The 57,671-nt window shown below is 64.8% G+C and carries 43 protein-coding genes (2 of these 43 cut by a window edge); 26 read left to right on the top strand and 17 right to left on the bottom strand.

The genetic code is table 11. The features are described 5' to 3' along the window. The 11 genes from MU848_RS03180 to MU848_RS03130 form a co-directional block, all read left to right on the top strand. On the top strand, positions 1-48 hold the end of the coding sequence (locus tag MU848_RS03180; RefSeq protein WP_247230186.1) for an SDR family NAD(P)-dependent oxidoreductase. It extends 744 nt beyond the left edge of the window; 48 of the gene's 792 nt are visible here — the last part of the coding sequence; its start codon lies off the left edge, out of view; its stop codon occupies positions 46-48. A 163-nt stretch (positions 49-211) separates the two neighbouring features. Beyond that, complete coding sequence (locus MU848_RS03175; protein ID WP_247230185.1) at positions 212-3,298, top strand: CHAT domain-containing protein; 3,087 nt, start codon at positions 212-214, stop codon at positions 3,296-3,298. Positions 3,299-3,303: 5 nt separating this feature from the next. After that, the gene (locus MU848_RS03170) at positions 3,304-5,346 is read left to right on the top strand and encodes an adenylate/guanylate cyclase domain-containing protein (RefSeq protein WP_247230184.1); all 2,043 of its coding nucleotides are present in this window, start codon (positions 3,304-3,306) and stop codon (positions 5,344-5,346) included. Next, a complete protein-coding gene (locus MU848_RS03165) occupies positions 5,333-6,046 on the top strand; it encodes a hypothetical protein (protein WP_201516357.1) in 714 nt (237 codons plus the stop codon). Before MU848_RS03170 ends, MU848_RS03165 begins: the two co-directional genes overlap by 14 nt. Before the next feature lie 185 nt (positions 6,047-6,231). Then, on the top strand, positions 6,232-7,944 hold the full coding sequence (locus MU848_RS03160) for a ShlB/FhaC/HecB family hemolysin secretion/activation protein (RefSeq protein WP_247230211.1): 1,713 nt from the start codon (positions 6,232-6,234) through the stop codon (positions 7,942-7,944). Positions 7,945-7,949: 5 nt separating this feature from the next. Further along, positions 7,950-14,381 (top strand): histidine kinase, encoded by a 6,432-nt coding sequence (locus MU848_RS03155; RefSeq protein WP_247230183.1) that lies wholly within the window; start codon positions 7,950-7,952, stop codon positions 14,379-14,381. Between the two features lie 122 nt (positions 14,382-14,503). Next, positions 14,504-15,850, top strand: coding sequence for a multiheme c-type cytochrome (locus tag MU848_RS03150; protein ID WP_380800144.1), 1,347 nt, complete (start codon positions 14,504-14,506; stop codon positions 15,848-15,850). A 47-nt stretch (positions 15,851-15,897) separates the two neighbouring features. Next, positions 15,898-17,823: a heme-binding protein gene (locus tag MU848_RS03145; RefSeq protein WP_247230210.1), complete on the top strand. Its 1,926-nt coding sequence runs from the start codon at positions 15,898-15,900 to the stop codon at positions 17,821-17,823. Positions 17,824-17,825: 2 nt separating this feature from the next. Then, the gene (locus tag MU848_RS03140; protein ID WP_247230181.1) at positions 17,826-19,664 is read left to right on the top strand and encodes a hypothetical protein; all 1,839 of its coding nucleotides are present in this window, start codon (positions 17,826-17,828) and stop codon (positions 19,662-19,664) included. Continuing rightward, positions 19,664-23,668: an LVIVD repeat-containing protein gene (locus MU848_RS03135; RefSeq protein WP_247230180.1), complete on the top strand. Its 4,005-nt coding sequence runs from the start codon at positions 19,664-19,666 to the stop codon at positions 23,666-23,668. The genes MU848_RS03140 and MU848_RS03135 overlap by 1 nt, the downstream gene beginning before the upstream one ends. A 47-nt stretch (positions 23,669-23,715) precedes the next feature. Then, the gene (locus MU848_RS03130) at positions 23,716-24,021 is read left to right on the top strand and encodes a YdeI/OmpD-associated family protein (protein WP_247230179.1); all 306 of its coding nucleotides are present in this window, start codon (positions 23,716-23,718) and stop codon (positions 24,019-24,021) included. A gap of 8 nt (positions 24,022-24,029) precedes the next feature. Here the strand turns inward: MU848_RS03130 and MU848_RS03125 are convergent, their stop codons facing one another. From MU848_RS03125 to MU848_RS03110, 4 genes are read right to left on the bottom strand one after another with little or no spacing between them, the layout of a single operon-like run. Next, positions 24,030-24,878 carry a metallophosphoesterase gene (locus MU848_RS03125; protein WP_247230178.1) on the bottom strand — a complete coding sequence of 283 codons (849 nt, stop codon included), beginning with the start codon at positions 24,876-24,878 and terminating at the stop codon, positions 24,030-24,032. Positions 24,879-24,880: 2 nt separating this feature from the next. Then, positions 24,881-26,680 carry a cytochrome c3 family protein gene (locus tag MU848_RS03120; RefSeq protein ID WP_247230177.1) on the bottom strand — a complete coding sequence of 600 codons (1,800 nt, stop codon included), beginning with the start codon at positions 26,678-26,680 and terminating at the stop codon, positions 24,881-24,883. An 8-nt stretch (positions 26,681-26,688) separates the two neighbouring features. Then, positions 26,689-27,564 (bottom strand): hypothetical protein, encoded by an 876-nt coding sequence (locus tag MU848_RS03115; protein ID WP_247230176.1) that lies wholly within the window; start codon positions 27,562-27,564, stop codon positions 26,689-26,691. Beyond that, positions 27,564-30,089, bottom strand: a complete 2,526-nt coding sequence (locus MU848_RS03110) for a cyclic nucleotide-binding domain-containing protein (RefSeq protein WP_315862407.1) — start codon at positions 30,087-30,089, stop codon at positions 27,564-27,566. The genes MU848_RS03115 and MU848_RS03110 overlap by 1 nt, the downstream gene beginning before the upstream one ends. 142 nt (positions 30,090-30,231) lie before the next feature. On the opposite strand from MU848_RS03110, the gene MU848_RS03105 reads away from it, so the two are divergent. The 10 genes from MU848_RS03105 to MU848_RS03060 all read left to right on the top strand — a co-directional run bounded on the left by MU848_RS03105 (position 30,232) and on the right by MU848_RS03060 (position 41,839). Further along, on the top strand, positions 30,232-31,167 hold the full coding sequence (locus tag MU848_RS03105) for a tetratricopeptide repeat protein (protein WP_380800128.1): 936 nt from the start codon (positions 30,232-30,234) through the stop codon (positions 31,165-31,167). Between the two features lie 212 nt (positions 31,168-31,379). Then, positions 31,380-32,153 carry a nucleotidyltransferase family protein gene (locus tag MU848_RS03100; RefSeq protein WP_097093006.1) on the top strand — a complete coding sequence of 258 codons (774 nt, stop codon included), beginning with the start codon at positions 31,380-31,382 and terminating at the stop codon, positions 32,151-32,153. Next, positions 32,137-32,880: a metallophosphoesterase family protein gene (locus MU848_RS03095; protein WP_247230175.1), complete on the top strand. Its 744-nt coding sequence runs from the start codon at positions 32,137-32,139 to the stop codon at positions 32,878-32,880. Before MU848_RS03100 ends, MU848_RS03095 begins: the two co-directional genes overlap by 17 nt. Before the next feature lie 168 nt (positions 32,881-33,048). Further along, positions 33,049-34,722, top strand: a complete 1,674-nt coding sequence (locus MU848_RS03090; protein ID WP_247230174.1) for a ShlB/FhaC/HecB family hemolysin secretion/activation protein — start codon at positions 33,049-33,051, stop codon at positions 34,720-34,722. 35 nt (positions 34,723-34,757) lie between these two features. Continuing rightward, positions 34,758-35,318 carry a 2OG-Fe(II) oxygenase gene (locus MU848_RS03085; protein ID WP_247230173.1) on the top strand — a complete coding sequence of 187 codons (561 nt, stop codon included), beginning with the start codon at positions 34,758-34,760 and terminating at the stop codon, positions 35,316-35,318. A gap of 417 nt (positions 35,319-35,735) precedes the next feature. Then, the gene (locus MU848_RS03080; protein ID WP_247230172.1) at positions 35,736-37,223 is read left to right on the top strand and encodes a hypothetical protein; all 1,488 of its coding nucleotides are present in this window, start codon (positions 35,736-35,738) and stop codon (positions 37,221-37,223) included. A gap of 124 nt (positions 37,224-37,347) precedes the next feature. After that, positions 37,348-38,673, top strand: coding sequence for an EAL domain-containing protein (locus MU848_RS03075; RefSeq protein WP_247230171.1), 1,326 nt, complete (start codon positions 37,348-37,350; stop codon positions 38,671-38,673). Next, positions 38,673-39,716: a ParB/RepB/Spo0J family partition protein gene (locus MU848_RS03070; RefSeq protein ID WP_247230170.1), complete on the top strand. Its 1,044-nt coding sequence runs from the start codon at positions 38,673-38,675 to the stop codon at positions 39,714-39,716. Before MU848_RS03075 ends, MU848_RS03070 begins: the two co-directional genes overlap by 1 nt. 240 nt (positions 39,717-39,956) lie before the next feature. Then, positions 39,957-41,036, top strand: a complete 1,080-nt coding sequence (locus MU848_RS03065; RefSeq protein ID WP_247230144.1) for a Rieske 2Fe-2S domain-containing protein — start codon at positions 39,957-39,959, stop codon at positions 41,034-41,036. Between the two features lie 125 nt (positions 41,037-41,161). Next, the gene (locus MU848_RS03060) at positions 41,162-41,839 is read left to right on the top strand and encodes a hypothetical protein (protein WP_236575201.1); all 678 of its coding nucleotides are present in this window, start codon (positions 41,162-41,164) and stop codon (positions 41,837-41,839) included. Between the two features lie 198 nt (positions 41,840-42,037). Here MU848_RS03060 and MU848_RS03055 read toward each other — a convergent pair whose 3' ends face one another. From MU848_RS03055 to MU848_RS03030, 6 genes are all read right to left on the bottom strand, one after another. Then, the gene (locus MU848_RS03055; RefSeq protein WP_247230169.1) at positions 42,038-42,775 is read right to left on the bottom strand and encodes a PP2C family protein-serine/threonine phosphatase; all 738 of its coding nucleotides are present in this window, start codon (positions 42,773-42,775) and stop codon (positions 42,038-42,040) included. Next, on the bottom strand, positions 42,772-43,782 hold the full coding sequence (locus MU848_RS03050; protein ID WP_097092998.1) for a type VI secretion system-associated FHA domain protein: 1,011 nt from the start codon (positions 43,780-43,782) through the stop codon (positions 42,772-42,774). Before MU848_RS03050 ends, MU848_RS03055 begins: the two co-directional genes overlap by 4 nt. Then, positions 43,782-45,485 (bottom strand): protein kinase domain-containing protein, encoded by a 1,704-nt coding sequence (locus tag MU848_RS03045; protein ID WP_247230168.1) that lies wholly within the window; start codon positions 45,483-45,485, stop codon positions 43,782-43,784. The genes MU848_RS03050 and MU848_RS03045 overlap by 1 nt, the downstream gene beginning before the upstream one ends. Further along, positions 45,482-46,207 (bottom strand): LysM peptidoglycan-binding domain-containing protein, encoded by a 726-nt coding sequence (locus tag MU848_RS03040; RefSeq protein WP_247230167.1) that lies wholly within the window; start codon positions 46,205-46,207, stop codon positions 45,482-45,484. The genes MU848_RS03045 and MU848_RS03040 overlap by 4 nt, the downstream gene beginning before the upstream one ends. Then, entirely contained in the window at positions 46,208-47,809 is a 1,602-nt protein-coding gene (locus MU848_RS03035) for a GGDEF domain-containing phosphodiesterase (protein WP_247230166.1), read from the bottom strand. Positions 47,810-47,921: 112 nt separating this feature from the next. Further along, a complete protein-coding gene (locus tag MU848_RS03030; protein ID WP_247230165.1) occupies positions 47,922-48,134 on the bottom strand; it encodes a hypothetical protein in 213 nt (70 codons plus the stop codon). Positions 48,135-48,203: 69 nt separating this feature from the next. Between MU848_RS03030 and MU848_RS03025 the strand changes: the two genes are divergently transcribed. The 3 genes from MU848_RS03025 (at position 48,204) to MU848_RS03015 (ending at position 49,253) form a co-directional block, all read left to right on the top strand. After that, on the top strand, positions 48,204-48,614 hold the full coding sequence (locus tag MU848_RS03025) for a low affinity iron permease family protein (protein ID WP_247230164.1): 411 nt from the start codon (positions 48,204-48,206) through the stop codon (positions 48,612-48,614). 177 nt (positions 48,615-48,791) lie between these two features. Further along, positions 48,792-48,974 (top strand): hypothetical protein, encoded by a 183-nt coding sequence (locus tag MU848_RS03020; protein WP_201516335.1) that lies wholly within the window; start codon positions 48,792-48,794, stop codon positions 48,972-48,974. A 27-nt stretch (positions 48,975-49,001) separates the two neighbouring features. Next, entirely contained in the window at positions 49,002-49,253 is a 252-nt protein-coding gene (locus MU848_RS03015) for a hypothetical protein (protein ID WP_201516334.1), read from the top strand. A gap of 213 nt (positions 49,254-49,466) precedes the next feature. Here the strand turns inward: MU848_RS03015 and MU848_RS03010 are convergent, their stop codons facing one another. Further along, positions 49,467-50,237, bottom strand: a complete 771-nt coding sequence (locus MU848_RS03010) for an SDR family NAD(P)-dependent oxidoreductase (protein WP_247230163.1) — start codon at positions 50,235-50,237, stop codon at positions 49,467-49,469. Positions 50,238-50,265: 28 nt separating this feature from the next. Continuing rightward, positions 50,266-51,336 (bottom strand): Rieske 2Fe-2S domain-containing protein, encoded by a 1,071-nt coding sequence (locus MU848_RS03005; protein ID WP_247230162.1) that lies wholly within the window; start codon positions 51,334-51,336, stop codon positions 50,266-50,268. 123 nt (positions 51,337-51,459) lie between these two features. Here MU848_RS03005 and MU848_RS03000 point away from each other — a divergent pair, with 123 nt between their 5' ends. Further along, positions 51,460-52,197 (top strand): helix-turn-helix domain-containing protein, encoded by a 738-nt coding sequence (locus MU848_RS03000; protein ID WP_247230161.1) that lies wholly within the window; start codon positions 51,460-51,462, stop codon positions 52,195-52,197. Between the two features lie 4 nt (positions 52,198-52,201). On the opposite strand, the gene MU848_RS02995 is transcribed toward MU848_RS03000, so the two are convergent. The 5 genes from MU848_RS02995 to MU848_RS02975 form a co-directional block, all read right to left on the bottom strand. Next, a complete protein-coding gene (locus MU848_RS02995; RefSeq protein WP_247230160.1) occupies positions 52,202-53,140 on the bottom strand; it encodes an AEC family transporter in 939 nt (312 codons plus the stop codon). A 119-nt stretch (positions 53,141-53,259) separates the two neighbouring features. Next, positions 53,260-54,123, bottom strand: a complete 864-nt coding sequence (locus MU848_RS02990) for a sugar phosphate isomerase/epimerase family protein (RefSeq protein ID WP_247230159.1) — start codon at positions 54,121-54,123, stop codon at positions 53,260-53,262. After that, positions 54,120-55,019, bottom strand: a complete 900-nt coding sequence (locus tag MU848_RS02985; protein ID WP_201516329.1) for an NAD(P)-dependent oxidoreductase — start codon at positions 55,017-55,019, stop codon at positions 54,120-54,122. Before MU848_RS02985 ends, MU848_RS02990 begins: the two co-directional genes overlap by 4 nt. Positions 55,020-55,242: 223 nt before the next feature. Then, positions 55,243-56,448 carry a CaiB/BaiF CoA transferase family protein gene (locus tag MU848_RS02980; RefSeq protein ID WP_201516384.1) on the bottom strand — a complete coding sequence of 402 codons (1,206 nt, stop codon included), beginning with the start codon at positions 56,446-56,448 and terminating at the stop codon, positions 55,243-55,245. Positions 56,449-56,483: 35 nt separating this feature from the next. Further along, positions 56,484-57,284, bottom strand: coding sequence for a crotonase/enoyl-CoA hydratase family protein (locus MU848_RS02975; protein ID WP_097092985.1), 801 nt, complete (start codon positions 57,282-57,284; stop codon positions 56,484-56,486). Positions 57,285-57,377: 93 nt separating this feature from the next. Here MU848_RS02975 and MU848_RS02970 point away from each other — a divergent pair, with 93 nt between their 5' ends. After that, on the top strand, positions 57,378-57,671 hold the beginning of the coding sequence (locus tag MU848_RS02970) for a LysR family transcriptional regulator (protein WP_236575200.1). It continues 591 nt past the right edge of the window; 294 of the gene's 885 nt are visible here — the first part of the coding sequence; the start codon lies at positions 57,378-57,380; the stop codon falls past the right edge of the window.

Here is a 57,671-nt window from a genome sequence, read left to right as displayed (position 1 = left end):
TTCCACCGCCATCTTGCGGAACCGGACAGCGAGAAGGGAAAAGAATAGCAGGCGCCCGGCGCCTGTAATTCCCCATCCCTCTTTTACCTTGCGGCAAGCTGGGGCGGCGCTATGAAGGGCGCGCTGGGTCGCGCCATGGGGGGCTTGCACGGATAGATCCGGCGAGGCTGGGGGGAAAGCCTTGCGCGCTATTGGGAATTTGTGTCGGTTATTGGCCGGGCTCGGTGCTCTGGGCCTATCTTCTGTGCTGCCCGCTCAGCCAGAGTTTGACCGGCCGCTGTTGCAGGACAGCTTTCGCATCGGCAGTGGCGGCGGGGCGCTCTGTCAGGCGCAAAGCGTCAATGGCGATCCGGCAAACCGCACCATGTTCGATCGCGCCTGGGCCGTGGTATGCCGCGACGCCGCGCGTCCGGTAGGCCGCATCTACGCCCTGCGGCGGAAAGAGGTCGGCGATGAACAGGCGCTGCTTGAAAGGCTGGCGGCGTCGCGCCGCTCGTCTGTAAATTGCAGCGCGCCCGGCGGCATGACCCTGCCAGACATCGGCGCGGTGACGGTACGCTATTGCTCCAGCCAATCGGGCACCTACCGCATCCTTTCGGTCGAGCGCGGCAAGACGCTGTACGTGGCGCAGGGGTTCGCGCCCTACGACACCGTCCTTGACCTTGGCCTGCGCACCGTCGTGCTGGGACGCACCGTGCCGGGGAAGATCGACATCGTCACCACAGGCGGCAGCAATGCAGCGGCCTTCGCCCGGATGCAGGCCGCCACCCTCGATCCGCAGACGGTGCTGGCAGAGGGGTATCGCCGAAACGCCTCGGGCAACTATGCCGAGGCCGCCGAATTTTTCGACAGCCTGACCGACCGGCTGGCCCGAGATCCGGAGGCGCAGGCATTGAGCCCTGTCGAACGGGCGAACCGGCGGCACGAATATCTCGTGAATCACGGGTTGCAATTGTCCAATCTTGGCCTGTTCGATCAGGCCGATGCCGCGTTCGCGCAGGCGCGCAGCATACCGACAGCCGATGCTGTCCAGCTCCGCCTGCGCCGCAATTTCGAAGCGGTGCATCATCTCAATCAGCAGGACCTTCAGAGCGCGCTTGCTTTGCTCGACCAGTCGCCGGGCGGCGGCACCGCGCTTGCCGCTGGCGCTGATGGCGCGGTGACCCTGCCGAGCGACGTCGCGGCGGAATTGAGCAGCGGCGCGCCTGAAACACGCGCGCTCGGCGTACGTCAGGATACAGGGCTGACGCCGGGCGAACGGGCCGCCATACTCGATGCGCAAGCCCAGCAACTGCGTGGCACGATCTTGCGCCTGTCCGGCAAGCCCGGGCAAGCGCGTACCGTCCTCGCCCAGGCGCTCGAAGACGTGCAGCGGGTCCGCGGCGGCCGGGTGACGTCGATCACCCGCCTGCGCGCGCAGCTGCTGGGCGAGGTCGCTCTGACATATGAGGCGGAACGGGATTATGGCGGGGCCGAGGCGCGGCTCAATCAGGCCGTCGGTCTGATCGCCGCCCAATATCCCGAGACGATGGCCCTCAACGGCGCGCGGGCCCGGTTGGGCGCGTTTCTCGTGCGGCGCGGGCGGACGGATGAGGCGCTGAAGACCTATCGCGCGATCATGACGTCCACCATGGCGAACCGTGGCACGTTGACGGCGATGGCAAATCAGTTGCAGCCCTATTTCACGCTGCTCACATCCGAAATGCCCCGCCGTCCGGAACTGGCGTCCGACCTGTTCGAAGCGTCGCAATTGCTGGTGCGTCCCGGCGCGGCCGAGACGCTGGAACTGCTCAGCCGAGAATTGTCGGCGGGCGATGGAGAGGCTGCGCGCCTGTTCCGCCAATCTGTATCGCTCTCCCGCGACATTGAGCGTGGCCGCATCGCGCTCGCCCAATTGCGCGAAGCGGGACGGGATGACAGCGCGACGCAGGATGAGGTTGCGCGGCGACAGGCAGAGATCGACGCGCTGGCGACGGACCAGGCCGCAACGCTGACGGCACTCGCCGCCTTTCCGCAATATCGCGCCGTCAGTCCGCAAGCGCTGACCCTTGGCGACATGCGCGGCACGTTGAAAGCGGGCGAAGGCTATTACAAGCTCGCGCAGCTTGGCGAGGCGCTTTACGCCATGTGGATCGACGGGCAGGGGGCAACCGGCTTTCGCGTGCCCGTCAGCGCCAGCGAGGTAGCGCGCAAGGTAGCGGCTCTGCGCGAGACGATCTCGATCGATGTCGCCGGTGTGCAATCCACTTATGCGCTCGACCTGCCGGTGGCCCGCAGCCTCTATCTCGACCTGTTCGGCCCCATTGATGAGCGGCTGAAGGGCGTACGCCATCTGATCTTCGAGCCCGATGGCGCGATGCTGCAACTGCCGGTCAATCTGCTCGTCGCCAGCCAGCCAGGCGTCGACGCCTATGCGGCCCGGCTGGCAAAGGGCGGGGACGAGTTCGACTTTCGTGGCGTCGACTGGCTGGGGCGTGACCATGCGGTAAGCACGGCTTTATCGGCCCGTGCCTTTCGCGACGCCCGGCTGACATCGCCATCGGGCGCACGGCAAAGCTATATCGGCTTTGGCGACAATGCGCCGCTTGCCGGGCCAAGGCTTGCCGCGCTGAAGCGTGGCGCGTTGCCGGGCCAGGGCGACGATTGCAGCTGGTCGCCCGCGCAATGGAACCACCCTATTCCCGCGGACGAGTTGCGTCAGGCGGTACAGTCGGTAGGGTCATCGGGCAGCGAACTTATGACCGGCGCGGCCTTCACGGATGAGGCCGTCAAGGCGCGCGGCGACCTCGACCATTTCCGTATCCTGCATTTCGCCACCCATGGCCTCGTCACGCCGCCACGCGCGGGATGTCCCGCGCGTCCGGCCTTGCTCACCAGCTTCGCGCCAAAGGCCGGGTCGGACGGCTTGCTGCAATTTGGCGAGATATTCGACCTGCGTTTGAATGCGGACATGGTCATCCTGTCGGCCTGCGACACGGCGGGTGCAGCGGGCGCGGAAACGACGCGTGCAGCGGGTCTTTCCGGCGGTGGCGGCGCGCTGGATGGATTGGTTCGCGCCTTTATCGGTGCGGGTAGCCGGTCCGTCATCGCCAGCCACTGGCCTGCTCCCGAAGAATATCGTGCGACCGAAAGGCTGATGGCCGGGCTGTTCGCCGCAGCCCCCGACGAACCGGTGGGCGAAGCGCTGCGCCACGCCCAGCTTCGCCTGATGGACGATGCCGAAACCTCCCACCCCTTCTACTGGTCGGGCTTTGCCATCATCGGTGATGGCGCGCGCCCCCTGATCGCCCGGCGCTGATCAGCATGGCGGCGCACGGCCTGTTGCACCGGGGTGCGCGCGTGATGAGGGATGCGGGGCGGGGGCGGCTTGCCGGAACCGCGCTGCTGCTGTTGCTCGCGTTGTTCATCGCCGGCTGGGACTGGGACAAGCCGCTGGGTGGAGCCGGATCGCAGCGCGAAATCCCGACCGCCGATGCCGAACGCGGCCTCTACGACTGGCGCGCGGCTGCCTTCGCTCCCCGGGTCGAGCAGGACAAGCGCGTGCTGATGGTCGTCTATGACGACCAGACATTGATTGCGACGCGGAAGCGATCGCCTTTGGATCGCGGCCTCCTCGCGCGGGCACTTCGCAACCTGGACAGCATGGGCGCGAAATCGATCGGGATCGATATCCTGTTTGATCAGCCGCAGGATGAGGATGGACAGCTGCTTTCCGCCCTGCATGCCATGCGCACGCCGGTCTGGCTTGGTTACGCCAATTTCGGCGACAATCGCGAACAGATCATCTTCGAACAGCAACAATATCTCGACCGGTTCCTCGCTCAAGCGCGGACCGATCGGGTCAGGCCAGCCAGCATTCGCCTGGAAACCGACAGCGACAATGTTGCGCGCAGCTGGCCGGTGCCGGTGGCAGGACAGCCTCCGCTACTGTCGCTGGCGATGCAGCCGTCCCGCGCCTTCGCCCGATATCGGGGCGCCATCCAATACCGGATGCCACGCGCCCAGGCGGACGGATCGGAAGAGCCGGTGATCCCCAGCCTTCAGATCGACCTCATCGCCGACCCCTCAATGGCGGCTGCGCTCGCGCCGATGGTACGGGGCCGTCATGTCCTGATCGGTGGCGACATCGTCGATATCGACCAGTTTGAAACGCCGCTGTCCGGGCGGCAGGCGAAATCGACGATGATCGGCCTGGAAGTGCATGCGACGATGCTCGCGCAGCTGCTGGACGGTGCGCTGTTGCCCGCCGTGCCCGGCTGGGCCTTATGGCTTGCGGCGGCGCTGATCGTGCTGGCCGCAGCGCTGACCAGCCTTGCCGATTTGCGATGGTTCTGGCTGGTGCCCGCGCTTGGCTTTCAGGCTGGCGCGATAGCTGGCTTGCCGCTTTGGCTGCAGGCCAGCGGCTGGGATACCAAGGGTCTGCCCGCAGCGGGCTGGGCGCTCGGCTGGGTCATCGCGTTCGCGGCGGTGAGCGCGGCCGCAAGAGCGGTGAATTCGCAACAGCGCCGCTTCGCACAGGCCGCGCTTGGCAAATATCTTCCCCGCGACATTGCCGCGCAAATCCTGGCCGAGCCTGAAAAGTTGGCGCTGCATGGTGAAAAGCGGCCGATCTTCACCCTCTTCACGGACCTTGAGGGCTTTACCAAGCTCAGCCATGCGATCGCGCCGGAAATGGTCGCCCAGTTGCTCAACCGCTATCTTGATATGTTAAGCGACGTGGTGCTGGCCCATGGGGGTACGATCGACAAGTTCGTGGGCGATGCGGTCGTCGCCTTTTGGGGCGCGCCGATCGCGCGAGAAGATGACGGGCGCAATGCCGCGCTTGCGGCTTATGCCATGTGGCAGGCGGGGGAGCGGTTCCGGCAGGACTTGCCACCCGGTGTCCCCCCGATCGGGCGAACCCGGGTAGGGCTGCATCATGGCGATGCGATCGTCGGCAATTTCGGCGGCGAAGGCCGCATCCAATATACGGCGCTGGGTGACAGCATGAACACGGCTGCACGGCTGGAAGCGGCGAACAAGCCGCTGGAAACATCCGTGCTGGTCTCGCGGGAGGCCGTGGAGCGATCGACCCTCGATTGGTGGCGTCCGATGGGCCGGGTCCGGCTGCGCGGGCGCGCGACCCCGGTCGACCTGTTCGAACCGGTGCCGGACTTTCCGGTGGAAGATCGCGATCTGCTAAGGGCGGCGCTGGCCGCTTTCGATGACGAAAATGCGGACAAACGGACTGAGGCGCTGGCGAGCCTGAAAGCGGTTGCGCGGAAATATCCGGATGATGCGGGACTCGCCAATCTCGTGTATCGCTATGAATATATTGGGGATGGAGGAATTTATGGTCTGGGCTAAGGGGGCGGTCGCGCTTGGCATGGCGGCGGCTCTGGGGGCGGCCCCTGCATGGGCCGACAGCTTGGTGGTACGGTCGTCTGGACCCTCTGCCAGAAGCTATGCGCCAGGCAAGAAGTTGCCCGATGGGGGATCGCTGCTGCTGAAGGCGGGGGACGTGGTGACCTTGCTCGACACGAAAGGTACGCGGACGTTGCGCGGGCCGGGCCGCTTCAGCGTGACAGCGGTGGCGGCGACTCCTGCCACCGATGTGACCATGGCCGCGCTGCTCGATACCAAACGCGTGCGGCGGGCGAGGACAGGGGCCGTGAGAGGCGCCGTAGGTGAAGCCCCGGCGGCGACGAAGCGGCCCAATTTGTGGCTGGTCGATGTCGCGCAGCCTGGCGCGCTGTGCGTCACTGATCCAGCAGCCGTGCGCTTGTGGCGGGCCGATGCTGCAAAGCCCGTGACCGTCCGCATCAGCGGCGGCGGAGCGCAGGCGTCCGCCGATTTCGCGGCCAATGAAGCGATTGCCGCCTGGCCCGCAGCGCTGCCCGTCAAGGATGGCGCGGCCTATCGCATCGATGCTGGCGGACGTTCGACGGATATTCGCTTGGCGCTGCTGGGGGCGGCCGATGCGGGGATCGAGGGCATGGCGTCGGCGCTGATCGCGAAAGGCTGCCAGGCGCAGCTCGACCTGCTGATCGACACGGCGGCGCGCTAAGGACTTGATAAGCGGGCGGGCGGCGGGCACAGCGTCTGCGCCCGGACGGTCGCAGCGGCAGGGATGACAGGCGATAAGGCCGCTTCCCTCCTACTTTGGGGGTTGATACGTCGATGGGGTTTCAGGGGGCAATATCCCGCACGAATGGGCGGGCGCAGTGGGGGCTTGCGCTGGCATTGACAGCGATGGTGCCGACCGCCGCGCTGGCCCAGGCGGCGCCGCGCGCGCCGACTCGCGAGGAGCTGTCTCCGGGGCAACAGGCTGCCGACGTGGCGGGCGAGGGAAGCCGCCTCCGCGTCGAGGGAGGGGTCGAGCGTGCGCCGTGCCCTTTGGCCGATCCCCGTTTCGCCAACGTCACCGTGAACTTCGCCGATGTGCAGTTCGACGGCCTGCGCGGCGTCGATGCGAGCATATTGAAGGATAGCTGGCGCGATCTGGCCGGGCGCGACATTCCGATCGCGAGCCTGTGCGAAGTGCGCGACCGGGCAGCGACGGCGCTCCGCCAACTGGGCTATCTTGCGGCCGTGCAGGTTCCGCCGCAGCGGATCGAAAAGGGCGGCACTGTCCGCTTCGACATATTGATGGCCCGGCTGATCGCCATCGAAGTGCGGGGCGACGCCGGCAGGAGTGAAAAGCTGATCGCCGCGCATATGGAGGCGCTGAAGGGTCAGCCGCTGTTCAATGTGCATCAGGCGGAACGGCATCTGCTGCTGGCCCGTGACTTGCCCGGCTATGATGTCCGCCTGGCATTGCGGCCCGCCGGGACGGCGCCGGGCGAGGTGGTCGGCGAGGTGCAGGTGATTCGCCGCCGGGTTGAGTTGGACGTCAATGTCCAGAACCTCGGCAGCAATGCCGTGGGCCGCTTCGGCGGTCTGGCGCGGGTGCGCTTCAACGACCTGACCGGCATGGGCGACAGCACGCTACTCAGCATCTTCAACACCGTGCAGCCCGACGAGCAGACGGTATTGCAGGCGGGGCATAGCATGGCACTGGGCAGCGACGGTCTGCGACTGTCGGGCGACCTGACCTTTGCCTGGAGCAAGCCGGATATCGAAGGGCTCGACCTCAAGTCCGAAACCATGATCGCGACGGCGGCGCTGTCTTACCCGCTGGTGCGGCGGCAGGTGCATACCCTGCTGGCGAGCGGCGGGCTTGATGTCGTCAATCAGGATTTGCGCGTAGGCTCCTTGCCCTTGTCCCGCGATCGGCTGCGGGTGGTATTCCTGCGGCTGGAAGGCGAAGCGATCGATGCTGACAGTCTGGTTAGCACGACAGGCTATTCGGGCGTCGAACCCAAATGGCGGATCGGCGGAAATCTGGAGGTGCGTCAGGGCCTCGCTGGGCTGGGCGCGAGCGAGCCTTGTGGCGCGGCAGGGGCTTGTATCCCCACTGGCCAGCTGGACGGCGATGCTTCGGCCTTTCTGGTCAGGGCAGGCATGCAGGCGGAATATCGCCCCGCGCCCAAGCTGGCCTTCGCCCTCTCGCCCCGCGCCCAATATAGCCCAGACGCCCTGCTCTCCTATGAGCAGATGAGCGCGGGCAATTATACGGTCGGCCGCGGCTATGATCCAGGCACCCTGACGGGGGACAGCGGCATCGGCTTCGGCGCGGAAATCCGCTATGGACACATCCTGCCGCGCAGCCCGCGCGGCATCGCGCTTCAGCCCTTCCTGTTCTTCGACGGGGCCTGGATGTGGCGTCACAGCAGCGCCTTGGCCGGAAGTAATCCGCAGAAGCTCTTTTCGGCAGGTGGCGGCGTAAGGGCGACCTGGTCCAACCGTGCGCGGATCGACCTCACCTTGGCGACCCCCTTGCGCCGGGCAGGCGTTCAGACCGAGCGCGGCGACACCCGCCTGCTTCTATCTTTCACCACGCAAATCCTGCCGTGGAGGCGTTGATGTCCATGAAGCATAGCACATACTGGCTCTGGACCCTGCTGGGCCGCTCCAGCGCCGTTGCATTGGCGGTCGGTTGCGGGGCTGGCATCGCGCAGGTCAACAAGGCGTTTCAAGGCAGCTATACGGTGCGATCGGGCGATGCCTTCGTCTCGCAGGGCTCATCGCCGGATACAGATGTAATTTCGCTCAACTCCTCCGAAGCGATCATCGACTGGGCGCCTGACGATACCGGCGGAACGGGGGCGATCGACTTCCTGCCTCAAAACAGCACCGTCGAGTTCAGGGGCTTCAGCGACTTTACCGTTCTCAACCGCATCTTGCCGGTGAACGGCAGCGGCATGTCCGTTTCGCGGATCGTGGAACTGAACGGCACGGTGCAAAGCCAGGTTGGCAGCGGTACAGGTGGCAAAGTGTGGTTCTACGCCCCCGGCGGCATCGTCGCCGGTCCGGGAGCCGTGTTCAACGTCGGCTCTCTCGTGCTGACCAGCAACGATATCGATACGACAGGCGGGCTTTACGGAAGCAATGGCGAAATCCGCTTCCGGGGGCCGAGCAACGTCCTATCCTCGGTCGAGCTGAAGCCTGGCGCGCAGATCAACGCCTTGACCAGCGGCAGCTATGTTGCGCTCGTAGCGCCGCGCGTGGTGCAGGGCGGAACGGTCAGGGTCGATGGCGCCGCAGCCTATGTAGGCGCGGAAGCGGCGGACATCCGGATCAACGGCGGCTTGTTCGACATCAGCATCAGCGCTGGCACGACCGACGCCAATGGCGTGGTACACACGGGTAGCACCGAACGTCCGGACTCCACGGCAAGCACTGCCGCGCAAAAAGTCTTCATGGTCGCGGTTCCGAAAAACAACGCGCTTACCATGCTGCTGTCGGGCAATGTCGGCTACGAGGCGGCGGCAAGCGCGGTCCAGAGCGACAGCGGCGTTATCCTGTCGGCAGGTTCCGACGTCACAAGCGGTGCAATCGGCCCGCGCAATGTCACCGGCACGGGCGAGGCGAGCATCAGCATCGGCGGCGGGACCTGGCAGCCCGATGTAGCGGCGCAAGCGTCGGGCAACATCATCGTCCAGCCAAGCGCAGATGCAAACTTCGCAAACGTCAACCTGACGGCGGATCGGGCGATCACGCTGCAATCCGGTGCTGCGGGAGGTATAGCGGCAAGCGGGGCCATTGATTTGAAAGCTGGCGAGGCGATCACCGTGCGCGCTGACCAGGGCGGCAGCATCAGCGCGGGCAGTATGAACCTGACTGCCGGGATCGGCGGCGTCGGCGGGGTGATCGACGTTCTGACCTATGGCGGCAGTGCGTTACCGGCTTCCAATGGTCAGATTGTCGTCACTGGCACGATGCGGCTGGACGCAGGCGCGGTTGGTCTTGGCGATTACAACCTTCCCGTGCTTAACGGCGGTGACGCGACGGGCGGCGACATCAATGTCATCGCTGCGGGCGGATCGATCCGCGCGGGCGATCTGTTCGCTTATGCCGACGCCAGGGCGGGGATCGGCAGCGAAAGTTCAGGCACTGCAACCGGCGGCACCATCACCGTCTCGGCGCAAACTGCCGCTGGGCCGAGTGGCTCGCTGGCAGGCGAGATGGATTTCGGCGGCATGATGCTGAGTACATCGGCGGGGACGGCAAGCTATTCTTCGCAACCTGTAACCGGCGGCAACGCAACCGGCGGGACGATCGATGTGTCGGCCGAGGGCGGCAACATCACCACCGCCTATCTGGACATATATGCCAATGCGTCGGGCGGCGATGCGAGCGGCGTCGCGGGAACAGGGCGCGGTGGCAGCATCACCCTGTCGGCCAGTGCGACAAGTGGCCTGCGTGGCAGCTTCACCGCTGACTGTAGTTTCTATTGCACGATCAGTGCGGATGGCCGTGGTGGCTATGGCGCGAATGGAGCGAACGGCACCGGTGGGTCGGTGCTCGTTCACGCCACTGACGCTGACTTCACAATGGGTAACAACCTGTATCTGCAAGCGAACGGAATTGGCGGCCGCACAGAATATAGCGACGGCGTCGCAGGTCGCGGCGGAGACGGCCTGGGTGGAAGCATAACGGTTGAAAGCCGCGCGGGCGCCGCCGGAAGCGCCGTGATGCGCTTTGGCAACGTCTTTGCTTCGGCTGACGGTGCGTCCACAGAAATTTCGGAATCCTTCTCGGTAGGGTCGAGCCTTGGCGGATCGGATTTCAATCAGGGCGACGGCGGCAACGGCGCCGGCGGAACAGTGAACTTCCTGGTCGCAGGCGGCAGCTTTGAAGCCACCACGCTCTCCGGCGGCGCCTATGGGCGCGGCGGATCGTCCTTCGTCAATTGCCCGCAATGTGGTGATGGGGTCACGCAGTTCCGGGCGGGGACTGGGCAAGGCGGTTCCGTTCAGTTCCTGATGACCGGCGGCAATGCAACCATCGCCACGCTGGAATTGGGAGCGGGCGGCACCGGCGGCGAAGCGATGGCGGCCAGCGCGGCGGACGAAGTGTCGAGCCTTGCAGGCGCGGGCATCGGCGGCACCGCTGTGCTGGAGTCCCGAGGCGGCGCGCTGAATGCGGACAGCATCATAGTCGAGGCCAACGGGGCGGGTGGCGGCGGCGATCCCTATTCCTACTATAATTATAACGGTCCTAACGGCGCGGATGGCGGCGCCGGCGTCGGCGGCACCGCCCGTCTGCTGATGGGAGCAGGCGGCACTGGCCAGATCATCGTGAGCGAAGACCTTAGTGTCCTGGCGCAGGGCCACGGCGGTGCTGGCGGCGGCGCTGGGTCTGACGGGTCGGGCGGCTTTTACACAGCTGGCAAAGGCGGTAACGGAACGGGGGGCACGGCGGAACTGACGCTTGCAAGCGGCGCTTTGACCGCACCCTCGCTGCTGGCGTCCGCGGCAGGCACAGGCGGCGCTGGCGGCAATAACAGTAGCGATGCGGCAGGGGGCGCTGCGGGCAACGGCACTGGCGGCACGGCACGCGTCGCTTATCTGAACGAAGCCCATGCGATCGGCGCATTGACAGTCGCGGCCGCTGGCGAAGGCGGACAGGCGGGTATCAACGGTTACATCGACAGTTTCGACGAAGGCACCGGTGAGCCCATCTACGTCTACGGCGCGGGACAGGGCGGCGCGGGTGGATCGGGCCAGGGTGGCACGGCAGACATGCTGATCGACGTCGATCCCAGCTTCGCCAGCCTGATCGTCAGTGCGGACGGCATCGGCAGCACGGGCGCGACCAGCGGTAGCAGCGGAGCGGGCGGCAATGGCGCAGGCGGCATCGCGACACTCAATATCGGCTTCGGCGCCACCAGCGTCAGCGGTAAGTTGCGCGTGTCGGCATCGGGCTTTGGCGGTGCTGGGGGAACAGCATCGAACGGCGCGGCAGGCCGGGGCGGCGACGCCTTTGGCGGCACTGCGACGCTTGGCCTGACCGGCGCGTCGACGTCTCTTGATGCAGGCGACATCGGCCTGCTGGCGCAAGCCTTTGGCGGATCAGGCGGCGCTGGCGCTTCCCAGAGCGGCCTTGGCATTGCGGGCGCAAGTGGCGGCAACGCGGTTGGGGGGACGGCGCTGCTTGCCGTCGATGCGGGGGCCAGCCTGCTCACCGGCGCGCAATTGATGCTCGGCGGCGATGCGACGGGCGGCGCAGGATCGGCAGGGCTAAACGGCCCCGCAGGCGGCGCTGGTGGAGCGGGTGGCAACGCGGTGGCGGGCGCCGCCACATTGCGGATCAATGGCGGAAAATGGCGAGTAAACAGCAGTTTCTCGTTGCTGCCCGCCTACAGCATCACGGCTGTCGGCCAGGGCGGCGCAGGAGCCGATGGCGGCACGGCGAGCGATCCGGCTCTGACTAACGGCGCAGGCGGCAACGGGGGGACCGGTGCTGGCGGCGTTGCTTCATTCGAGGCGAGCGACGCGGATTTCCTGATTGGTCCCCTGTCCATCGTAGCGGATGGCGTCGCAGGGCTGGGCGGCGCGGGTGCGCTGGCCGGACTGACCAGCGGCGGCACGGCGCGTCTTACCAATGGCGGCGGTGCAGCGCTGGGCACGGGGGTGCAGCGGCAACTCGCATCGCTGATCATGACAGCCAATGGCGACACCGGCGGCCAGATCAGCTTCGCCGACAGCAGCACGGCAGCAGCGGGCGGTCTGGTCGTCAACGGACCCATGACGCTGCACGCTGCGGGAGCGGTGGTGCCGAGCTTTACCGGCATCAGCTTCGCAGCATCGGGCAATATCGTGCGGGTCGGCGGGGCAACCGATTTCCTGACACAGGGTCCGCTCTCCTTCGCCTTCACCGGCGGCGGTGGGCTGGCGACGGCGGGCGCGCTGACCGGCTATTCCGGAACAGGCATCGCGTTCAGCCATGGAGCGCGGGCACAGGGCGCCGACAGCCTTTCGGCGGCGAGCATCTACTTCAACACGCCCGGCGCCATCAGCGCGGCTGGGGCATCGCTACGCTCAGTGGGGCTGCTGACTCTCCTGGCGCGCGGCGGTGACATCGCCCTGATCGGCGGCAGCGCTCTGACGGCGGGCGGAGATCTGCGCCTGTTCGCACATGGCAGCGTCGACGGCGCGGGCGGCGATGTCTTTTCCAGCGGGCGGGCAGCGATCGGCCTAGGCAGCAGCACGGGCAGCATCCGCCTCGGAAATTTGTCATCGGCGGGACTGCTCGACATGGCAGACGCGAGCGGTAATGCGCTGAGCGGCTCGGGCATGGCAATCGGCGGCGACTTTGCAGTCGGCGGCACCTTGGCGATCGGCGCGGGAAGCGGCACATTATCAGCTGCGCGCATCAACATCGGGACGCTCACGGCTGGCAGCCAGACACTCAGTGCGGCAAGCGGCGTCCAGATCGGCAACGCGGTGACCAGCGGCGACCTGATCGTCAATGGCAGCCTTCACCTTGGTGGCAGCGACATCGGCGGCTTGCTGCAGCAACGCGGCGCAGTGGCCCAATTTGGCGGTCAGCTACTCGCCGGTGCGATCGACATCGACGCGGGCAGCATCAGCGCCAATGCCATGACCGCGCGAACTGGCGGCCTGTTGCTGCGATCAGCGGGTGCTTTGAACATCGCCGATGCGCAAGCGGCGGGTGGCATTGTTATGACTGCTGCCGGTGCACTCACCCTCGGCAATGTCTCAGGTAACAGCCTGGCGCTAACCGGCGTGGGCATCAGCGCGCAATCCCTGGCTTCAGGTGGCGCGGTGTCGTTGGACGCTGGCACTGGCGACCTTGTGGTGAACGGCCTATTGGCGCAGGGCTCCATCGCCGCGCTGGGCCGGAACATCAGCCTTGGGTCGAGCGGGGGCATGACGATCGTCAATGCGGTGGCCAGTGGTGACCTGATGTTGAACGCCGCCGGATTGATGGCGGTCGGCGGCCAGGCGAGTGGGCAGGCCGTAACGATCGGCGCTGGCGACATCGTCATTTCGGCGAACGGGCGGGTAAGCGCCACGGGGCTGTTGCGCTTCAACGCCCTGGGCGCTCAAGCAGCCATCGGCGGCGGCGATGCCGCGGCAGGTTACAGCCTATCGGCGGCGGAGCTGGCGCGTGTCTCGGCAGCCGACATCGCGATATTCGGCGCAGGCGATGTGGTCGTGCGCGATGTGACCATCGGCACGAACATTCTTCCGGGCAGCGGCCTTTTGAGCATCGGTGCGGCAGGCCTGCTGCGCGTGCAGGGAGCGGTCGCGATGACCGGACGCACCGGCACGGGCGGGCTGACCCTGACGGCAGGAGACGCGCTTGAGGTCATAGCCGGACTTGGGTCGATTGCGGTCAGCGATGGCAATGGCGGGCTAGGTGGCGTGCTGACGCTTGAGGCGCCGTCCATCTACGCTGCCACCGCAGAGGCGATTGCCGACGTGCGCGCGGCGGATTCGCTTGCGGCGCGTGAATTGCGGCTGGCGCAGAATGACGGCCTGGCACTGGAAGCGGGCATGTTGCAGGCCGGGAACATCCGGCTCGCGGCGGCCGACGGCATCTTCATTCAGAATAGCGGGCTTTCGACGAGCTTTGCGGACCGGCGCGGCTTCACCGCCAATAGCTTGATCATCAGCGGCGGAACTGGACGGCCGCAGATCGCGATCAACGGGCGGCTGGCAATGAGCGACGGAACCTTCGCCACCGGATTGGACACCATCCCTCTGGTGACGGTGAACGGGCGCTTCGCCGCCGGATCGAAGATCAACGGCTGCTTCATCTTCGGCGCGTGCGCAACCGTGAACGTGGATGGCCGTGAGACATTCGAGGGCTTGCTTGACCCCACAGTGGCGGTGTCGCGCACCTTCCCAACCACGCTGATCGAATTGCGCGACGTGGTGACGGAGGGCTATCCGCCGCTCATTGACGAACCGGTGACGGGTGCTGGCAATGAGGACTTGTGGGATCGCCCCTGCGGCGGCCCAGGGGAACCGGCCTGCGATGCGCAATAAGCGGAAAGAGCAAGCAAAACGGGATTGAAAGGGCGGGGCGGACGCGGCAAGAGCGATCGCGCGCAAGGGGGCGTGTAATGGGGGGCTTCATGGGCCATGGATGGAGCAGGCGCGCGGCCGGCATGATGCTGGGCGCGTTGATGCTGCTCGTCCTGCTGCTGTGCCTGTTGCCCGGTGGCGATCGTGGCGCGGCTGACGCTGCTCCGGCGGCGCGCAGCTTCACCGGCGTTGCGTCCTGTGCGGGCTCCACCTGCCATGGGCGGATGGAAGGCGACGGCAAGGTCGTGCGTCAGGATGAACTGATGCGCTGGCAGGAGCCTTCGAGTCCAGGCGGGGCGCACGCCCGCGCCTTTGCCGTGCTGTCCGGCACGCGCGGGCGGCAGATCGCATCGACCTTGGGCTTCGGCGATCCTACAGCGGCGCCCGCTTGTCTCGGCTGCCATTCTACCCCCGCGGCGGCAAAAGGCGCGCGGTTCCTGGCGAGCGATGGCGTCGGGTGCGAGGCGTGCCACGGCGCGGCAGGCGGCTGGATCGCGAGCCATTATGCCGTGGGAGCGACCCATGCGTCCAACGTCGCGGCGGGAATGATGCCGCTCGACCGGCCTCAGGCGCGGGCCGCCGTTTGTCTCGACTGCCATTTCGGCAGCGATCGGCCGGGCCAGTTTGTCGACCATCGCATGATGGCCGCCGGGCATCCGCGCGTGTCGTTCGAGCTTGACCTGTTTTCCTCGATGCAGGCCCATCATGACGAGGATGCCGACTATGTCCGGCGCAAGGGGCGGACGGACAGCCTGAAGCTTTGGGCCGTGGGACAGGCGATGGCGGTGGAGCGGGCGCTCACCCTCTATGCCTCTGCCAAGGGAAGCGAAGGCGCGTTCCCCGAATTTTACTTCTTCGACTGCCAGAGCTGCCACCGGCGCATCTATGATCAGGCCGAGCGCAGCAAGACATGGGAAGCGAACCCCGGACGGCCGATCCCGGTGGGCATGCCCCCTTTCAATGATGAAAATATGATCATGCTGTCAGCGGCGGCAAAGGTGATCGCCCCGGGAGCGGCGGGCCGGTTCGACGCGGACAGCAAGGCTTTTCATGCCGCAATCGCGCGGGATCGGGGAGCAGCTGTCGCCGCAGCGGGCAAGCTGGCCGCGAGCGCTGGCGCGCTTGCGAACGGATTTGCGGGCGCAAGGACGAGCGGCGACATGGCGTTCGCCATTGTCAGCGAGATCGCAGGCGGGGCGATCAGCCCGCGCTTCACTGACTATGAAGGGTCGGTGCAGGCGGTAATGGCCATCGACACGCTGCTCAACTCCATGGTGAAGTCTGGGCGCGTGACGGTGGGCGCAGCTGCGGGCATCCGGGCGGACGTCAATCGCGCCTATGCAGCGGTCAAGGAACCCAACAGCTATCAACCCGCCGCCTTCCGCAGCGCCTTGGGCAGCGCGGCGCGCAGTATCGGAGCATTGCGGTGAGAGGCTTCCGGCACAGGTTGAGCGCGTTCGCAGCGCTGTCCGCATTGATGCTGGCATCTTGCGGCGGCGGCGGCGGAAATGATGGCGCAAGCGGCGGGGGCAGCCCGACGCCGACGCCTACACCCACCGCCTCACGCCTTTATGCCGATCCGGCGCAGGAGGCGCTGACGGTCGCCGATGTGGAGAGTGTCGTTGCCCATGCCGCAGCCGAGGCGCAGGCGCGCAGCCTGCCCGCGGTCATCGCGGTGACGGACCGGGTGGGCAATGTGCTGGCCGTGTTCCGCATGAATGGCGCGCGGGCGACTGCCACCACCAGCGCCGCGCCCAATGGGCAGAATATCGATGCGCAAAATCTGACGGTTCCGGCCGAGGCGGGCGCGATCAGCAAGGCTATCACCGGGGCCTATCTGTCAAGCGGCGGCAATGCCTTTTCGACCCGCACGGCGAGCATGATCGTGCAGGAGCATTTTCCGCCCGCGCCGGGCACCGTGGGCCTCGAAAGCGGGCCGCTATTCGGCGTGCAATTCAGCCAGCTCCCCTGTTCGGACCTGTCGGCGCGCTACATCTCGTCGGGCGCCATGGCGATGATCGGGCCCAAGCGGTCGCCGCTGGGGTTGGCGGCTGATCCGGGCGGCTTCCCGCTCTATAAGAATGGCGTCGTGGTCGGCGGCATCGGCGTCATGGCCGATGGGGTCTATGGCTCCGATCCCGATGTCACCGACACGGACAATGATCCGGAAGAATATATCGCATTGGCCGGAACGCTGGGCTTTGAAGCGCCCGATAGTATCCGCGCAAACCGCATCTTTGTTGACGGCACGTCGCTTCGCTATTCGGACGCTGCCTATGCGGGGCTGACGGCGAGCGGCGTGGCCAGCTTCGCCGCGATCAACGGCAGCGCGGGAAGCCTGGTGGCGGTACGCGGCTATTATGGCGATCCCGCACCGATGGTGCTGGCGGGCGTCGCCTATGGCAGCGAGCTTTCAGGCGTGCGGGCTTCGCGGGTGGCGGAGTTTTCCAATCGCGACGCCTTCGTGCTGACCGATGGGTCGGGGAATAACCGTTTCCCGATCCGAGCCGCGACCGACGCGGGTGATGTGACGCAGCCCCTGACCGCCGCCGAGGTGACGGCGGTGCTGGAGGAAGCCTTCACCATCATGAGCCGGGCGCGCGCGCAGATCAGGCAGCCGCTCGACAGCCGCGCGCAGGTGACGATCAGCGTGGTCGACACGCGCGGCGCGGCACTCGGCATCGTGCGATCGCCCGACGCGCCGATCTTCGGCACCGACGTCAGTTTGCAGAAGGCTCGGACGGCGGCTTTCTTCTCCAGCAGCCACGCCGCGCCGGACCTGCTGGCGAGCAGCAGCGCTGACGTCGCGGCTTTCGTGGGCAAGGCGCGGACCTTCCTCAACGATCCGGCAGCCTTGACCGGCACCCATGCCTTCACCGATCGTGCGAACGGCAATCTGTCACGCCCCTATTTTCCTGACGGCGAGGTGGGGCGGCCCAACGGGCCTTTCTCCCGCCCCATCGCGCAGTTCAATCCTTTCTCCACAGGCTTGCAATCCGCGCTGGTCGTGGGTGATCTCGCCGCCCATCTTGCCTATGTGACGGGCGCGAGTGCGACCGACACGCCGCAGCGTTGTTCGGCCGTCACCGGCGTCGGCGCGGGCAATCGCATCCAGAATGGCATCCAGATCTTCCCCGGTTCTGTCCCCATCTATCGCGGCAATGTGCTGGTTGGTGCGATCGGCGTTTCGGGTGACGGCATCGATCAGGATGACATGATCAGTTTCCTGGGCGCGCATAATGGCGGGCAACGCGGCGGCGGCATCGGCAATGCCCCTGCTGCCATCCGCGCGGACCGGATCGTTGTCGACCTGGGCAACGCGTCCGTGCGGCTGCGCTATGTGAGCTGTCCCTTTGCACCCTTCCTCGACAGTTCGTCGCAAAATGTCTGTCAGGGCCTGTAGCGATGGGGGTCGCCGCGTTCCTGCCGCTCTTCGCGCTGGCGCAGCCGGGCGAGCCCGTGCCCCCGCCGCCGCCCGACAATTGGGAAGAGATATTGAATGCGCCGGAGGTTGGCGCGGACGATCAGTCGATAGAAGGCCGCCGCAGACCGGGCTATGAAGCCCCGCTGCCCGAAGCGGTGACGCAGGACAATCCGGGCGCAGTGCGTGCGCCGCCCCCCGAGGCTTTCCCTGTCGATCAGGTGCCGATCCCCGATCGCTGGCGGCTGATCGAATCTCTCGGTGTGGTCAAGGAACGCTGGTTCGACCCCTACGGACAGAATACGTTGAAGGGCGACCGGCCGATCAACCGTCAAAAGGTGAAGTGGCTGCCGATCAAGGGCGATGACTGGTTCTTCGTCGCCAATGCGGTGAGCGACTCGGTGATCGAGCCGCGCACCTTCCCCATTCCCGTGGGGGTGCAGACGACCGAGCGGCCCGGCAGCATCGATGTGTTCGGCAAGGACGCGAGCTATGTGTTAAGCCAGACCTTCATCGGCGGCGTCGCGCTGATCAAGGGCTCGACCGCCTTCAAGCCGCCGGAGATCGAATATCGGCTGACGCTGGCCTACAACATCAACCATGTGAATGTGCCCGAACGGCGGGTGTTGTTCGTCGAGCCGTCCAAGCCGTCGCATCGCACCGACCATTTCCTGGGCGTGCAGGAGCTGTTCGTCGATTATCACCTGGCGAACACATCGGATCGCTACGACTTCCGCTCGATCCGCGTGGGCATCCAGCCTTTTCAATCGGACTTTCGCGGCTTCCTGTTCAACGACCAGCAGTTGGGCATCCGGCTGTTCGGTAATCGGGATAATAATCGCTTCCAGTTCAATCTTGCGGCCTTCTGGCGGTTGGAAAAGGATACGAACAGCGGCCTCAACAGCGTCGTGCAGTCCCCCCGGCGCGATTGGGTGTTCCTGGCGAACCTCTATCGGCAGGATTTCCTGATCCCCGGCCTCACCAGCCAGATCACCGCCGTTTACAATATGAACCGCGAGGCGGGGCGGATCGAGGTTGATGACAATGGCTTTCCGGTGCGGCCCGCCCTGCTGGGCGATCTACGCGGCCGGGATTATGATGTCGTCTATCTGGGCTACAACGCTGACGGGCGGATCGGGCGGATCAATCTGACGGCTTCGGTGTACGGGGCCTTGGGCGAGGATCGAAACAGCATCTTCACGTCTGAGCCTGCGCAGATCAGGGCGTTTTTCGCCGCTGCCGAGGCGAGCATCGACAAAGATTGGATGCGCTTCCGTCTGTCGGGGCTCTATGCCAGCGGCGATGGCGATCCTTATGACGATCGCGAAAACGGCTTCGACGCGATTTTCGAGAACCCCATCTTTGCGGGCGCGGACACCAGCTATTGGATCAGGCAGACGATCCCTTTCGCCGGCGGCGGGCGGGCCATCGGGATCAACGGGCGCAACGGCATATTGAACTCCTTGCGCTCGTCCAAGGAGCAGGGCCAGTCGAACTTCAACAATCCCGGCACGATGCTGCTGGGCGCGGGCGCGGACTTCGATCTGTTGCCGGAACTGAGATTGTCGGCCAACGCCAACCATCTCTGGTTTCAGAATACAGCGACCCTGCAGGCTTTGCGCAATGAAGGAAGCATTCCCAAGGCGATCGGCTGGGACCTCTCCACTGCCGCGATCTGGCGGCCGCACGCGACGCAGAATATCGTATTCCGCCTGTCGGGCGCGACCCTGCTGCCGGGCGCGGGCTTTCGCGACCTTTTCACAAATAGCGAGCGCAACCGGAACTATTATTCGGTGCTCGGCAACCTGATCCTGAGTTATTGATGCGGCCGATCTTTGTCTTCTTGTTGCTGATGCTCGCCGCGCTGACCGTGCCGGTCGTCGTGTTGCACGCATCCGACGCGGAAAAGCCAGTCGAACGGGTCTATCCCAAGACGCCCCCCGCACCGATGAGCCAGACAGCCGATCAGGTCGCGGCCAAATCGGAAGGCTGCTACAGCTGCCATACCAAGACGGACGAACCGTCGATGCACGCGACGCCTGCGGTGATGCTGGGCTGCGTCGATTGCCATGGCGGCGATGCGACGGTGCGCGGCGATCCAGCCCATGGCTTCGACGATCCCGCCTATGTCACGGCGCGGGACAAGGCGCATGTGCTGCCGCGCTATCCGGGCAGCTGGCACTATCCATCCTCCGCGAATCCCAAGCGGACTTACACGCTGCTGAACCGGGAAGCGCCCGAGTTCGTGCGCTTCGTCAATCCCAGCGACTATCGCGTGGCGCGGGAGGCTTGCGGGTCGTGCCACATGCAGACGATCGAGGCGGCGGAGCGGTCGCTGATGGCGTCGGGCGCGATGCTGTGGGGCGGGGCGGCCTATAATAACGGCATCGTGCCATACAAAAACTACATCTTCGGTGAGGCTTACACCAAGGATGGAAAACCCGCGAAGATCGTGTCGCCGGGCTCCCCTGCGGGTACGCTGACGGCCGAGCAGAAAGCCCGCGGCGCGCTGTCCGAACTCTATCCGCTCCCCAATTGGCAGGTGACGCCGCCGGGCGACGTGTTCCGCGTGTTCGAGCGCGGGGGGCGCAATATCGCTACCCAATTTCCTGAAATCGGCCTGCCCAACCCGACCGGCTCCATCCAGCGGCTGGAGGAACCGGGGCGGCCGGACCTCAAGCAGTCGAGCCGTGGGCCGGGCACCGGCCTGCGAGTGGCGATCCCGGTGCTGAACCTGCACAAGACGCGCCTCAACGATCCCTATATGTGGTTTATGGGGACCAACGACCAGCCAGGCGACTATCGCCATTCGGGCTGTTCGGGATGCCATGTTGTCTATGCCAACGACCGGGAACCGCGCCACAGCCTGATCTACGCGCAATATGGCCGGGACGGGCAGACCGCGACCATCGATCCGACGATCGCAAACAAGATGGCGCATGCACAGGACGCCCGGCATAAAAACGGCGGACACGGCGCGCTAAAAGGCGCGCACGGCGTAGAGGCGCCCAATCACCCCGTCGCGGCGGTCAAGGAAAGCGGACACCCGATCCGCCACACCTTCACCCGCGCCATCCCGACCGCGCAGTGCATGAACTGCCACATGCACCAGCCCAATATCTTCCTGAATAGCTATCTCGGCTACACCATGTGGGACTATGAGTCCGACGCAGGCCTGATGTGGCCGGAAAAGCAGAAATACCCGACGGCTGCCGAAACGCACCAGACGCTGGAGCGCAATCCCGAAGGCGCTGGCCCGCGCGGCAAATGGTCGGACCTCGACTTCCTGCGCAACGTCTATGACCTCAATGACAAGGCGAAGGATACGCAGTTCGCCGATTATCACGGCCATGGCTGGAATTTCCGCGGCGTCTTCAAGCGGGATCGCGAGGGCAATCTGCTCGATGCGGATGGGAAGGTCGTGCCCAACGACGATCCGGAGAAGTGGCGGAAGAAGGGCGAGGGTAAGTTCGTTCAGCCCGGCGTCAATCCCGGCAAGTCGGTCCACCTCATGGACATCCATGCCGAAAAGGGCCTGCAGTGCGCCGATTGCCATTTCGCGCAGGACAGCCATGGCAACGGCTTCATCTATGGCGAAGTGGCGAACGCGATCGAGATCGGCTGCAAGGATTGCCACGGCACCGCCGACGCCTATCCGACTCTGCTGACATCCGGACCGGCCGCGCCGCCCAAGGGCACCAACCTGGCGCTGCTGCGCAATCCGGACGGCAAGCGCCGGTTCGAATGGTATTATGACGCGAGCGGGCGGCGCAAGTTGATCCAGCGGTCGATCGTCGATCCTACCCTGGAATGGGAAGTGTCGCTGGTGAAGGACAGCGTCGATTCCACCAATCCACATTTCAACGCCAAGGCGGCGCGCGCCAAGCTGATGAGCCGATCGGGCGCGGAAGATGGCAGTTTCGCCTTCGGCCCCGGCGTGGCCAAGGCAGACCGGGCGCATGGCGATGACAACATGGCCTGCTTCACCTGTCACTTGAGCTGGACCACCAGTTGCGGCGGCTGCCACTTGCCGATCGAGGCGAATTGGAAGACCTCGCTCCACCATTATGATAGCGAGGAGACGCGCAACTTCGCGACCTACAATCCCCAGGTCGCGCGCGATGAGATGTTCCAGCTTGGCAAGCATATGACGACCAAGGGGAATGAGACCGCGCCGGTGCGGTCGACGTCCGCGCTGGTGCTGTCATCGACCAACATCAACCGCGAACGCATCTATATCCAGCAGCCGCCCGTGTCCGGCATCGGCTTTTCAAGCCAGGCCTTCGCCCCGCATTTCCCCCACACGGTGCGCAAGACAGAGACGAAGACCTGTTCCGACTGCCACCTGTCGGCGAAGGACGACAACAACGCGATCATGTCGCAGTTGATGCTGCTCGGCACCAATTTCGTGAACTTCGTCGGCCTCAATGCCTGGACGGGTCTGGAAGGCGGGTTCGAAGCGATCCGTGTCACCGAATGGGACGAACCACAGGCGGTGATCGGCAGCTATCTTCAGAAATATGCCTATCCCGATTATTGGAAGCTGCATGTCGAGCAGAATGGGCGCGAGCTGAAGAATTGGGTTCGCGGCAAGTTCTTCGACAAGAAGGCTTCCGGCGAGAGCCAAGCCGTCGAGGAATTCCGCAATGTCGTGAAGGGCACGCGCGATCGCGTCGGGTGCCTGCAATTGCGCGGCGAATATATGTATGTTGCGGAGGGCAAGGGCGGCTTCCGCGTCTATGACGTCGCATCGATCGCCAACAAGGGCTTTTCCGAACCGATCCTCAGCGGCCCCTTCTCGAAGCTCGGCCATAATACGGGCGTGGCGTCGAAGAACGCGACCTGCATGGCACTGCCCACGAACCAACCCATAAACCCGCTGCGCAGCACCAAGGAATTGCGCGAGATCAATCAGGAACAGCCGTTCCTTCCGATCTACAGCTATGCGGCCGTGACCGACAGCATCGAAGGGCTGATCATGGTCAATATCGAGACTATGGCCGACGGCGAGTTTCGCAACAATTTCCTGAAACGCGCGGTGACCTGGAATCCCGATGGCGTGCTGAACGGGGCGCGGCATATCCAGCTGGCGGGGCAGATCGCCTATATCACGGCGGATGCGGGGCTGGTGGTGGTGGACCTTGCCGATCCGCTGCATCCGCGCCTTGCTGCCGTCCGGCCGATGAAGGATGCGCGCGCGAGCGCCATTCAGTTCCGCTACCTGTGGGTGACGGATGCCGATGGACTGAAGCTGTTCGACGTGACGAAGCTGACGGATCCCGTGGCGGTTCCATCTGCCACCGTGCCGCTGAAGGACGCGCGCCGCATCTATCTGGCGCGCACCTATGCCTATGTCGCGGCGAAGGCAGAGGGGCTGGCCATCGTCAACATCACCAATCCGCTCCGGCCGAGCGTCTATGCCAAGGAGACCTTCGGCGGGCAGATGACGGACGTGGAGGATGTGATCGTCGCCACCACCAATGCCTCCCTCTTCGCCTATGTCGCGGACGGGCGGAACGGCATGAAGGTGATCCAGCTGACCAGCCCGGCAAGCCAGCCCAATTTCTACGGATTCTCCCCCGCGCCCAAGCCCGAACTGATCGCCTGGGCACGGACACCAACGCCCGCCGTCGCGCTATCCAAGGGCCTTGACCGCGACCGTGCGGTAGACGAAACCGGCGGACAGATCGCGGTGTTCGGGCGGCTGGGCTCCCGGCCCTTCACCCGCAGCGAAATGGAACGGCTGTTCCTGACCTCGAAGGGCATACCCTACAAGGTCAGCGACGATGTCGATATGAAGGCGTGGCGGCCGCCATTATTGCGGTGAGGGGCGTTTTCCGCTGATCCTGGTGGGACGGTTGCACGGAGCATTTCATGACCGAAGCCTTTTTCCACGGCACTGTGCATGAAGCAGGTGAAGATTTGCAGGCGGCGTTACGGGCGGAGCCGGAGGTGCTGGCACTGTGGCAGGCGCTGACGCCGCTGGGCCGTAACGAGTTCATTTGCTGGATCGACGACGCCAAGCAGGCGAAGACGCGCGCGCGGCGCATCGATCGGACGCGCGAGGAATTGCTGGAAGGAAAGAAGCGGCCCTGTTGCTGGGCGGGTTGCATCCATCGGACCGACAAGGCGCCCGGCAAATGGCAGCAGGCGGTGCTGATCGACAAGAAGAAGGGATAAGCCCCGCCTTAAGCGGGCCGCTCATCCATCAGGATCCGCACCAGCGGCTGCATCCTTTCATCGAACTTCGCCAGCGTCGCGCGTTCGCCAGCCGTTTCGAAATGGGTGACGAAGCCCGCGTCCGTCCATCGGTGGAGGGCGTAGGCGGCAGCATCGGCGACGATCATGGGGCGATCGTCAGGCTGCCCGGTGTCCATGGGGCGCAGGTCCAGCGCGAGTTGCGGCGCGGTCGAGGAGCAGATGGCGACGGTCGTGCCCTGCCACGGCGCGGCAATGGTGCGGTGGAGATGCCCGCAGAGGATGGCGGCGATGTTGGGGCGGCCCGCGATGGTTGCGGCGAAGCGCTGCACCCATGGCTCGTCGGGATGGGTGTTCATCCAATCGATGCCTGCCTCAATCGGCGGGTGGTGCATGACGATCAGGGTGGGGGTGTGTGCGTCTTCGTCGAGCCGGGCGGCCAGCCAGGTAGCGCGGACTTCGCAGAAAGCGCCACCATGGCGGCCGGGTTCGAGCGTGTCGAGAATGATGATGCGGCGGCCCTCGCTTGCCACCACATAATGGACGAAGCCTTCTTCTTGCGGGACATTCGGGAAATGCCGGGCGAAATTGGCGCGGTCGTCATGATTGCCCATCGCCGGCCACACGGGGAAGGGGCACTGACTGAACGCTTCCGCCAGGCGGCGATAGCTGCCGGCATCGCCATATTCGGTGAGGTCGCCGGTGGCGAGCAGCAGGTCGGGGCGGTTGGGGCCCTCGATGAGCGCACGGAGCACCTGGTCAAGCCGCTGGCGATTGAATTCGCCCGGATTGTCGCGGTCGAAACCCAGATGGATGTCGGTAACCTGCGCGATCAGCATGGCTAGTCCTTCTCCCTCGTGGCCCGATCTTCCTTGATTGTCGCCCGGACAGGCGTCCATGGCGCGCCATCGCCGACATGATAGCTGTGGCACATGGCGCAGCTCGATGGCACGGGCGCTTTCGACTTCTCACCGCCATGGCAGGTGCGGCAACCGTCTATGCCGGGCAGGAGCAGTTGGCGCGCATCATGGCTCTTCGCCGCGGCATGGCAGCTTTCGCACGTCTCTGTGCTGTGGGCCTTATGATCGAACCAGCCGTTCATCATGTAGCGCATCGGCTGCTTGACCGGCGTGACGCTCCAGCTGGCACTGCCGTTCGCGCCGGGCGGGGTGACGATATGGCAGTCATAGCAAGCGCCGCCCTTTGAAAAGACGGAGCGGATCGCGTCGTCCGCGCGGGAGGGGCGCGCCGCCTGAGCGCCGAAATAGGCGTGATACATGCGGCCCTGTGCATAATCGCCGGGACGGCGGCGCGCCATGCCGCCGAGTGACAGGGGCTGCGCCGGCGGGGTGGACCGGTAATAAGCACGCAGATCCGCGATCACCTGATCGGGCTGCCCATGGCGCAGAGTCCGCACCGTACCCCCGATCTTTTCGAAGGCAAGGCTGTGGCAGGATTGGCAATCGCGCTCCATGTCCACGGGCAGGAATCGCACGCCGTCGGCCGTTGGGCGGTGGCAATCCTTGCAGGCGAGCGCGTCGCCATAGCCGCCCACCGTGCGCGCCATGCGAGCGACGCCGCCGGTCTGCGACAGGTGAATGTCGTGCGGAAATTTGAGGCCGCTATCGTCCATCGGTTTGGCGTCGAGTGAGGCGCGGGTGAAGTTCGGCTGCTTGCCGGGATTATATTGGACCAGCGCCGTGAATTGCGGATGTGCGGTCCCGAAATCCCCTGCATCGGCGAGCTTCGTGTCCTTCAGCCGATCCTTCAGACTGCCATGGCAATCCGTGCAGAAAGCCTGGGGCGTCGGCTGCATGGGGCCAGCGCCTTCATGCTCGCGGTGACAATCGACGCAGGCACCTTCCGGCGGTTTGCCGAAGGTCGAGGCGACAAGGTTCAGGAACTTGCCGCCGATGCCGGGTTCCGTGCGCGCCATGGCGATGCGGGCGGCCGGAGCATGGTCATGCACAGATGTGTGGCATGTCTGACAGGCAGAATCGCGGACGGAAACGAACGCCTTTTGATGGCAGGTCTCGCATTTGCCTTCCAGCGCGTGGTGCGCCTGGCTCAACGGGCCGGAGGACCAGGCCCCATCCCCCTTAATATTGTCGCCCTTCACGCTGTAGATGTTGCGCATGTCGTCCGCAGGGCGGGTGGCGTAGCTGTAGATCGGAACGGCAAGGAAGCCGATCAGGATGGCGAGGACGAGGCCCCATGCGGTCAGTCGCTTCGGCGGGGCAAGCCGCGCGAGGGAGAAGACGCGAGCCTCCTCCTTTTCTTCCGAGGCTTCCGAAACGGCATCGACGCGGCGGATGGTGAGGACGGTTGCGCCATCTTCCTGTGACACAGTGATGCGGTGCCCGCCGAAGCGCAATTCCGCGCCTTTGCTGACGTCGATGTCGGCGCTGCGGGTAGTGCGGCCCTCTATCTCGAAGCCGAGCGTGCCGGTCGCGCGCACTCGGATCGTGCGGGCGTCCAATTGTTCGATGCGCGCGTGATCGGGCTCCAGCGCGAGGTCGGGCAGGTGGATGTCGCTCGTCGATGCACGGCCGAGCACCAGCTGCGGCTTGTCGAGCGTTGCGCTGCGGACGATCTCGCGCCCGTCTGCGGTCAGGCTGATCTGGCGGACTGTGAAGCTCATCTGCGCGCTCACCAGTAGAAGAAGACGCTGACGAGATGCGCGGTCAGCGCGGCGAGCAGGGCGAAAGTCGCCGGGACATGGACGTACAGCCAGACCTCCAGCAACGCCTTCAGCCGTAGGTGTCGGCGGAGACGCGCGAGCATCGCCTGCTTGCGCTCGAGCAGTGCGTCGATCCTTTCCAAGGGCTCCTCGCCGGTATCCGGATGATCGCCGGTCCAATGGCGCAATGCCGCCTGCGCGGCGGCAGTAGCGCAGCGCGGGTAGCGGCCGGAAAGCCGCGCGATCAGGCTGCCGCCGAACGGATCGTCATCCAGCGACTGGCGGACCAGACTGGCCTGGGCCTGGGGCAGCGGTTGCGCGGCATCATGCAGCTGCCGGTCGATGGCGCGGACCGCTTCGAGCATCTGCACCTGCGTCATTTCCGCGCGGTTGTTGCTGAGCGCGGTGGGGAGCGTCGCATAGACGATGATGCCGAACAGACCTGACAGGATCACCAGCATCATCAGGACATAGGCCAGCGTATGGACGTTCCAGCCCAGCTGAAAGCCCGTATGCAGCGTGCCGATGACGATCAGGCTCAAACCCAGATAGACATGCGCGCTGGTCCAGGCCTTGAGTGACCAGCGGCCGCGCGTCATGGCCCTCTTGCGCAGGCCGAGCAGCGTCAGCCACAGGATCAGGCCGACGCCGATCGTCCCCAGCATATAGCCGTACCAGCTCCCGCCATTATGGCGCGGCGTTATGTCGATCATCAGATAGCTGGCGATAACGAGCAGGCAGAGAAGGCCAGCGATCTTCAGCCAGCGGAAATTGGCGTGACGCAGGAAGCCGTCATGCAGGACTTCGCCTTTGATGCGGCGAGCGGAGGGTGCGCGGGTGGCCATCAGTTCGCTTGCCCATCAAGGCGGGCGACAGTGAGAAAATCCTCTGGCGACACGCGAATGGCGGCGCCAGTGGGGCAGGCGCGGACGCAGGCGGGACCGCCGTCAATGCCGGAACACATGTCGCACTTGATCGCCTTCTTGGGCTTTTCGACACCGGGCTCGGCATGTTTGTAGCGCCATTTCTTCGACGGCTCGCCGGGCCCGGGCCCTGCGCCGAAGAACATCCAGCTGAGCAGGCCCGGCTTCTTGGGCGGCACGCTGTCCATGCGGATCACGCCATAGGGGCAGTTGCGCTGGCAATTGCCGCAGCCGATGCAGGTCTCGTCGATGAAGACCTCCCCATCCGGGCCGCGATGGATGGCGTTGGGCGGGCAATCGGCCATGCAATGCGGATGCTCGCAATGGCGACAGCTGGTCGGCACATGGAGATGGGCGTAGGTGCGCCCGGCTTCCCGGTCGAGGCGGGACAGGCCTTCATGACTGTCTGCGCACGCCTTTTCGCAATTGTCGCAGCCGACGCACAGATGCTCGTCGATCAACAGCACGTCGGTGGCTTCGCCAATGCCGTTGTCGACCAGGAATTTTGCCGTCTCCGAATACATGTCGACGACAGTGGAGAAGCTGTCCTTGCGGCTTTCGATGAAGGCGTTAACGTCCTGCCGCGCAGCCATGTCCTTGCGGGCGCGCTCCAGCAGTGCGGGCTTGGCGGCCATCAGCCGGGCGAAGGCGTCGCCGTTCAGCTTGATGACTTCGGACTTGACCGTGGCCTTGACCGTGGCGGTGCGGGGCCCGCCCGCGATCAGCGCCATTTCGCCGACATAGGACCCAGCGGGAAGGTAAGAGAGGAAGACTTGTCTGCCGCCGATCTTCTTCTCCACGATCATGGAGCCGACGCGGATCACATAGATGTCGTTGCCGAGGTCGCCTTCGGTCAGGATCGCCTCGCCCGCCTTCACCGTCTGGATTTCGGCCGTGTCGAGCACTTCGGCGAGATCGGCGGGTGTCAGGCCAGCACCGAACATCTGGAGCAGCTGCCGCTCGGTCGAGATGCGGGTGATGGCGCGCTTGGCGGGCGGGTTGGAGGACATGAGCTTCAGCGCCGCCGTCCGAGACACCTCCACCATGATCGAGTCCGTGCCTGCGCGCACGGTGGAACCGCGGCGGCGGCCGGAAATCAGGCCGACTTCGCCGAAAATCGATCCTGCCTCGATCGGCACGTTGGTGCCGGGAGCGACCTCCACCAGCGCCTGACCCCCCGCGATGCCGAAAAGCGATGAGCCGGGGTCATGCTTTTCGAAGATCACCTCGCCAGCGCGATAGGCGCGGACTTCGCTGTCCAGCATGAATTCGCGCATCTGGAGCGGCGACAAGCCTTCGAGGATGGACACGCTGGTGCGCAGGAACTCCAGCCATTCCGCGACCGAACGCTTTTCCGGCAACGCCGCGAATTTGGCGGCGAGAATAGGTTCGTCGGCCGGCTTCAGGTCACGATTGCCATTGATATATTCGACAACGTCATAGCCCTGGTTCATGCAGTGCTTGATCAGCGGATAGCCCGCCAGCGCGCCGATGACGAAGATGCCGGGCGCGGTGCTTTCGAACACTGGCGAGAGTTTGGGGAAAGCCAAGCGGTCGCTGCTGGCAAATTCCACGCCGCAGCTTTCCACGAACGCGCGCGGCGGGGCGGAGCCCATGCGGGCGATGATGCGGTCGCATGGCACCTTCACTTCGCCGTCGCGGCTGTCGAGCGTGATGAAGCCGGGCTCGATCTTCGCCGTGGTCGATTCCGTCATGATCGACAGGCGTCCGGCTTCGGCGGCGGCCATCAGCGCCTTGACGTTGGCGGGCTTCGCGCTGGCGAACTCCGTTCCCCGGTTGAGGATGGTGACGACATTCCCCTGCGCTTCGTCGGCGGCGAGGCCCATGGCGTTTTCGATCCCCGCGTCCCCGGTGCCGACGACGAAAATATGCTCGTCATTATAATCGGCGGGATCGTCCAGCTGATATTGCACATGCGGCAGATCGGCGCCCGGAACCCGCATCAAATTGGGATTGCCCTGCGTCCCGATTGCCATGATCACCGCATCGGCGATGATTTCGCGCCCGTCCGTCAACGTCAGCCGGTAGGGCGGGGCGAGGCGCTGGATTTCCTTCGTGTCGGTCGTGCCGTCGCGCTTGCGCTCCACGATCTTCTGCACGCTGCCCGGGATCGGATCGCCGGTGCCGGTGATCGCCTTCACCTCGGCATTATAGGCGATGTTGATACCCTGCGCGGCGGCCTGCTCGTTCCAGCGGCCCAGGATCGCTTCCCGCTTGCCAGCGTCGAAATCGAAATCGGAACGCAGCACGAGTTGGCTGGGCGTCGCCATCACATGCTTGCCCTTCTGATATTTGAAGATCGTGTCGGACAGATGGTCCGTCTTTTCGATCAGAAGATGCGGGATACCCAGCTGCGCCGCGCGCGCGGCCGCGCTCATCCCCGCCGGTCCCGACCCGACGATCGCGATACGCACGCGGTCAGTCACTTATGTCCCCCCTCTTGCGAGATCACCCGCAGCCCCGGCCATGCCCCTGCCGGTTTATGATGCGCGGATCAAGTCTTTGGGCACTCTATCAATTCCGCTGCGTCACGCTAGAGAGCAGTTGGTGGTTATCGGGGGTGGTTGAGTGGCGAAGCTGAGCGTGGGGCGAGTGGCTCTGATCGGGGCGGCCGGGCTGGCGATCGTGTCGGTCGGCTATAATGTCTGGCGCGACCGGCCGCAGGAAAAGGAAAGTGCCGCTTCCGCGCCCTTCGCTGCGGCGGGGCAGCAGCCTTCCGATCCGGAAAGCGTCATCCGTGGTCTTCAGGAGCGCGTTGGCGCCAATCCCAACGACGCGGAAGGCTGGCAGATGCTCGGCTGGGCCTATTTCGAGAGCAGCCGTCATGCCGACGCCGCCCGCGCTTATCGCCGCGCCGTCAAGCTGGCCCCAGATAATGCGACATTCTGGTCATCGCTTGGTGAAGCGCTGGTGATGGCGAGCGAACATGACCCGATGCCACGGGAAGCAGCGGACGCCTTCGGCAAGGCGGTGAAGCTCGATCCCAAGGAGCCGCGCGCCCGCTATTTCCTCGCTGTCCGCAAGGACCTTGCCAAGGATCATGAAGGCGCAATCCGCGACTGGCTGGCACTGCTTGCCGACACCCCGCCCGGCGCGCCGTGGGAAGCCGACTTGCGGCGGACGATCGAGCAGGTCGGCAAGATCAATGGCATCGACGTCAAGGACCGTCTGGCAGCGGTAAAGCCCGCTGCGCCGCATCCGCCCATCGGATCGGTCGCCACGGCAGCGATCCCCGGGCCAAGCCGCGAGCAGATGCAAGCCGCCGCGCAACTCCCCAAGGGGCAGCAGGACGCGATGATCGAAGGCATGGTGTCGGGGCTGGAAGCCAAGCTCAAGGCCAATCCCGCCAATGTCGACGGCTGGATCATGCTGATGCGCAGCCGCATGACGCTGGGCGAAACGGCAAAGGCACAGGCGGCCTATCAGGCCGCGCGGAAAGCCAATCCCGCGCAGGCCGGAAGGCTGCGCGATGAGGCAAGGCTGCTGGCGGTGCCGGGGATTTAAGGAGGGATAACTCCCCCTCCCGCAAGCGGGAGGGGGCTGGGGGGTGGGCTAGCGCAAGGTCGCTGTTAAAGGCTTAGGCAAAAGCTCGCTTCGCTCACACCCACGCCTAACCCCTCGCGCCTGCGGGAGGGGGACTGTTTCAAATGCTAACCCGGGATCATCCCGTCTCCTGTCGCGGAACACTCGCCCCCTTCGCCCGTTGCCTTCCTGAAATGACAGCAGACCCAGCGATCTTCGATCCGCCGCCCGATTCAGTGGCCTTCTACACCGAAAGCCTCCAGCATCTGGTGGAATCCGGCATCCCCTTCATGCTTTCGGGCACCTACGCCTTGGGCTGCCACACCGGCATCGTGCGGCCGACGAAGGACCTCGACGTCTTTTGCAAGGCAGGCGACGCTCCGCGCATCCTCTCCTATTTCAAGCACCTTGGACATGAAGTCGAGTTCGAGGATGAGCGCTGGATCGGGAAAGTCTGGCGCGGCAACAACTTCTTCGACGTAATCTACAATATTTCTTCGGCCAGTGTTCCGGTGACGGAGGAATGGTTTCGCGCCGAAGATCATGCCGAAGTTTACGGCACCACCGTCCGCATCACCCCGCCGACCGAGTTCATCCTGTCGAAGATCTTCATTCAGGACCGCTATCGCTATGACGGCGCCGATGTCGTCCATGTCATCCTGCGCCAGCATGAGCGGATCAACTGGCAATGGCTGCTCGACACGATGGAGCTGCACTGGGAATTGCTGCTGATCCATCTGCTCAACTTCCGCTTCATCTATCCCACGGAGCGGCATTGCATCCCGCTCTGGCTGTTCGAGGAACTGTTGGGCCGCTTGCAGACGCGGGCGGAATTGCCCGTGCCCAATATCCGCGTGTGCCGTGGGCGGCTTCTATCCCCGCGCGACTATCTGATCGACATCACCGAATGGGGCTTCGCCGATGTGGTCGGCAAAGGCCTTGAGGAGAGCCATGACCGCAACAAATGAACCCACCCGTCATGAAGGACTGACACTCGCCGCGATCGGCGACCTGCATGTCACCGACACGTCAGAGCATCGCTACCGCGCGATGTTCGAGGAGATTTCGGAAAAGGCCGACATATTGGCGCTCTGCGGTGACCTCACCAATTTCGGCAAGACGCGCGAGGCGGAAATATTGGCCGAGGATCTGCGCGCCTGCACCATCCCCACCGTCGCCGTTCTCGGCAATCACGATTATGAATGCGGCCAGCCCGAAGAAGTCGCCCGCATCCTGCACGGCGCGGGCGTCACCGTGCTCGATGACCAGGCGGTGGAGATAAAGGGCGTCGGCTTTGCCGGGGTGAAAGGCTTTGTCGGCGGCTTTGGCCGTGGCGAACTGGGCGCGTTCGGGGAAAAGGGCATCAAGACCTTCGTCGAGGAAGCGATCAACGAGGCGCGTAAGCTCGAAAACGCCCTGCGCTCGCTGCGGACCGACCGCTGCGTGGCGGTTCTCCACTATGCGCCCGTCGTCGATACGGTGGAGGGAGAGCCGCCCGAAATCTTCCCTTTCCTCGGCTCTTCGCGGCTGGCGGAGGCGATCGACCGTTTCGACAATGTCCGTTTCGCCGTGCACGGCCACGCGCATCGCGGCGCGTTCGAAGGGCGCACCCCACGCGGCGTCCCGGTTTATAATTGCGCGCAATTTGTCGTGTCGGAGCGTTTCGACCGCCCCTACGCCCTGATCGCGCTCTGAACGCCGCCACGATCGCGCCGATCCGGTCGCAATTGACGCTTGCACCGGTCTGGAATGGGCAAGAATGCACCAAATCGGTTATGGTTTGGGAGCAATTCGCAATCACATTGCCCTAGGCCTGACGCCTGACAAGCGCCGTCATCCACGGCGCAGGGCGGCGTGGGGCAGATGGATTTCAAAGGGGCTTTGGCTGGGCTGAAGGCGATCGCGGCGGCGGCAACGCTGCTCACAGCCTGCTTTCCCGCCGCCGCGCAGATGGCGGGTGCGGGGGACGGCGCGTCCGCTCCGCTGATCGACCGGGATCGGCAGGATCGCGTTCAGCCCAGCATCGCGCCCGCGCCTCCCGCCACGCTCGCCCCACCTGCCCCCGCCATCGCGCCCGCCGCCAGCCCGGCCAGCAGCATCATGCTGACACGCGTCCGTTATATGGGCGCATCGCTCCCCGTGCCGCATCTCGACAAGGCGGTCGCTCCCCTGATCGGGCGGCCGCTGACCCGGGAAACGCTTCAGGCCGTGGCGAAGGTGGTGGGCGACGCCTATGCGCGCAGCGGCATCGCCTTTTATTCCGTGTCCATCCCGGCACAGGTGCCCGCAGGCGGCCAACTGATCGTGAAGATCGTCGAGGGGCGGGTAAAGGAATATCGGCTGGCGGGCATGTCCCCCAGCATGCCGGTCCGCTTGATCGAAGCCCAGATGCGGCGGGTGAAGCACGACGCACCGCTGCGCAACGCCACGTTGGAACGCGCCCTGGGCCTGCTGCGCGACATTCCCGGCCAGACCGTCGAAGCACGCGTCCGCCAGGGTGCGGGCGAGGGCGACCTGATCCTCGACCTCATCATAAAGCGCAAGCAACTCGAAATCGGCGTCCTTATCGACAACAGCGCGGTCAACAATGTCATCGACGGCGTTCAGGCGCAGTTGACGCTGACCGCCAACGGCATTCTGCGCGAAGGGGACAGCACGCGCATCGCGGGCTATCTGCCCTTCTATCCCGAACGCTATCAATTTTATTCGCTAAGCCACGCAACCCCGATCGGCAGCAACGGCACCACCCTGTCGGCCAATATCGCCCATATGAAAAGCCGCGTCCGCGACCGACCGATCGAAGGCGAAGCGACGCTGGCAGGCGTCACGATCAGCCATGCGCTGGTCCGCTCCAACAAGACGAATCTCACCATCAATGCCTCGATCGACGGGATCGACAGCAGCAATTATTTCCTCGACGTCCGCTTCGGCGATTACCGGTCCCGCGCGGTGCGGCTCGGCGCATCCTGGTCGCATTCCGATCAGACGCAGGGGCAGGCGCTGTCCGCCGTCGCCAGCCGGGGCATCGGCCTGCTGGGCGCGCGCGCCTTTACTGGCTTTTCGGAAAAGATCTTCACCAAGGTCAATGTGCAGGCCGTCGCCGTGCGCAACCTGTCCAAGCGCGTTGCCGTCAAACTCAACGCGAGGGCGCAATATTCCCGCGACCAACTGCCCTCGACCGAACGCTTTTCTTTGGGCGGCACCGGCGCGGGCATGGCCTTCCCGATCGGCATCCGCGCGGCTGAAAAGGCGGTGGCGGGTTCCGCCGAGCTAAGCTGGATGCCTGTGCGCGCGGGGATTTTGCAGAAGACGACGCTTTTCGCCTATGCCGATGGCGCGATGGCCCATGCGGTCGCGCGGCCCTTTTACCGTCTTCCTGCCGAAAATTTTTCGCTCGCATCCGCTGGCGCCGGAGTTCGGATCGGCATCGGCAATCAATGGCGGGCGAGCGTGGAAATGGCTGTGCCGGTAAAGCGCGTCGACAGCGCGGATTCCCGCCGCGCGCGCGTCTTCTTCGGGATCGGCCGCGCCTTCTGATCCCGTTTTGCGTATACGCAAAGGAAAGATGAAACATGAACAATGTGTGGGAAGTGTGGCCGTCCGCGCTGACGGCCGCGGAGTGCGACGCCATCGTCAAACGGGCGGACTTCTATGCCGACCAGTCCGCCACCGTGGGTTTCGAGCACAGCAGCCGCAGCGATCACGCCTATCGCTCCTCAATCATCCGCTGGTTCGATCCATTGCGGGAAAAGGACATTGTCGACCGGCTGATGCAATTTGTCGGCGCATCCAACCGCACCAATTTCGGCGTCGACATCGTCGCTCCCTATGAAGTGCAGTTCACCGAATATCACGCCACCCAGCAGGGCAAATATGACTGGCATCAGGATGTGTGGCTGGAATCTTCCCGCCCCTTCGACCGCAAATTGTCGGTGGTGGTGCAGCTGTCCGATCCAGAAGATTATGAAGGTGGAGCGTTCGAATTCTTCTGCGTGGCGCAACCCGCCGCCACCTTCGCCCCGCGCGGCAGCATGCTGATCTTTCCGTCCTTCCTGCAACATCGCGTGCTCCCCGTGACGGCAGGGCTGCGCCGGAGCCTCGTGACTTGGGTAGAGGGTCCACGGTGGCGTTAGTGCCGATTGGCATCGCCACGCACCCTGGTCGACGGAAAATTCCCTCTCCCCAACCCTCTCCCCTAAAGGGGAGAGGGAGAAGGTCCCCTAGATACCCGTTATTTCTAGCCTCAAGTCCGAACACAAATCGAACCATAATGGACAAACCCCAAAAACACTCCGACCTCCCCATCTTGCGCATCAGAAAACAGCCCAACCCAAATTTCCCCAACCTAACCAGCCAATCCCGACGCACAGACCGCAATCGCAAGCCCTTTGCGTATCCGTTCCCGCGCTTCCCTGACTGTTCCTTCGCACCTCCCTCCGCCCAAAGCCCGATGTCACCAGATCGGTGATTTTAGAAGAAGCCGTAAGGGAATGCCGTGCTTAGCCTTGTGGCCTTGCGATGATGTTCGCATTGAACAGGGAGGTTCTAGCATGTCTTTGGTTGGGCCAGCGCGGTCAGGGCGGCGTCTGCTGCTTTGCGCCACGGCGATTCCGCTTTTCCTACTTGGCGCCTGCTCCGATGGCGTGGGCTTCAGCGTCCGCACGGCAGGAGGCAAGACGCCCTCCGGCCCGTCGGGTCCGACCAGCCCCAGCGGGCCCACTGGTCCAAGCGGCCCAGGTGGTCCGAGTGGTCCAAGTGGCCCTGATGGTCCTAGCGGTCCTGGTGGCCCGAGCGGACCAGGCGGTCCCGCTGGCCCGAATGGCCCCACTGGCCCGGGCGGCCCCGGCGGTCCAGATGGACCATCCGGCCCGAGCGGACCCACCGGACCGGGCGGCCCGACCGGCCCGACAGGCCCCAACGGCCCCACAGGTCCCGCCGGTCCTTCAGGCCCCGGAGGCCCAACCGGCCCAACTGGCCCCACCGGTCCAGGAGGTCCAACCGGTCCCACCGGCCCCGGCGGCCCGACCGGAACCAGCGATGGCGCACTGATCGGCGTCAATCTGGGCGGCCAGCTGGTCGCCGGTCCCACCGGCCCCGGATCTCTCGTCGGCGTGAATGTGCTGACCGATCAGCCGAACGCCACCGGCAACCTCGCGACGGTCGGCCTGCTGAATGGCGATGGTACGGTCGTGGACGTGGCCCTGCCCACCACGGTTGGCGGCGTTCAGCAGGGGCTGGCGCCCGTCGGCACGCTTGCCGGAACGCTGCTTGGTGATCAGGTGGGGGGCACCGTCACTCAAGTGACCGACGGTCTTGCTCCGGTGGTGGCGACGGTCACGTCTGCCGCTACTCAGGTGACGGCGCCGTTGCTCGACACGGTGACCGGCGCGCTGGCGCCGGTCACGGGGGCGATCGTCGGCGATGGCGGTGCGCTCGCTCCTGTAACTGGCCTGGTCGAAACGGTTGCAGGCGGGTTGACGGGCGTGTTGGGGGGAGCAGGCGGAACGCCGGGCGGCCTGCTCGGCGGACCCCTGATCGGGACAAATGTCGGTGGTCAGGCCGTGCCCGGCCCGACCACCAGTGACACGCTGGTCGGCGTCAATCTGCTGCCGTCCGCGACCGCTCCGGCGCAGGGGCAGCTGCTGACCGCCGAAGTCCTGACGCAGGGGACGATCGTCGATGTGGCAGTGCCGACCACCGCCGCAGGGGTGGAGGCCGGACTTGCGCCGGTCGGCAATCTCGTCGGCGGCGTTCTGGGCGCTGAAGCGGGCGCCGCCATAGATCAGGTCGTGACCGCTGCCGCGCCGGTCGTCGCCACTGTCACTTCGACCGTCGACAGCGTCGTCTCGCCAGTGCTCGACGCCGTCAACGGCCTTGCCCCGGCACTCCCCACCGGCAGCGGCAGCGGCAGCACCGGCGGCGGATCACTGCTTGCGCCAGTGACAGGCCTGCTCGGCGGCGTGGCCGCGCCGTCCACGGGCGGTCAGGGCCCCGCCGCTCCGGTAACGGGCCTGCTCGGCGGTCTGCTCGGCCGCTGACCCTTTGCCTCCCCCGCGCACCCACCGGCACGGGGGAGGGGTGAGGAGGCGGCAGGCCCGCCGCCTCCTCATCTTATCCTGTCTGGCACTTTGCAAGCTGGTCCCGCGAAAGGATTCGCCCTTGATGAAGCTCCATCAGGCCGAGCATCTGCTCATCATCAGCCTCAACAATTTTCATGCCATCGAAGCCGCCTATGGCCCGGATGCCGCTCGCGCCGCCATCGATCATCTTTGCCATCGAGCTCGCCAGCACCTGGGCCGCATCGGCCTGCGCAGCGCCGACGGCAGCCGGATCATGCTGACCGCCCGCTATCCGCTCATGCAGAGCCTGCCCGTCGAGCGGCTGGTTGAGAAGCTGTGCGAAGCGATCGATGGCGAACCCTTCCGGTACAATGGTTGCGACATATTGCTTTCGGTGTCGGCCGGGCAGGCCTTTGTCGGCGAACATCTGGGCCGTGCACAGGAAATGGAGGCGAGCGCCCGGCTCGCCGCCTCCACATTGCGGCAATCGCAGATCGTCGTCCGCCGGGGTGAAGGCGTCGCCCTCTACCGGCGCGATATGGAGCAGGCCGCCGCACTCCTGCGCTGGGTTCAGGATGGCGAGGCCGTCCTGAGCTGGCGCCCGGTATCCCGCCCGCGCGATGGCAGCACCATCCTCTATTATGAAGCGATGCTGCGCCGCGTCGGCGAAAATGGCGAGCAGATGGATTGCGCCGCCAACTATGCCGCGCTCGAACGCCTCGGCCTCCCCCATCTGCTCGATCGCTTGCTGGTGCGCGACGTGATCCGTGAACTGGAGGCGGACCCGGCCGCCTGCTTGTCGGTCGCCGTCTCCCCGCACAGCCTATCGAGCAACCTGCATGGCCAGGGTGCAGGTTGGACGGACCTGATCGACCGTTTGGGACGGGAGCCCAGCCTTGCACGCCGCTTGGTGATCGAGATCGGCGACAATAGCGGCATCGCCTGTTTTCGCGACGCGCTCTCCTTCGTCCGGACTTTGCGCGGTCTGGGCGTGCGGATTTCGGTCGCCCGCTTCGGCTCCGGCCAAGCTTCCATCGGGCAGCTGATGGCCCTGTCCCCGGATGTCGTGAAGCTGGACAGTCCCTTCATGCGCACCGCCTATGAATCGGAACGCAACCGGCTGCGCGTCGGCCATCTTCTCGGCCTGGCCCGCACCATGAGTTCCACCGTGATCGTCGATGGCGTGGACTCGCCCTGGCACCTCCATATCGCCGCTGAAGAAGGGGCGGAGTGGGTGACGGGCTCGCACCTCGGCCGCCCAAGCGCTCGGCGCGGCTGGACGAAGGGTGACCGTGTCACGTCGCTAAGCACGTTCACCAGCGCCCTGCATCATCACCAGTTCAGCGAAAAACCGGCGCGCCATGTGGCACAGAGTCTTCTTTGCGTGCACGCAACGCGCGCGACTTCCGCCATTTCGGATTCGGTCTGATGAGCCAGGCAGCCGAAACGCCGCTAGACAATCGCCAGCAATGGAGGAAAGGCCGCATGGCGGGATTGATACGCGACATCATGGCGACGCTGTCCCGCGACAATGGCGCAGCCCGCCCGGCCGCCGAACTGGAAGCGCTCAGCCGCCTCGATGATCGCTTGACCAGCTTTGCCGGGGACAGGATAGACAGCCGCGCACCGATGCTCATCCGCCCCGCCGACTGCGTGGTGTGGGACGGCAACCCCCGGGATCAGCCGGGCCTCAACCCCGACAGTTGCCGGTCGCTGATCGAATCGATCGCGGCCGAAGGCGGCAACCGCATCCCTGTGCTCGTGCGGCTGAACCCGCAGGCGTCGGAACAACCCTATCAGCTGCTGGTCGGCAGCAGGCGGCGCTTCGCCATTGATTGGCTGAACCATAATGGCCGCCCGGAACTGCGCCTCAACGCGCTGGTCGTCGAACTGTCGGACGAGGAAGCCTTCCGTCTCGCCGACATAGAAAATCGGGAACGCGCCGATATTTGCGAGCTGGACCGGGCGCGCAGCTATCAGCAGGCGGTCGACCGCTTCTATGGCGGTGTCCAGTCGCGCATGGCCGAGGCGCTGGGCCTGTCGAACAGCCAGCTCAGCCGCCTTCTTGCCCTTGCCCAACTGCCCGAAGAGGTGATCCAGGCCTTCGCCACGAAGGAGGAGTTGAAGGTCCGCTATTCCGAACTGCTGACGCCGCTCTTGCGAAGGCATGAGCAAAGGGCCGACCTGATCGCCGAAGCGCGGATCATCGCGCAGGAGCAGCAGGCGCGCGCCGCCGGCAATGGGTCGATGCTGGCGTCCGCGACGGTCCTGTCCCGGCTGCGTCAGGCGGCGGCGCGGCGGCCCAGGGAAAGCAGCGACATGGAGATCATGGCTGGCGGCGACCGCATAGGCCGGGCACGCGTAACCAAGGGCGGCGTCGTGCTGGATCTGACTATCGCGAGCGACGCCGATCTCGACCTCTTGTTCGCGCATGTGCGAGAAGCCATATTGGCCGCGCGCGCCCTGGCATGACCAAGGCGTCCTTCGGAGATTTGCGTGCACGCAAATCCCGGACGTAGACGCGCATGGGCTTGTTCATTGCGCAGCATTAAGGGCTGGTTCAAGCTTATTGGCGATAAGTAACTTGCACGGCCGAACGGCTTTGCGTAAATTATATGGCATCAGTTAAATCGGCTGGGCTGATCGCCATATGGTTCATATGGGCGACCGGCCCGTCCTGCTACGCCAGGTAGCGAGTGAGAGGATCAAGCAATGGCGACATCGTCGGACTATCGTCTGGGAGAATTCACCTTTCCACGTGGCTGGTTCATGGTGGGTGAGAGCGCCGAGGCGACGAGCAGCCCCAAGGCGATGCGCTATCTGGGCCAGGACATGGTGATGTACCGTGGCGAGAGCGGGCAGGTCTATGTGACGGAAGCCTATTGCCCGCACATGGGCGCGCATCTGGCGAAGAACACGACCAGCTACATCGTGCGCGACGGCGAGCAGGTGGTCGGCGATTCGATCCGCTGCCCCTTCCATGGCTGGCAGTTCGGCCCGGACGGCGCGTGCAAGAACATTCCCTATTCCGACTTCGTGCCCAAGGCGGCGAAGCTCAAGACCTTCCCTGTGGTGGAACGCGCAGGCACGATCTGGATCTGGCATGATCCCGAAGCGCTGGAACCCAATTTCGACCTGCCCGATTTCGGCGGCCATTATGATGCGCCGGGCTGGGTCAACTGGAAGATCGACTTCATGGGCGATCTCGACATCCACCCGATCGAGGTGGTCGACAACATGGCCGACTTCGGCCACTTCATCCCGATCCATGGCGCAAAGGACTTCGTCTACTTCGCCAATGAGTTCAAGGATCATATCGTCCACCAATATTATGCTGCCGGACACCGCACGCTGGTGCAGAACCCGGAGGACGTGCTGACGCTCGACACCTGGTACACCGGCCCCTCGATCCTCCAGTCGGAGATGGAAGGGACGTTCGACAGCTTCATCCTCATCACCCACACGCCGATCGAGGATGGCAAGATCCGCGTCTGGCATGGCCTGATGGTGCAGGTGAATGACGGCACCGCGCCCGTCACCGACGAGCTGCGCGCCGCAGCCCTCGAATATCAGGAAGGCAGCCGCCTTGCCTTTGCCCAGGATGTCGAGATCTGGCAGAACAAGAAAGCCTGCCTCAATCCGCTCGTCATTCCCAATGACGGCCCCTACGGCAAGGTACGGACCTGGTACAAGCAGTTCTACAATCCCCGCGACAAGACCCCCGACCTGCACAAGCGCACCAACGGCATGCATGTCACACTCGACAAGCGCAGTTCCACGCAGGCGGCATAAGGTCGGAATATCCAGCGCCGCCGGAAAGGCTGGCCTATGGTCGGGCCGTTGATCATAACGGCCCGGTCCTTTTGATTTTACCGGGATAGCGGTTGCGTCAAGCGACCGGAGCAGGAGGCATGAACATGGCGACTTTGGCAGTAGATGCTCAGGATTACATGCGGTCGATGGGGCATGTCGCCCTATTCTATCCCAATAGCGAAGACGGCCCGGCAGCGGCCAAGCTGCTGAAGCTGGCAGGGTTCGTCGAAACGCAGATGCTGCCTTTCCCCCAGGGCAATTTCTATCGCTTCGTGGTCCATGACAGCAACCGCAGCCGGGGCGACGGCATCGTTTATCTTTCCGCTCTTCCCGCGGCGCAGGCGGCGGTGAACAAGGCTGCGCGCGAAGCGCTCGGCTATGGCACGGATAAGGAGCATGAGGCGGTCAAGGCCCTGCGCGCTGCTGTCGAGGCTGATCCTGAATATACCTTCCACGTCGGGACGCTGGTGGACTCGTTCGAAGCGATCGAGAAGATGACGCTCGACTTCATGGATGCGAACGAAAATGATCCCGACCTGAAGGGCCGCCTGAAGGTAACCGTCAACCGTCCGCGCCAGGGCAATGAGCAGATCGACGCGCTTCTGGACGCGTCCCCCGCCTTCGGCAACGTCACCCGTTACGCCTATGGCCGCAACGGCCTGCAACTGTTCGTCGAAACCGACCTGTTGTCGAGCGGCCAGATCGGCGACACGCTGATCCTCGAATTCGATTATGTATGGCCCGGTTATGACAGCCACATCCTGTCGGTGGTCGAACTCTGACATAGCTTAAGGGGAGCAGGCCGCGCTTCGTCGCGGGCTGCTCCCTCCAGAGCGTGATCGTCTTACACGAACGCACCGCAGAGGCTCCTTTCGGTCACCCCGGGCTTGACCCGGGGTCCCGCTGTTTCAGCAGCCTCAGGCAAGAAGCGAGACCCCGGATCAGGCCTGGGGTGACGATCAATCCAACCTCGTCGTGCCCTATCCCACCATGATCAGCGTCAGATTGTCACGGCCGCCCGATGCAAGCGCGGCCGCCATGATCGCGTTCATGATCTCGCCCCGCTCTTCGCCCATATATCCGGCGATCTGCGCATCATCGAGCTCCGCCGTGATGCCATCGGAACAGAGCAGGAAGCGGTCGTCCTCGGCAAGGTCCACAGTGCAGAAATCGATCTCGACCTGATGATCGACGCCCAGCGCGCGGGTGATCACATTGGCCTGCGGATGATGCGCCGCTTGGTTTGAGCTCAGCACGCCTGCGTCCAGCAACTGCTGCACCACGCTATGATCGTGGCTCAGCCGCTGGAGTTGCTGCCCCCGGAAACGATAGACCCGGCTGTCGCCCGCCCAGAAGACATGAGCCTGGTCCTGATCGAGCCAAAGCCCCGCGACAGTACATCCGCCCCGCTGTCCTCGCTCGGTCAAATGCGCATGGATCGCCCCATTGGCCGCCTGCAATGTCCGGGCGATGGCAGGGGCGTCGATCGGTGCCGCATCCTCGCACAGGGCCGCGAGCGCGCGCACGGTCATGGTCGCCGCCACATCACCGGCATCATGCCCGCCCATGCCGTCCGCCACTGCCCAAAGCCTATGTTCGGGCGCTTCCAGATAGCGGTCTTCGTTCAACAACCGGACCTTGCCGACATGGGTACGGGCGGCGGAGCGGTGGCGCGCGCCATCCGCCGGATCATCGCAAGCGATGCGCAGCGCGCTCATCGGCCTTCCTCTTCCTGCTGGGCGCTGACCTCGCCATAGGCCGTAACGAAGGCGTCGTTGAGCGTCCCCGCCTCGCCCTCCAGCTCCGCTGCCAGCGCCGCGTGGCGCCTGGACGCTTCCTCCCAACAGACCGCCGCGCGGCTCTTGAGCAGCGATCCCTGCCCCTCCGTAGCGGCGGCGATCGCTTGTGGATCGAAGCTGTCGACGGCAGCGGCCAGGCTCTGTTGAAAGCCGTGGAATGTCGCCACCAGATGCTTCTTTATGTCCCGGAACGACGCGTTGAGAGCGTCCGGACCGGACAGGAAGCTCCCTTCGCTCGCCAGCAGCAGGTCGATGGCGAGCCGCTGGGTCGGCGCCCATTTGAATGGGTTATTGTCCGCGCTGGTGATGATCGTCTGGGCCAGCTGATATTGCCCCCGCACCCGGTCCCGCTCGGCCAGAAGGTCGCCGACGCCCAGAACCATCTGGCGATAGACCGCGCCTGCGCGCCGCAGGATTTCCGCCGGGTCCTCCGCACCGAACTGCGCCGCGTCGATCCCTGCCCCTTCGCAAAAGGCATCGAACATCGTGCCGGCGGTGATCGGCGGGACGCTGGGTCCATCCGTCCAGTCGCTCGGCACATCGATACGGTGGCCAAGCGGCGGCATCATGAGCAGCGTGCCATTTTCCGGCGATCCGCCCGCCGACGCCTGTGGCGCATGATCGGCCGCCAGGCGGTAGCGGCCAAGCAGGATGGATTGGGGAAGGTTCAGGGCAATATCTTCGCCGATCGGCAGCCGTTCCTCCGTCGCTGCGTCGAAAACCCCGTTTGCGCCGGTACAATGGAGCAGCAACTGCCCATTTTCGACCCGCATGCTGAGGTGCGACCGGGAAATCTCCCGATCCGGATCGATCATCACCCAATCCGAAGCAGGATCGCGTCCCACGGTCAGCACCCCCTCCGCCAGGAAGCGGGCATCGACCGGCGTCAACGCATCATCCTTGTTGAACAGGCGGAATATGTACATCAGGCGGCTCCCTTGCGTGGCGCTGCATCGGTCGACGCCGCAGGGTCGATCCGCGTCATCAACATCGCCCGTTCCGCATCCGCCAGGGCCGTGGCGACATATTCCTGCCGGTCGGCCATGGATGCGACCATGCGGTTCATGGTGTCGAACAGGTCGCCTATCTCATCCTTGCGCCGGTGCGAAATGCGGAAGGAGAGGTTGCCTGCCGTTACATCCTCCATCGCCCGTTTCAGGCGGCGGAGCGGGCGGCTCCATATGCGCACGCTCGCGGCGGTGCATAGGCCAATTACCAGCGTCACGAAGATCGCGAACCCCGCAAAGAGCAGGCTGGCGATGCGTTGCGCCCGGTCCAGCTGCCCGCGCTCCATCACCACATCGACCTTGCCGAACGGCACGCCTGCATAGCGGACCGGCTGCACGAAGCGCATGCCGCCGTCTGTCAGCGTCACCGCCGATCCCGCGGTTCGGGGGAGGGGCGTTTCGTCCACCGCTGCTCCCGGCCGGTATCGGGTGCCGAGCAGCCGCGGGTTGCTGGCTGCACGGATGACGTCATGCTCGTCGGCGATGACGAGCTTGCGCAGGCTCGGATCACTCGCGGCGGCGACTGCGAAGGCTTGCAGGGGCGCCCAATCCTGTTCGGTCGCCGGGCGGCCCGCATTCTCCGCCACATGCAGCGCTGCATTGCGGGCGACGAAGGATGCGATGGAAGAACCGGAAGCCAGCGCCATGTCCTGCATGACCGCCTTTTCCCGCTGCACCACGAAGTTGATCCCGCTGCCGAGCGCCAGCAGCACCGATGCGGCCAGCAGCAACGGCATCCGGTAGCGCTGGATCCATCCTTCCTGCCGCTGGTCCATCTCGCCTGTCGCCGCGTCATATTCGCGGCGCAGGGCGTCTGCCACCTCTCCGGCATCGGCGAAGCGCTGGTCGGGCTTCTTCGCCAGCAATTTGGTGATGAGGAACCGCAGCCCCTTCGGGCAATCGGGCACGTGCCGCGCGATCTCCAGCGGCTGTTCCTGCGCGATCTGGATGGCGAGCGTGGCAAGCCCGGCGCCCGTGAAGGCGACCTTGCCAGTCACCATTTCATACAGGACGACGCCCAGCGAAAACAGGTCGGATCGTGCGTCGACGGGCATGCCCAGCGCCTGTTCCGGGCTCATGTAGCGCGGCGTGCCCAGCACGGCCCCCGCCTGGGTGCGCGCAGCCTGCCTTTGTGCCGATGATGTGTCGCGGCCGTCGATCCGGGCGATGCCGAAATCGAGCAGCTTGGCGGTCCGGCCATTGCCGCAGATCAGGATATTGGACGGCTTGATGTCGCGATGAACCACGCCTTGGGCATGGGCATAGGCAAGCGCGCTCGCGATCTGCGCGCCTAGCAGGGCGGCCTTGTCCGCCGTCATCCGCCCCTGCGCGGCGAGCATTTCATCAAGCGGGCAGCCGTCGATATACTCCATCGCGATATAGGGCGTGCCATCGGCCTCGCCCACATCGTAGATGGTGACGATATTGGCGTGGCTCAGCATCCCGGCGGCGCGGGATTCGCTCAGGAACCGGCGCGTAATCTCGCTGTCCGCGCGAAATTCGGGCTTCAACAGCTTGATCGCGATGGGTCGGTCGATACTCGGGTCATGCGCGCGATGGACATGCGCCATCGCCCCCTCACCGATCAGTTCATCGATCCGGTAGCGTCCAACCCAGGTCATCGCCGTGCCTTTACCGTTGCCTGCAGCCGCCGCGCGCGATCCAGGTCACGCTTGATCAGCGCATTGCCGGGGTCCAGGCGCAGCGCCTGGTTCAGCAATCCGACCGCAGTGCCGATCTGCCCCTTGTTGAGCGCGGTGAGCCCTGCCGATCGCAGCTGGGCGGCGCGGCGCGGGTCGGCGGTGCGCGGCGTAGCGGCAGGCGCCGGCGGAGCGGGCGCGGCCTTGGCGGCAGGGGCTGGCGCGGCACGCGGACGGGCGGGCGCCGGGGCAGGCGCTTCCTTCGGCCGTATCCCCGGCACCCTGATCGTCTGACCCGGCTTCAGCGAAGCGGGCACCGCCAGATCGTTGTAGCGGCTAAGCAGGTAGAATTTCCTGGCGTCGCCCAGGAACCGCTGCGCAATGCCCTGCATCGTGTCGCCAGCCTCGACGCGATAGGAGAATGCGGTGCTGCCCAATGCCGCGACCGGATCGGCCGTGATGCTCTCCATCAGCCTGGCGGAGGCCGTATCCGCAGGATCGCGCTTCAGCATGGCCTCCAGCTTCTTGCGCGCGGCTTTCTCATCGCCATTGTTCAGCAAGGACACGACGTCCTCCACTTCCTGCGCGTTGCTGACCTGCTGCACCATGGGCGCGCGCACGCTCTCGCCGCCCGGCTTCGCGGCGCATCCGGCAAGGCCGGCCGCCACGATGGCAAGCAGCAATTTAGGCGCATTAATCCTCATTCAGGCGGTCCTTGCGTAGCTATTGGGTTCGGCCGAAGAGGGCCGGGCGTGGGTGGTGAACAGGCTCGTGATGGTCTGGCCGCTGCGCGCGAAGGCCAGGAAATCGGCCTCCGGCATGGGCCGGGCGAAGTAGAAGCCCTGGAACAGGTTGCAGCCATGACGGCGCAGCCACAGCATCTCCTCCGGCCTCTCTACGCCCTCGGCGAGCACGCTGATGCCAAGGCCGCGTGCGAGCGCGATGATCGACTGGCAGATCGCCTGGCAATCGCGGCGGCTGTCGACGTCCGTCACGAACTCGCGGTCGATCTTCAGCTTGTCGAAGGACAGCTTCTTCAAAGAGCTGAGACTGGAGAAGCCGGTGCCGAAATCGTCGATCGAAATCGCAGCCCCCGACGCGCGAATGCGTTCGAACAGCTGGGCAGCCGTGCGGGAATCCGCCATGGCGATACTCTCTGTCAGCTCCAGTTCCAGCAGGCGGGCGGACAGGCCATGACGGCCCAGCGTGCGCTCCACCAGATTGTCGAAGCCCTCGCGTTCCAGCTGATGGCCCGACACGTTGACGGCGACCTTGACGCCCGGCAGCCCCATCGCGGTCCAGTTCCCCGCCGCGCGGCAGGCAGCGTCCAGCACCCATGTGCCAAGCTCCGCCGCCAAGCCCGCAGCTTCGGCCAAGGGGATGAACTCGGCCGGGCCAACCAGCCCCCGAACCGGGTGCCGCCAGCGGATCAGCGCCTCGGCGCCGCAAACCGATTGGGTCCGCGCGTCCAGGAAGGGCTGGAACCATGTTTCGAATTCGCCAGCCGTGATGGCGCGGCGCAGATCCTGTTCCAGCGCGAAATCGCAGCTGACGGCCTTCGACGCCTGATCGACAGGACCAGACGCCATGCCATGGCGGCTCGCCAAAAGGGAAAAAGCGCGGGAAATCAACTTCGCCGCTGGAGCGATGTCCGGATCGCATGCCACATGGCCCAGGCGAATGACCGGCAGCAGCTCCTCGCCATCGATCAGCATCCGGTCCTGCAACGCGTAGGCGATCGCCTGCAACGCCGGGGCCGCCTCGTCTTCGCTGCTGCCCGCGAACCAGAGCGCGAAATGCGCCCGGTCCACATGGGCGGCCATGCGGGACGGTCCGGCCATGCGGCTGATGCGCCTCGCGATTTCCGCAAGAACATGGTCCGCCTTTTCCGGGTCGATGGCGCTCAGCCGGTCGAAGTCGGCAAATTCGATCATGCCCAGCACGCCCGGCCCCTCGGCCATCGCCTGGATCAGCTTTTCGCGGGTGGGAAGGCCCGATACGCCATGACGCTGCACGAAACGCTGCGCCATGGAACGGTTTGCCTCGATGAGCTTCAGCGCTTCTGCATATATGCCGCGGGCAAGCGGATAGCTGCCCTTGATGCCGAACGCCTTGCGCAGGCGCATCAGCCAATATGTCTCCGCGCTCGCATGCAGCAGCGTGATGGCGAGCAGCAGCGGAAGAAGAAGGGCGGCTGCGGCTGGATGGATCAGGATGCCCACGCCGATCGCGATGGATGCGCCGACCAACAGCCATAACCATGGCCGTCCCTTTCCACCCAGCATCCTGTGACCAATGCGCGGCATGCTCACCCTTTCGGGTCGAGGATTTAAGGCAAATTGTGAAACAGATGATTAAGGGAAGGGCGCGAATTCCGGTCGCTTGCCTAACCTGCATTAGTCTTCAAAGGTTAAGGACTTATCTATCGGTGGATGGCTGCTCGTCTTCTTCCACCCGGTAGGACAGCCATCGCAGCCCTATTCCCGCGATGGACGTCGCCATGCCGATGACTAAGCATAGCGACAGCAGCGGGTCCCGGCTGGCGCTGCGCCATGATACAAAGCCCAGCAGAAGGACGCTGATGGTAGATATCGCATATCCGGCGGCTTTTATCGCAGCGCTTTTGATCATTTCGCCTGGTTGAATGTTTCTAATTGTTACTGGTTCCCAACGACCAGAGGCAACAGTGTAGAGAAACATATGGACCGCATCTTCACCGCCTTGGCGACCCGGATCGCCTCCGCCGCCGGACAGCCGCTCAGCTTCGTCCTCGCCTTTGGACTTATCCTGGTCTGGGGCGTGTCGGGGCCGCTGTTCGGCTATTCCGATACCTGGCAACTGGTGATCAACACCGGCACGACCATCGTAACCTTCCTCGTGGTCTTCCTGATCCAGAACAGCCAGAACCGCGACGCCGCCGCCATGCAGGCGAAGCTCGATGAAGTGATCCGCGCCCTCGATTCCGCGCGCGAACAATTTATCGGCATAGAGCATCGCAGCGCGGGGGAAGTGGAACAGATCCGCGCTGCGCTGGAAAAGGAAGTCGGCTGCGACGAAGGCAAGGCCGGAACGGCCGACGACAGCGTCGAGCATGTCCTGCGGCGGACCTAAGTCAGGACATTCTCTTCACCCGTTCGGGCTGAGCTTGTCGAAGCCCTCCATTTTTCTAAGAGAAATAGAGCGGTTGGCTTCGCCGCTCCGATCGTCCCCTATCCGAACTGCTTGATAAGTGAAGAAGTGGCGCTGTCGCTATTGGCATCCGCAACGATGGCATAAGCAGCGCGCGCGATGACTTCTGCCTGGCTGAGAGCAGCGGGCATGGCGCTGGCGGCGACCTGCTCGACGGCGGCACTGCCGGACCTGTCCGCCGCTGCGCTGCGCGAAAAGAAGCCCGCATCCGACAGCAGGCTATCCAGCGATCGTGAAGATACAGGCGCCTGGCCGATCTCGGTACGCGCAGGTGGCGAATAGACTAAAGCTGGCTCAACCGATGCCGTTATGATCGGTGCAGGCGATGACGGCGCTACGCTGCTGCTGGCCGGCTCGCTCGGCGCCGGAGTTGCAGACGGCTCCGTAGCGGTTGTCGAGCCTGAACTGCTCGTCATGCCGGTGGAATTCTTGCTGTTCCAGTTGGCAATGGCGTTGCTGTTTGAATTGATGCTGACCACGCAAAAATCTCCGATGTCCCATCCTGCGGCTATCGGATCATCTCTTCCAGACCATGAAGGGGCATCGTCAGCGGGGCGTTAAGCATGATGGCGCCCGTTCCGCTTGGCCTCATATCGTCACCCCCCCCCCTGGAACCGTTCGCCCTGAGCTTGTCTGCCCGAAAAACGGCGAAGCCAACGGCTCTACTTCGCATTCTCTGGTAGATTGAAGGTGCAGCCCGAACGGGCCGCGATCCAGACCTAAGCGTAGCCGGATCGGAGGAGAGACCGGAAAGCCTCTCCCCTTCCAATCGCGTCAGACCCCAAAACCACCCGACACCGAAATCACCTGACCCGTCACATAACGGGCCCGTTCGGACGCGAAGAATACCGCTGCCTGGCCAATATCCTCCGACTGGCCCCAACGCTTCAGGCACAGCAGCTTCTTGGTTTCGGCGACCCAATAATCATCGAACACGCCTTGCGCGGTCAGTTCGTGGAACATGCCCGCGTCGATGACGCCCACCAGCACCGAATTGGCGCGGATCTCATGCTTGCCTTCTTCCTTGGAGATACCCTTGATCAGCGCTTCGTTGGCTGCCTTGGGCGCGACCGACAGACCGTCGAGCTTCGGCCACCAGTCATGTCCCGCCGATCCCAGATGGACGAACGATCCGCCGCCCTTTTCGCGCATGTGCGGGATGAAGGCGCGGGCGGCATTGTAGAAGCCGAACACCTCGACCTCCATCGCCTGGCGGAACTGTTCGTCGCTCCATTCGGCGATAGCGACCTGCGGCACCAGCGGACCCGCGCCCCAGACGACGCTATGCACGCGGCCATGCGCGGCGGTCGCCGAAGCGACGACCGCGTCGACCGAAGCGCGATCCCGCACATCGACCTGATGCAGGCTGGCCTTGACGCCCAGCGCCTCGATGGCCTGCGCCGTCGCCTCCGCCACGTCTTTCTTGCTGCGATAGCAGATGGCGACGTCCGTGCCGGACTTGGCGAACTCGACCGCGACGCCCTTGCCGATCCCGCCGCTGCCGCCAAAGATGATCGCTGCGCCTTCCGGGAAATCCCTGTTCATTCCTGTTCTATCCTCTTCTGTTTGAATGTCATTCGGCCGCTGCGGCGGTCGGCGCCTGATCCAACCCCTTGGTGGCATGGTCGCCATTGGCGCGGCCCTGATGGCCCGCCGCCTGCGCGCGCGGATTGTAGAATTGCCGATACCATGCGCGATTGCGGTGGAACGGCCCATCAGTCGGCAGGCGCAATATCTGCAGCGCTGGTGCCTTCGTCCGCCAAATCTCGAAATCCTGCGAGAATGCGGAAAGGCCCAGCTGCTGATATTGGCGATGCAGTTCGACATCCTCTGCGGATGGCGGCACCTGCCGTCCCCGCGTAATGATGCCATGCCACACATGGGTCACGCCATCCTCGACCGGCGTATGCAGCACGATCTGAACCGCGTCCGTCTCGCCCGAAAAGCGCGCGATCAGGATGCCGGGCCCAGTATAATAGGCATCGACGTCCAGTACGCCGCCCTCGCTGGTCATCGTCTCATGACCGCCGCCGGACAGTTGCCGTCCGGTGACGCCCTCGAAGCGTGAGTTGAAATAGGCGAGCCGCTGCCCATGCACCGGGCCGAAATGCCGCGCATCGACCAGATTGTCGATAATCTCCTGTGGGTGGACCGGGATCTGCCCCAGATCATCATAGATGCACCGTACCCAGGCGGCATCCTCCCATTCCGGCAAGTCCGGCACGGGATAGTCTGGTTCCATCTGCTCGGGATCATGCCAGGCGAACAGGCATCCGAACCGTTCCTCCACCGGAAAGGCGCGCACCCGCGCCGCTGGCGGCAGCGGCCCGTCAAAATAGGGCACATTGTTGCAAATGCCGTCCGGTCCAAAGCGCCAGGCATGATAGGGGCAGCGGATCGAGTCCCCTTCGATACGCCGCGCGCCCGCGCCCGAACTTTGCTCGGCGGCCAGATGCGCGCCCATATGGGGGCAATAGGCATCCAGCAGCGCCGCCCGGCCACTCTCTCCGCGATACAGCACCAGGTCGCGCCCGAACATCCGCAGCGCCTTAGGCGCGGAAACGGCGTCCTCCGCCCGCGCGATCATGAACCAGCCACGGGGAAAAGTGAATTCGCCGAGGCCATAGTCGGCCGTGGTCGCCATCCGTCCATCCTCTCTCTTGTTCTGCACGCATAGTGAAATAAGGACGCCCCCGGATCAATTCGCGCTTGCGATATTCGATCATATCGTGATCCTCTACGATCATTACATGATATGGACTGACATATGCCTCAAAAGGAAAGCCCCGGCGTCGCCGCCATATTAGCGCAGCTCCGCCACGAACTGCGTGTGCAGGGCATCAGGGTAGCGGACCTCGCCGCCCGCATGGACGTCGCGGAGCCGACCCTGTGGCGCTGGCTGCGGGGTAGGGGGCTGACGCTCGACAATCTCGACCGTCTCTGCCTCGCCATCGGCATCGACGTACGCGACCTGCTCGCCCGGTCGGCCGATGGCGGCGCGGACCGCTTCACGCTGGCGCAGGAGCGGGTTCTGGCCGCCGACCGCAGCCTGGCGCTGCTCTTCTTCCTGGTGCTGAACGGCGCGCAGCGGGCGGAGTGCCAGGCGACGCTCGGCATCGATGAAGCGGCCCTGGACGAAGCAATCGAGCGGCTCCGGCGGCTCGGCCTCGTCGACAGCCTGCCCGGCGGCCGCCTGCGCCCGCTCACCAGCCGCGCCGTCCGCTGGCGACCCGACGGCCCGCTCGACCAGGCCTTCAACCGGGTGGTGAAGCATTTCTTCCTCGGCCCCTCGCTGCTCGAAGGGGACGCCCGCTATGTCTCCGACATGCTCTGGCTCGGCCCCAACGGCCGCGATCGGGTGCAGGCCCTGTTCGAGCGGCTGCGCGACGACGTCTATCTGATCGCCCGGCAGGAGCGCGAAGCGGCGGCGGACACAGGCGATTGGTGCGCCCTCTTCCTGCTCGTCCGCCCGCTGCAAATGGCGCGCGTCACCGAAGACTTGTAAAGGCTCAAGCCCCCAGCCACCACAGCATCCCGATCAGCGTGATCGACGCCATCGTCGTCGTCAGCATGACCGCCCAAGCGCTCAATTCCATTGCCCATCGCCCCGCCTTGCCCGCCAGCACGAAGCTCGACGCGCCGCACGGCATCGCCGCCATCAGGATCGCGACCTTCGCCCAAAGCGGTGGGATCGGCGGCAGCATCCACAGCAGCCCCGCCGTGATCAGCGGCTGGGCCAGCAGCTTCAGCGCGACGACACGGCCGATCGGCCCGGGCGTGGCGCTTTGCCGGGGCAGCGCGATGAAGATGCCGATCGCCGTCAGCGCACAGGGCGCCGTCGCCTGCGCCAGCGTCTGCATCAATATGTCGGCTGGCCCGGTCAGCGGCAGGCGCAGGACCGACCACACGCACCCCAGCACCGCCATGAAGATCAACGGATTGCGCACCGTCGACCGCGCCGCAAGCTTCAATCCGGTGCCCACCCCATGGCCATGGCTCGCCGTCACTTCGCTCATGACCAGCCCGACGGTGAACACGATCGCCGAATAGATCAGCATCGTCACGGACACCGGCGCGACCGCTTCCGGCCCCCAGGCCAGCGTCGCCACCGGCAGGCCGATGAAGCCCGTATTGCTGAAACAGGCGCACAGGGCCGCGATATTCGCGTTCGCCCCCGACCGCCCGAACCGCCGGGCAATGGCAAAGGCCAGCGCATAGGTGATCAGCGCGCCCAGCGTGACCGCGATGAACATGCCCGGCACCGCCAGGTTGCGCGGGTCCATATGCGCAATCGAACGAAAGGTAAGGATAGGCAGGGTAATGGCGATGACGAAGCGGTTCAGCACCTCGAACGCGCGGTCACCCAATATGTCATAGCGCCCGCACACATAGCCGATCAGGATCAGCCCGAAGACCGGGACCAGAGCGCCCAAGATCGTCACAGCCATGAAAAGCGCCACCTCATGCTTGACGGCTTCGTCCCGTCGCCATCCGCCTCCTATGACAGGGCGGATGCGACGGAAATGCCTTTCTGTGCAATCGTGGATGCGCGCAGAACAATCAGCGGCTAGAACTGCGCCGCGCTGCTCTCGAAACTGCGAACGGCGGCTTGGCGCAGCGGTAGCTGGCGGAAATCGTCCGACAGGATTTCCACGCCATAGGGCCCATCATAGCCTGCCCGGCTCATCGCGCGAATGAAGCCCGGCACGTCGAACTCTCCCTCGCCGCACAGCTTGCGATGGCGCATCGTATCTTCGGTGATCTCGCCCTGCATCGCAGTCATCGCGTCGCACAGTTCAGCCGCGATGACGAAGCGTGGCGGAAGCTGCGCCACCTCTTCCATCGTGCCGCCCGATCGCATCACATGCCAGATATCGACCAGCAGCCCGCCATTGCGCGCATCCGCCGCGGTGACCATCTCCAGCGCGGAGCCGAGGTTCGGCAGCATTGAAAAGGGCAGCATCTCCAGCCCGATCAGCAGCCCATGTTCCGCCGCCTGCGCACAGAGCGCGGCGAACTCGCCCGCCAGATCATCCCCCGCCGGATCGCCCGGCAGGAAGGGCGGCATGACCTTGATATGACGCGCGCCCAAAGCATCGGCGGCGCGGAACAGCTCCGCCCGTGCCGCATCCGACCGGCTCCGCCGCTCCCCTGTCGCGAACCAATCGGCCAGAAACTCCAACTCGACGATCCGCTGCCCCGCATCGTCCAGCAGGCGCCTCAGCGAGCCATAATCCCGCCCACTCTCTTCCCAGGCGATAAGGTCGCCCAGCCAAAAGCCCGTTCCCGCATAGCCCGCGCGCGCCGCCGCCTCGATCCGCTGATCCAGCGGAAAGCGGCCCAGATTGTCCGGCCGGTCGGGCCGGACATCGCCTGCCGTCGTCCAGCAGGTGGCGATCAGTTGCGGCGCGCCCATGGCTTGCCGGGTCAATCCATGCGTGGGGTTTCAACGCCTGCATTGCGGCAGGCATAGTCGAGCAGTGCCGAATAGTCCTTGCTCGCATAATCCGTCGCCCGAGCGCCGCCGAACGCCGCATGCGCCGCCGCGCCCATGGGCAGGCCGACGCGGTTTTCCGCCGCCGCGTTCATCGCCAGCGTCAGGTCCTTGAAGGCAAGGTCGATGGTGAAGCCGGGCTCCATGTCACCCTTCAACACCTTGTTCGCCATCAGCACATGCAATGATCCGTTGCGGGCAGTGGTGCCGCCGGTCACGTCATGGATGGTCTGGATGTCGAGGCCGAGCTTGGTGCCGAGCGCGATGCATTCCGCATCGATCTGTGCGGTCGACAGCAGCATCAGGTTGTTGATGATCTTCATGCGGGTGCCCATGCCGGGCTTGCCGCAGCGGAAGATATCCGTGCCCATCGCGTTCAGCGCTGGTTCGACGCGCGCGAAGTCCGCATCTTCCGCGCCGACCATGAACAGCGACTCCCCGCGTTCGGCGTGGAAAGACAGGCGGCCGATCGGCGAATCGATGAAGGCGATACCCTTGTCACGGCAGGCCGCGATGACGCGATCGGTGCCCTTGGTGTCGATCGTGGACAGATCGACCAGCAGCGTGCCTGCATCGATATGCGCCAGCACGCCATCTTCGCCCAGCACCACCGCCTCGACATGCTGGGTCGCGGGCAGAACGGTGAAGACGATATCCTGACCCCGCACCGCTTCGGCGATGCTCGCGGCCTTGGCGGCGCCGAGCGCGGCAACCTTGTCCATCTTGTCCGCATCGATGTCGAACACCGTGACGGCAAAGCCCTTGCGCTGAAGGTTCGATGACATGGGCAGACCCATGGCGCCCAGTCCGATGAAGCCGATCTTGGTGGTCATTCTATCTTCCTCTCAACATTTGGCCCTTGGCTTGGCCATGATGAATCTCGATTTTATTCACGCGGAGGCGCAGAGACGCGAAGGGATGATAGCAGAGACGCGAAGGGATGATAAAGGCGCCGCAGGCGCTCTCAACCTTCGGCATAAGGGGGGAAGCCTGCCTGATATAAGCTTCGCCTCCTCGATTTCCCCTCCGCGTCTCCGCGCCTCCGCGTGAAAAAACTTAATGCAGCTTTTCGGCGATAACCCCCGCTTCGACAAGCGCCGCGATCTGCCCTTCGGACAATCCCAGCACGTCGCTCAACACATCGCGCGTGTCCTCGCCCGAACGGGGCGGGGCGCGGCGGTAATCGGCGGGCGTCTTTGAAAACTGGCCCGGATAGCCCAGCACCTTGACCGGCGTGCCGTCCGACCGGACCATGTCCTTGATGACGCCACGCGCGGCGATATGCTCGTCCGCCAATATGTCGGGGATTTCGTTGACCCGTCCACCCGGTAGCTTCGCGGCTTCCATCGCGGCGATCAGGTCATCCGATTTCCACTTGGCGATGGCCGGTCCCATCTCATCCTGCAATGCCTTGCGATTGGGCGACCGGTTGCCATTGTCGACGAAGCGGGGATCATCAGGCAGGTCCGGGCGGCCGATCAGTTCGCAGAAGCTGCGGAACTGGCGGTCATTGCCCAACGCAACCAATATGTCGCCGTCGGAGCAGGAGAAATCCTGATAGGGCACGGTATTAGGATGCTCATTGCCCAGCCGCCGGGGGATCATCCCCCCGTTCATATAGTTGGACGCCTGATTGGCGAGCAGCGCCACCTGCGTGTCGAGCAGCGCCATGTCGATATGCTGCCCTTCGCCCGTACGGTCGCGATGGGCGAGCGCGGCGAGGATCGAGATCGCTGAATAAAGACCGGTCACAAGGTCGCTGATCGGGATGCCGACCTTCATCGGCCCGCCGCCTGCCTCGTCATCGGGACGGCCGGTGATCGACATCAGGCCGCTCATCCCCTGGATCAGGAAGTCGTAACCGCCGCGATCCTTATATGGCCCGTCCTGACCAAATCCGGTGATCGAACAATAGATGAGCTTCGGGTTGATGGCCGACAGCGACGCATAATCGAGCCCATATTTGGTGAGCCCGCCAACGCGGAAATTCTCGACGACGATGTCGGCGCCCAGCGCGATCTGCCGGATCAGGTCCGCGCCGCGCGGATCGGCCAGGTTGATGGCGACCGACTGCTTGTTGCGGTTTGCGCACAGATAATAGGCCGCGTCCTTCGATCCATCGTCCAGGAAGGGAGGGCCCCAGCGCCTTGTATCGTCACCTTGGCCGGGCTGTTCGATCTTGATCACGTCCGCGCCCAGATCGCCCAATATCTGCGTCGTCCACGGACCCGCCAGCACGCGCGAAAGGTCCAGGACCTTCATCCCCGCCAGGGGGCCAGTGGCTGCCTTTTGCTCGGTCACTTGTTCTTGAACTCCGGCGCGCGCTTGCCAAGGAAGGCGGCGATGGCTTCATGATGGTCTTCGGTATAGTGGGCGAGCGACTGATAGCCCGCCGCCATTTCCAGCAGCGTCGGCAGCTTCATGTCGGCGCCCTCGCGCATCAGCCGCTTTGCCATGCGCGTCGCATGACCTGGATTGGCGGCGATCTTGCCCGCCAGTTCCAGCGCGCGGTCCATCAACTTGTCGGCAGGCAGGACTTCGGCGACCAACCCATATTCCAGCGCCGTTGCCGCATTGATCGCATCGCCGGTCAGCGTCATCAAATTGGCGCGCTGCGGCCCGATCAGGCGCGGCAACAGCCAGCCGCCGCCGCCGCCCGGAATGATGCCCAGCTTCACATAGCTTTCCGCCACGACGGCGCTGTCGGCCATCAGGCGAATGTCGCACATGCACGCCATGTCGAGGCCCAGGCCGATTGCGGGCCCGTTGATCGCCGCGATGATCGGCACTTCCAGTTCGTGGATCGCCGGGCCGATCATCTGCACGCTGGTGCGATAGGCGTTGCGGATTTCATAAGGCGTGCCGCCGAACATGCCGGATCGTTCGGCCATATATTTGACATTGCCGCCCGCGCTGAATGCCTTGCCATTGCCGGTAAGGACGATCGCCCGCACTGACGTGTCGCGCACCATGCTGCGGCAGAAATCGACGATCTCCTCGCTCTGCTCGACCTCGGTGATCGTGTTGCGCTCATCGGGGCGGTTGAAGCGGGCGACGACCACGGGGCCATCGCGCTCGACGAGAAGGAACGGATCCAAGCGGGACTCTCCCAATCCAGATATGAAAAGTTCGCGGCGACGCTAGGCGCTCGCTTACTCTCAAGCTAATATTGATTTTCGACTGTTCGATATATGAAAGCTATCATGGAACTGCGCCAGCTCCGCTATTTCGTCATGCTTGCCGAAACCGGCAATTTTCACCGCGCGGCGGAGCGGCTCAACATGTCGCAGCCGCCGCTGACCGTCGCCATCCGCAAGCTGGAGGAGGAATTGGGCGCGGCGCTGTTCGTACGGAGCGCGCGCGGCGTTTCCTTGACGGCGGCGGGCCGCGCCTCCCTCGACATGGCGCGGGCGACGCTGGCGCAGGCGGATCGTTTTCGGGAGGCGGCGCGTGAAGGCGCGGCCGGGGAGCGGGGGCGGTTGCGC

The sequence above is a fragment of the Sphingobium agri genome (genome assembly GCF_023051225.1).
GTDB classification, from domain to species: domain Bacteria; phylum Pseudomonadota; class Alphaproteobacteria; order Sphingomonadales; family Sphingomonadaceae; genus Sphingobium; species Sphingobium agri.
This window is presented reverse-complemented; position numbering and strand designations above follow the sequence as displayed.

Excerpts from the sequence above, each read along its gene's own strand:
- MU848_RS03130 (WP_247230179.1), top strand. The coding sequence starts at position 23,716 with ATGACCGAAGCCTTTTTCCACGGCACTGTGCATGAAGCAGGTGAAGAT.
- MU848_RS03085 (WP_247230173.1), top strand. The coding sequence starts at position 34,758 with ATGAACAATGTGTGGGAAGTGTGGCCGTCCGCGCTGACGGCCGCGGAG.
- MU848_RS03115 (WP_247230176.1), bottom strand. The coding sequence starts at position 27,564 with ATGGCCACCCGCGCACCCTCCGCTCGCCGCATCAAAGGCGAAGTCCTG.
- MU848_RS03025 (WP_247230164.1), top strand. The coding sequence starts at position 48,204 with ATGGACCGCATCTTCACCGCCTTGGCGACCCGGATCGCCTCCGCCGCC.
- MU848_RS03055 (WP_247230169.1), bottom strand. The coding sequence starts at position 42,775 with ATGAGCGCGCTGCGCATCGCTTGCGATGATCCGGCGGATGGCGCGCGC.
- MU848_RS03100 (WP_097093006.1), top strand. The coding sequence starts at position 31,380 with ATGACAGCAGACCCAGCGATCTTCGATCCGCCGCCCGATTCAGTGGCC.
- MU848_RS03145 (WP_247230210.1), top strand. The coding sequence starts at position 15,898 with ATGCTGGCATCTTGCGGCGGCGGCGGCGGAAATGATGGCGCAAGCGGC.
- MU848_RS03045 (WP_247230168.1), bottom strand. The coding sequence starts at position 45,485 with ATGACCTGGGTTGGACGCTACCGGATCGATGAACTGATCGGTGAGGGG.
- MU848_RS03165 (WP_201516357.1), top strand. The coding sequence starts at position 5,333 with ATGGTCTGGGCTAAGGGGGCGGTCGCGCTTGGCATGGCGGCGGCTCTG.
- MU848_RS03090 (WP_247230174.1), top strand. The coding sequence starts at position 33,049 with ATGGATTTCAAAGGGGCTTTGGCTGGGCTGAAGGCGATCGCGGCGGCG.
- MU848_RS03135 (WP_247230180.1), top strand. The coding sequence starts at position 19,664 with ATGCGGCCGATCTTTGTCTTCTTGTTGCTGATGCTCGCCGCGCTGACC.
- MU848_RS03010 (WP_247230163.1), bottom strand. The coding sequence starts at position 50,237 with ATGAACAGGGATTTCCCGGAAGGCGCAGCGATCATCTTTGGCGGCAGC.
- MU848_RS03070 (WP_247230170.1), top strand. The coding sequence starts at position 38,673 with ATGAGCCAGGCAGCCGAAACGCCGCTAGACAATCGCCAGCAATGGAGG.
- MU848_RS03160 (WP_247230211.1), top strand. The coding sequence starts at position 6,232 with ATGGTGCCGACCGCCGCGCTGGCCCAGGCGGCGCCGCGCGCGCCGACT.
- MU848_RS03020 (WP_201516335.1), top strand. The coding sequence starts at position 48,792 with ATGACTTCTGCCTGGCTGAGAGCAGCGGGCATGGCGCTGGCGGCGACC.
- MU848_RS03035 (WP_247230166.1), bottom strand. The coding sequence starts at position 47,809 with ATGCCGCGCATTGGTCACAGGATGCTGGGTGGAAAGGGACGGCCATGG.
- MU848_RS03120 (WP_247230177.1), bottom strand. The coding sequence starts at position 26,680 with ATGAGCTTCACAGTCCGCCAGATCAGCCTGACCGCAGACGGGCGCGAG.
- MU848_RS02985 (WP_201516329.1), bottom strand. The coding sequence starts at position 55,019 with ATGACCACCAAGATCGGCTTCATCGGACTGGGCGCCATGGGTCTGCCC.
- MU848_RS03150 (WP_380800144.1), top strand. The coding sequence starts at position 14,504 with ATGATGCTGGGCGCGTTGATGCTGCTCGTCCTGCTGCTGTGCCTGTTG.
- MU848_RS03075 (WP_247230171.1), top strand. The coding sequence starts at position 37,348 with ATGAAGCTCCATCAGGCCGAGCATCTGCTCATCATCAGCCTCAACAAT.
- MU848_RS03170 (WP_247230184.1), top strand. The coding sequence starts at position 3,304 with ATGGCGGCGCACGGCCTGTTGCACCGGGGTGCGCGCGTGATGAGGGAT.
- MU848_RS03125 (WP_247230178.1), bottom strand. The coding sequence starts at position 24,878 with ATGCTGATCGCGCAGGTTACCGACATCCATCTGGGTTTCGACCGCGAC.
- MU848_RS03065 (WP_247230144.1), top strand. The coding sequence starts at position 39,957 with ATGGCGACATCGTCGGACTATCGTCTGGGAGAATTCACCTTTCCACGT.
- MU848_RS02980 (WP_201516384.1), bottom strand. The coding sequence starts at position 56,448 with ATGAAGGTCCTGGACCTTTCGCGCGTGCTGGCGGGTCCGTGGACGACG.
- MU848_RS03060 (WP_236575201.1), top strand. The coding sequence starts at position 41,162 with ATGGCGACTTTGGCAGTAGATGCTCAGGATTACATGCGGTCGATGGGG.
- MU848_RS02995 (WP_247230160.1), bottom strand. The coding sequence starts at position 53,140 with ATGGCTGTGACGATCTTGGGCGCTCTGGTCCCGGTCTTCGGGCTGATC.
- MU848_RS03015 (WP_201516334.1), top strand. The coding sequence starts at position 49,002 with ATGATCGGTGCAGGCGATGACGGCGCTACGCTGCTGCTGGCCGGCTCG.
- MU848_RS03050 (WP_097092998.1), bottom strand. The coding sequence starts at position 43,782 with ATGTACATATTCCGCCTGTTCAACAAGGATGATGCGTTGACGCCGGTC.
- MU848_RS03155 (WP_247230183.1), top strand. The coding sequence starts at position 7,950 with ATGAAGCATAGCACATACTGGCTCTGGACCCTGCTGGGCCGCTCCAGC.
- MU848_RS03005 (WP_247230162.1), bottom strand. The coding sequence starts at position 51,336 with ATGGCGACCACGGCCGACTATGGCCTCGGCGAATTCACTTTTCCCCGT.
- MU848_RS03080 (WP_247230172.1), top strand. The coding sequence starts at position 35,736 with ATGTCTTTGGTTGGGCCAGCGCGGTCAGGGCGGCGTCTGCTGCTTTGC.
- MU848_RS03140 (WP_247230181.1), top strand. The coding sequence starts at position 17,826 with ATGGGGGTCGCCGCGTTCCTGCCGCTCTTCGCGCTGGCGCAGCCGGGC.
- MU848_RS03000 (WP_247230161.1), top strand. The coding sequence starts at position 51,460 with ATGCCTCAAAAGGAAAGCCCCGGCGTCGCCGCCATATTAGCGCAGCTC.
- MU848_RS03030 (WP_247230165.1), bottom strand. The coding sequence starts at position 48,134 with ATGATCAAAAGCGCTGCGATAAAAGCCGCCGGATATGCGATATCTACC.
- MU848_RS03095 (WP_247230175.1), top strand. The coding sequence starts at position 32,137 with ATGACCGCAACAAATGAACCCACCCGTCATGAAGGACTGACACTCGCC.
- MU848_RS03040 (WP_247230167.1), bottom strand. The coding sequence starts at position 46,207 with ATGAGGATTAATGCGCCTAAATTGCTGCTTGCCATCGTGGCGGCCGGC.